Annotated in this window: 50 protein-coding genes and 7 tRNA genes (1 of these 57 running past the window's edge); 30 read left to right on the top strand and 27 right to left on the bottom strand. The window is 43.5% G+C overall.

Annotated elements, in window-relative coordinates; genetic code table 11:
- The 3 genes in view from RZO55_RS20060 to RZO55_RS20050 are tightly spaced (at most 4 nt apart) and all read right to left on the bottom strand, a layout consistent with a single transcriptional unit that may run on beyond the window.
- Positions 1-586, bottom strand: partial view of a glycoside hydrolase family 88/105 protein gene (locus tag RZO55_RS20060; protein WP_318066034.1) — the 5' portion only. Its footprint begins 533 nt before the window's first position; only the first 586 of its 1119 coding nucleotides appear in the window; its start codon is at positions 584-586; the stop codon falls past the left edge of the window.
- A gap of 4 nt (positions 587-590) precedes the next feature.
- On the bottom strand, positions 591-2117 hold the full coding sequence (locus tag RZO55_RS20055; RefSeq protein WP_318066033.1) for a response regulator transcription factor: 1527 nt from the start codon (positions 2115-2117) through the stop codon (positions 591-593).
- Position 2118: 1 nt separating this feature from the next.
- Positions 2119-3879, bottom strand: a complete 1761-nt coding sequence (locus RZO55_RS20050) for a sensor histidine kinase (protein WP_318066031.1) — start codon at positions 3877-3879, stop codon at positions 2119-2121.
- A gap of 188 nt (positions 3880-4067) precedes the next feature.
- On the opposite strand from RZO55_RS20050, the gene RZO55_RS20045 reads away from it, so the two are divergent.
- The 9 genes from RZO55_RS20045 (at position 4068) to RZO55_RS20005 (ending at position 17830) form a co-directional block, all read left to right on the top strand.
- Positions 4068-5423 (top strand): ABC transporter substrate-binding protein, encoded by a 1356-nt coding sequence (locus RZO55_RS20045; protein ID WP_318066030.1) that lies wholly within the window; start codon positions 4068-4070, stop codon positions 5421-5423.
- A gap of 25 nt (positions 5424-5448) precedes the next feature.
- Complete coding sequence (locus RZO55_RS20040) at positions 5449-6378, top strand: carbohydrate ABC transporter permease (RefSeq protein WP_439100066.1); 930 nt, start codon at positions 5449-5451, stop codon at positions 6376-6378.
- Between the two features lie 6 nt (positions 6379-6384).
- Complete coding sequence (locus RZO55_RS20035) at positions 6385-7239, top strand: carbohydrate ABC transporter permease (RefSeq protein ID WP_318066029.1); 855 nt, start codon at positions 6385-6387, stop codon at positions 7237-7239.
- Positions 7240-7315: 76 nt separating this feature from the next.
- Complete coding sequence (locus tag RZO55_RS20030; protein ID WP_318066028.1) at positions 7316-10453, top strand: alpha-mannosidase; 3138 nt, start codon at positions 7316-7318, stop codon at positions 10451-10453.
- A gap of 124 nt (positions 10454-10577) precedes the next feature.
- Complete coding sequence (locus RZO55_RS20025) at positions 10578-13670, top strand: alpha-mannosidase (RefSeq protein ID WP_318066027.1); 3093 nt, start codon at positions 10578-10580, stop codon at positions 13668-13670.
- Between the two features lie 130 nt (positions 13671-13800).
- Positions 13801-14343, top strand: a complete 543-nt coding sequence (locus RZO55_RS20020; protein ID WP_318066026.1) for an HAD family hydrolase — start codon at positions 13801-13803, stop codon at positions 14341-14343.
- Between the two features lie 18 nt (positions 14344-14361).
- Positions 14362-15297, top strand: coding sequence for an ABC transporter permease (locus tag RZO55_RS20015; protein ID WP_318066025.1), 936 nt, complete (start codon positions 14362-14364; stop codon positions 15295-15297).
- Positions 15297-16163, top strand: coding sequence for a carbohydrate ABC transporter permease (locus RZO55_RS20010; protein ID WP_318066024.1), 867 nt, complete (start codon positions 15297-15299; stop codon positions 16161-16163). Before RZO55_RS20015 ends, RZO55_RS20010 begins: the two co-directional genes overlap by 1 nt.
- 50 nt (positions 16164-16213) lie before the next feature.
- Entirely contained in the window at positions 16214-17830 is a 1617-nt protein-coding gene (locus tag RZO55_RS20005) for an extracellular solute-binding protein (protein ID WP_318066023.1), read from the top strand.
- Positions 17831-17936: 106 nt separating this feature from the next.
- On the opposite strand, the gene RZO55_RS20000 is transcribed toward RZO55_RS20005, so the two are convergent.
- A complete protein-coding gene (locus RZO55_RS20000) occupies positions 17937-18851 on the bottom strand; it encodes a helix-turn-helix transcriptional regulator (RefSeq protein ID WP_318066022.1) in 915 nt (304 codons plus the stop codon).
- A 171-nt stretch (positions 18852-19022) separates the two neighbouring features.
- Here RZO55_RS20000 and bglB point away from each other — a divergent pair, with 171 nt between their 5' ends.
- Both bglB and RZO55_RS19990 read left to right on the top strand, forming a co-directional pair.
- Entirely contained in the window at positions 19023-20099 is a 1077-nt protein-coding gene (bglB, locus tag RZO55_RS19995) for a beta-galactosidase BglB (RefSeq protein ID WP_318066021.1), read from the top strand.
- Complete coding sequence (locus RZO55_RS19990) at positions 20096-20788, top strand: hypothetical protein (protein ID WP_318066020.1); 693 nt, start codon at positions 20096-20098, stop codon at positions 20786-20788. The genes bglB and RZO55_RS19990 overlap by 4 nt, the downstream gene beginning before the upstream one ends.
- A 25-nt stretch (positions 20789-20813) precedes the next feature.
- On the opposite strand, the gene RZO55_RS19985 is transcribed toward RZO55_RS19990, so the two are convergent.
- Positions 20814-22487 (bottom strand): hypothetical protein, encoded by a 1674-nt coding sequence (locus tag RZO55_RS19985; RefSeq protein ID WP_318066019.1) that lies wholly within the window; start codon positions 22485-22487, stop codon positions 20814-20816.
- A 419-nt stretch (positions 22488-22906) separates the two neighbouring features.
- Between RZO55_RS19985 and RZO55_RS19980 the strand changes: the two genes are divergently transcribed.
- The gene (locus RZO55_RS19980; RefSeq protein ID WP_318066018.1) at positions 22907-24577 is read left to right on the top strand and encodes a S8 family peptidase; all 1671 of its coding nucleotides are present in this window, start codon (positions 22907-22909) and stop codon (positions 24575-24577) included.
- 39 nt (positions 24578-24616) lie between these two features.
- Here the strand turns inward: RZO55_RS19980 and RZO55_RS19975 are convergent, their stop codons facing one another.
- From RZO55_RS19975 to RZO55_RS19935, 9 genes are all read right to left on the bottom strand, one after another.
- Positions 24617-24790, bottom strand: a complete 174-nt coding sequence (locus RZO55_RS19975; protein WP_318066017.1) for a hypothetical protein — start codon at positions 24788-24790, stop codon at positions 24617-24619.
- 157 nt (positions 24791-24947) lie between these two features.
- Complete coding sequence (locus RZO55_RS19970; RefSeq protein WP_318066016.1) at positions 24948-26618, bottom strand: S8 family peptidase; 1671 nt, start codon at positions 26616-26618, stop codon at positions 24948-24950.
- Positions 26619-26764: 146 nt separating this feature from the next.
- Positions 26765-26844: transfer RNA gene (locus RZO55_RS19965), tRNA-Leu, on the bottom strand.
- 25 nt (positions 26845-26869) lie between these two features.
- Positions 26870-26942: transfer RNA gene (locus RZO55_RS19960), tRNA-Lys, on the bottom strand.
- 3 nt (positions 26943-26945) lie between these two features.
- A tRNA-Gln gene (locus RZO55_RS19955) sits at positions 26946-27017 on the bottom strand.
- A gap of 39 nt (positions 27018-27056) precedes the next feature.
- Positions 27057-27132 (bottom strand) — tRNA-His (locus tag RZO55_RS19950).
- A 35-nt stretch (positions 27133-27167) separates the two neighbouring features.
- A tRNA-Arg gene (locus RZO55_RS19945) sits at positions 27168-27241 on the bottom strand.
- A 3-nt stretch (positions 27242-27244) separates the two neighbouring features.
- Positions 27245-27315, bottom strand: a tRNA-Gly gene (locus tag RZO55_RS19940).
- A 48-nt stretch (positions 27316-27363) separates the two neighbouring features.
- Positions 27364-27438 (bottom strand) — tRNA-Pro (locus RZO55_RS19935).
- 55 nt (positions 27439-27493) lie between these two features.
- Between RZO55_RS19935 and RZO55_RS19930 the strand changes: the two genes are divergently transcribed.
- The 3 genes from RZO55_RS19930 (at position 27494) to RZO55_RS19920 (ending at position 29164) form a co-directional block, all read left to right on the top strand.
- Entirely contained in the window at positions 27494-27742 is a 249-nt protein-coding gene (locus RZO55_RS19930) for a hypothetical protein (protein WP_318066015.1), read from the top strand.
- Between the two features lie 112 nt (positions 27743-27854).
- Positions 27855-28334 carry a methylated-DNA--[protein]-cysteine S-methyltransferase gene (locus RZO55_RS19925; protein WP_318066014.1) on the top strand — a complete coding sequence of 160 codons (480 nt, stop codon included), beginning with the start codon at positions 27855-27857 and terminating at the stop codon, positions 28332-28334.
- Between the two features lie 107 nt (positions 28335-28441).
- Positions 28442-29164, top strand: a complete 723-nt coding sequence (locus RZO55_RS19920) for a hypothetical protein (protein WP_318066013.1) — start codon at positions 28442-28444, stop codon at positions 29162-29164.
- 65 nt (positions 29165-29229) lie between these two features.
- Here the strand turns inward: RZO55_RS19920 and RZO55_RS19915 are convergent, their stop codons facing one another.
- The 3 genes from RZO55_RS19915 to RZO55_RS19905 are packed head-to-tail and all read right to left on the bottom strand — an operon-like array spanning position 29230 to position 31686.
- Positions 29230-29805 carry an ATP-binding cassette domain-containing protein gene (locus RZO55_RS19915; protein WP_318066012.1) on the bottom strand — a complete coding sequence of 192 codons (576 nt, stop codon included), beginning with the start codon at positions 29803-29805 and terminating at the stop codon, positions 29230-29232.
- Positions 29793-30578 carry an ABC transporter permease gene (locus RZO55_RS19910; protein ID WP_318066011.1) on the bottom strand — a complete coding sequence of 262 codons (786 nt, stop codon included), beginning with the start codon at positions 30576-30578 and terminating at the stop codon, positions 29793-29795. The genes RZO55_RS19915 and RZO55_RS19910 overlap by 13 nt, the downstream gene beginning before the upstream one ends.
- Positions 30579-30603: 25 nt before the next feature.
- Positions 30604-31686, bottom strand: a complete 1083-nt coding sequence (locus RZO55_RS19905) for an ABC transporter substrate-binding protein (protein ID WP_318066010.1) — start codon at positions 31684-31686, stop codon at positions 30604-30606.
- A gap of 274 nt (positions 31687-31960) precedes the next feature.
- On the opposite strand from RZO55_RS19905, the gene RZO55_RS19900 reads away from it, so the two are divergent.
- The 6 genes from RZO55_RS19900 to RZO55_RS19875 all read left to right on the top strand — a co-directional run bounded on the left by RZO55_RS19900 (position 31961) and on the right by RZO55_RS19875 (position 39326).
- Complete coding sequence (locus RZO55_RS19900) at positions 31961-32791, top strand: purine-nucleoside phosphorylase (protein ID WP_318066009.1); 831 nt, start codon at positions 31961-31963, stop codon at positions 32789-32791.
- 15 nt (positions 32792-32806) lie between these two features.
- Positions 32807-34558: an adenine deaminase gene (ade, locus tag RZO55_RS19895; RefSeq protein ID WP_318066008.1), complete on the top strand. Its 1752-nt coding sequence runs from the start codon at positions 32807-32809 to the stop codon at positions 34556-34558.
- 105 nt (positions 34559-34663) lie between these two features.
- Positions 34664-34903, top strand: coding sequence for a (2Fe-2S) ferredoxin domain-containing protein (locus tag RZO55_RS19890; protein WP_097002407.1), 240 nt, complete (start codon positions 34664-34666; stop codon positions 34901-34903).
- 2 nt (positions 34904-34905) lie between these two features.
- Positions 34906-36639 (top strand): [Fe-Fe] hydrogenase large subunit C-terminal domain-containing protein, encoded by a 1734-nt coding sequence (locus RZO55_RS19885; RefSeq protein WP_318066007.1) that lies wholly within the window; start codon positions 34906-34908, stop codon positions 36637-36639.
- Positions 36636-37820 (top strand): SpoIIE family protein phosphatase, encoded by a 1185-nt coding sequence (locus RZO55_RS19880; protein ID WP_439100065.1) that lies wholly within the window; start codon positions 36636-36638, stop codon positions 37818-37820. Before RZO55_RS19885 ends, RZO55_RS19880 begins: the two co-directional genes overlap by 4 nt.
- A gap of 51 nt (positions 37821-37871) precedes the next feature.
- On the top strand, positions 37872-39326 hold the full coding sequence (locus tag RZO55_RS19875; RefSeq protein WP_318066006.1) for a 4Fe-4S dicluster domain-containing protein: 1455 nt from the start codon (positions 37872-37874) through the stop codon (positions 39324-39326).
- A gap of 62 nt (positions 39327-39388) precedes the next feature.
- Here the strand turns inward: RZO55_RS19875 and RZO55_RS19870 are convergent, their stop codons facing one another.
- The 7 genes from RZO55_RS19870 to RZO55_RS19840 all read right to left on the bottom strand — a co-directional run bounded on the left by RZO55_RS19870 (position 39389) and on the right by RZO55_RS19840 (position 44970).
- Positions 39389-39634, bottom strand: coding sequence for a spore coat protein (locus RZO55_RS19870; RefSeq protein WP_318066005.1), 246 nt, complete (start codon positions 39632-39634; stop codon positions 39389-39391).
- A 12-nt stretch (positions 39635-39646) separates the two neighbouring features.
- Positions 39647-39820 (bottom strand): hypothetical protein, encoded by a 174-nt coding sequence (locus RZO55_RS19865; protein ID WP_318066004.1) that lies wholly within the window; start codon positions 39818-39820, stop codon positions 39647-39649.
- A 120-nt stretch (positions 39821-39940) separates the two neighbouring features.
- Positions 39941-41686, bottom strand: coding sequence for an NADH-dependent [FeFe] hydrogenase, group A6 (locus RZO55_RS19860; RefSeq protein ID WP_318066003.1), 1746 nt, complete (start codon positions 41684-41686; stop codon positions 39941-39943).
- A gap of 17 nt (positions 41687-41703) precedes the next feature.
- Positions 41704-43491, bottom strand: coding sequence for an NADH-ubiquinone oxidoreductase-F iron-sulfur binding region domain-containing protein (locus RZO55_RS19855; protein WP_318066002.1), 1788 nt, complete (start codon positions 43489-43491; stop codon positions 41704-41706).
- Positions 43492-43503: 12 nt separating this feature from the next.
- A complete protein-coding gene (locus RZO55_RS19850) occupies positions 43504-43881 on the bottom strand; it encodes a (2Fe-2S) ferredoxin domain-containing protein (RefSeq protein ID WP_117415917.1) in 378 nt (125 codons plus the stop codon).
- Positions 43882-43905: 24 nt separating this feature from the next.
- On the bottom strand, positions 43906-44463 hold the full coding sequence (locus RZO55_RS19845) for an ATP-binding protein (protein WP_318066001.1): 558 nt from the start codon (positions 44461-44463) through the stop codon (positions 43906-43908).
- Positions 44464-44475: 12 nt separating this feature from the next.
- Positions 44476-44970 carry an NADH-quinone oxidoreductase subunit NuoE family protein gene (locus RZO55_RS19840; protein ID WP_318066000.1) on the bottom strand — a complete coding sequence of 165 codons (495 nt, stop codon included), beginning with the start codon at positions 44968-44970 and terminating at the stop codon, positions 44476-44478.
- 209 nt (positions 44971-45179) lie between these two features.
- Between RZO55_RS19840 and RZO55_RS19835 the strand changes: the two genes are divergently transcribed.
- The 9 genes from RZO55_RS19835 to RZO55_RS19795 all read left to right on the top strand — a co-directional run bounded on the left by RZO55_RS19835 (position 45180) and on the right by RZO55_RS19795 (position 55294).
- Positions 45180-45527 (top strand): DRTGG domain-containing protein, encoded by a 348-nt coding sequence (locus RZO55_RS19835; protein ID WP_318065999.1) that lies wholly within the window; start codon positions 45180-45182, stop codon positions 45525-45527.
- A gap of 2 nt (positions 45528-45529) precedes the next feature.
- Positions 45530-45949 carry an ATP-binding protein gene (locus RZO55_RS19830; protein WP_439100067.1) on the top strand — a complete coding sequence of 140 codons (420 nt, stop codon included), beginning with the start codon at positions 45530-45532 and terminating at the stop codon, positions 45947-45949.
- A 36-nt stretch (positions 45950-45985) separates the two neighbouring features.
- Complete coding sequence (locus tag RZO55_RS19825) at positions 45986-47398, top strand: [Fe-Fe] hydrogenase large subunit C-terminal domain-containing protein (RefSeq protein WP_318065997.1); 1413 nt, start codon at positions 45986-45988, stop codon at positions 47396-47398.
- A complete protein-coding gene (locus tag RZO55_RS19820) occupies positions 47376-47726 on the top strand; it encodes a hypothetical protein (protein WP_318065996.1) in 351 nt (116 codons plus the stop codon). Before RZO55_RS19825 ends, RZO55_RS19820 begins: the two co-directional genes overlap by 23 nt.
- Positions 47707-48435, top strand: coding sequence for a PHP domain-containing protein (locus RZO55_RS19815; protein WP_318065995.1), 729 nt, complete (start codon positions 47707-47709; stop codon positions 48433-48435). The genes RZO55_RS19820 and RZO55_RS19815 overlap by 20 nt, the downstream gene beginning before the upstream one ends.
- A 70-nt stretch (positions 48436-48505) precedes the next feature.
- On the top strand, positions 48506-50497 hold the full coding sequence (locus RZO55_RS19810) for an oxidoreductase (protein WP_318065994.1): 1992 nt from the start codon (positions 48506-48508) through the stop codon (positions 50495-50497).
- A gap of 118 nt (positions 50498-50615) precedes the next feature.
- Positions 50616-51566 (top strand): polysaccharide deacetylase family protein, encoded by a 951-nt coding sequence (locus RZO55_RS19805; protein ID WP_318065993.1) that lies wholly within the window; start codon positions 50616-50618, stop codon positions 51564-51566.
- A 108-nt stretch (positions 51567-51674) separates the two neighbouring features.
- Positions 51675-53222: a PucR family transcriptional regulator gene (locus RZO55_RS19800; protein ID WP_318065992.1), complete on the top strand. Its 1548-nt coding sequence runs from the start codon at positions 51675-51677 to the stop codon at positions 53220-53222.
- Between the two features lie 134 nt (positions 53223-53356).
- Positions 53357-55294 carry an oxidoreductase gene (locus RZO55_RS19795; protein ID WP_318065991.1) on the top strand — a complete coding sequence of 646 codons (1938 nt, stop codon included), beginning with the start codon at positions 53357-53359 and terminating at the stop codon, positions 55292-55294.
- Positions 55295-55388: 94 nt separating this feature from the next.
- Here RZO55_RS19795 and RZO55_RS19790 read toward each other — a convergent pair whose 3' ends face one another.
- Genes RZO55_RS19790 through RZO55_RS19780 form a run of 3 tightly spaced genes read right to left on the bottom strand, consistent with a single transcriptional unit; the run spans position 55389 to position 57557 of the window.
- Positions 55389-56594, bottom strand: coding sequence for a class I SAM-dependent rRNA methyltransferase (locus RZO55_RS19790; protein WP_318065990.1), 1206 nt, complete (start codon positions 56592-56594; stop codon positions 55389-55391).
- 19 nt (positions 56595-56613) lie between these two features.
- Positions 56614-57129, bottom strand: coding sequence for a hypothetical protein (locus tag RZO55_RS19785; RefSeq protein WP_318065989.1), 516 nt, complete (start codon positions 57127-57129; stop codon positions 56614-56616).
- Positions 57126-57557, bottom strand: coding sequence for a DUF4430 domain-containing protein (locus tag RZO55_RS19780; protein ID WP_318065988.1), 432 nt, complete (start codon positions 57555-57557; stop codon positions 57126-57128). Before RZO55_RS19780 ends, RZO55_RS19785 begins: the two co-directional genes overlap by 4 nt.
- Positions 57558-57671 lie beyond the last annotated feature (114 nt).

Here is a 57671-nt window from a genome sequence, read left to right as displayed (position 1 = left end):
TGATGTGTACCAGGAACTGATGAAGTGATTCGCTTTTCCATACCGGATTCGCTGCCTGCTGCCCCATCCTGTTTAAGAAGAGTACAGACATGAACAGAGTGTCGACCCAGATCTGTCCTTCATGCAGTGTTACTCCGTTGCGGTCCCCAATGGCGCTTGTTACATGCTGAAAGCCATTGTCCTGAGTCTTTGGAAGGCCGTTTATCAGCCAGTCTGCCTGGCTTTCACACAGCTGATATAACTCTTGTGAGTTCTTAAGCTTTTGGTGGAGGCAGGAAAGTGGAAGGAAAGGAGCCGTTGTGTTAATGTTTCTGGAGGGAAGACCGTTTTTTAAATGTCTGTTGTACCAGTCTTCAAAGAATGGCAGATATCTGTCATCTTTGTAGAACTCCTGCAGCTTATAAAGACCGTAAAGTCCAACGCCCTGCGGCCAGTCCCACTCTTCAATTCCAAAATCTCTTTGGATAATTCCCATATTGGTGTCTGTGGAGCTTACGGATTTGTCCTTATCATAATCACAGCCTCCCAGATTCATCAGTTTTTCAACAACCAGATGAATTTTCTCAAGCAGTCCCTCGTTTGTCATTTTGTTATTCTCCTTTATGCTTTGTGTTTTTTTGCTTTTCAATATAATCAGTGGGCGGAAGTCCGGTATATCGTTTGAATACCTGGCTGAAGTACTGAGGATTGCTTCCGTATCCCACCTGCTTTGCAATCTGTTTGATGTTGTCGTTGTGATAGTAGGTCATCAGCCGGATGGCTTCCTCCATACGCTCTTTATTTAAGTAATCCGAAAAGCGCATTCCTTCTTCTTTCACAAACTGTTTGCTTAAATATCCGACGCTGACGAACAAATAATTCTCAGCCAGCCATTTTAAAGAAAGGTTTTCAGAATCTAAGTGCTCCCGGATATAGGTCTTTAAAAGCGCAATATTGGAACTGGGTTTATGACCGCCGGATTCTGTTTCCTTTGGAACAAGAACAACGGATAAAAGGTTTCTGATCTCTGCAACATTATCGCAGGAATAAAGCCGGCGGAAAAAGTCACAGGCTGCGTCAAGGGTCGGCTTTTCATGATTTAAATCAGCCTGGAGATAGAGACCAAGGGCCAGGCTCCTGGCTGTTGCAGGAGGCATGGATTCAATAAAAACAGAATTTAAAAGCTCTGTGGCCTGGATAATATCGGGAGCAGAGGTGATGGAATCTTCTAAGCGGCTGATCATCCATGGAGCTGTAATATGGTTTCGGATCTCGTAGCTTTCTCCCTTTTCGCTCAGTAAAAGTATACGTTCAAAGCGTGAAATTTTCTGGATTACAAAACGAAACAGCTTTTCCGGTGTTTCCATGTGCACAAATTCCGCTTCAAACGTGACGGACTGATTGGGATAGTGCAGGTTTAAAATGAAATTTTTGATTCGTTCCTGAATGGCAAGAGTGCTGGCAGGAAAGATCAAAACAGCAGTGTTCTTTACATATAGTATGGAAAAGTGCATTTGAATTCCTTCTGAGCCGAGGATTTTAATAATATCAGATGCAAAGCTTTTTAAATAAGGTTCTTCTACAAATGAACAGATGCACGCATAGAGGCAGTTCTCAGGCAGGGATAACAGCTCCTGGTATTTGCAAAATACGCCGGGGAAGGTATCCTGATGCTCTAAAAGCTCCATAATAAAGCTTTGTTCCAGTGGAATGTGAAGAGTTTTTAAAAGATCCTGCTGCTGTGACTTACGCCGGAATTCTTCCTGCAGGCGCTCTTTCCGGATAGAAGCAAGGGAATCAATCAGCTCGTTTTTATCTGTTGGTTTTAATAAATAAAATCGGACGCCGTATTTCATCGCCTGCTTGGCATATTCAAAATCATTATACCCAGAAAGCAGAATAAAAGAGATTTTTGAATCTGTTTTCATGGAGCGTTCAATTAAATCCAGACCGTTCAAGATTGGCATACGGATATCGGTGATAACCACATCTGGGTACTCGTCGCATATAATATCATAGGCTTCCATTCCATTTTTGGCAGTTGCGATCAGTTCATATCCCAGAGATTCATAATCAATCATTTGGGAAAGTGCTTCTCTGATAATCTGTTCGTCATCCACAATCATTAATCTCAGCATGTCAAACCTCCTGTTCTTTGGGAATGGAGAGTGTGACCACTGCCATTCCATTATTATTGTAAAAATTCAGCCCGTAATTGTTCCCATAGAGTAATTTTAATCTGGAATTAATGTTTACAAGTCCCACACCAGAGCCCTGGGGCAGGATCTCCCTGCTTTCCAGTTTTGACATCAGATCCGGATCAAAACTGGATCCGGTATTGGAAACCTTGATTTGATAATCATGTTCCATATCCCGTATAGTAACGTAAATGCTGCACATTTCATCAGTATCTTCCATAGCATGCTTCAATGCATTCTCCACCAGGGGTTGTATACAAAGCTTTGGGACAAATATATGGGAAATATTCTCAGGGATCTCCAGTTCAAAGTGCAGCCGGTCCTTAAATCGCATCTCCTGGATCCGGATGTAATTATTCAGAACCTCCAGTTCATCGGAGAGCGGAATGATATCTTTCTGTCCTGCAATGGAAGCGCGGAACAGATTACCAAGAGAGCGTACCATCATGGAGATGTCGTCCGCTCCGTATTTTTGTGCCATCCAGTTGATCGTATCCAGCGTATTGTACAGAAAATGGGGATTAATCTGCTGCTGCAGCATCTTAATCGTGGAATCTCTTAAAAGGATCTGTTTATCATAATTTTCATCCCTTAATACTTTCACGCTGTGTGTCATCTCGTCAAAACTGCGGTGAAGCTGTCCGATTTCATCCTTCCTGTTTTCATAATGATAGGTTTTTCTGTCGTAGTCAGGCGTTTCTCCGTTACCAAAACGCTGGATTTTTTCGATTAAGTAATCCAAATGACGGAAAATATAGCGGAATATTAAATTCACCAATACTGCTGTCACCAGTATTATAAAAAAGGTAAAGAAAAGAATCTGCATGGTGATCAGGCGGACATTGTTAAAAAGTGGGTTATAATCTCTGAAATAGAGATAGTCCCAGCCGGTATAAGGGACATAGCCGGTTATAATAAATTCTTTCTTATTATCCAGTGAGGCGATGGTGTAGGTATTTTTGCTTTTTTCTCTTTTGGAAATAAGAGTCTGGCAGTAATTTGGATGATATGCTTCTTCCGGATAGATCCGTTTATCACCATTCATTAATATAAACCTGGAATTGTCTGCCAGAGTTCCGGAACTTTTTAAACCATCTTCTATCATTTTTTCCATATTTACCGTTACATAAAGTCCTGCCAGTTTTTTCAGGCTTAAATACTTGAGCTTTAAGATCTGTCTGGCGCAGACGGTATCTTCTCCCGGATCTATAGCTGCAGACCACAGGGCTTTTCCTTTCAGACTGTCAATTGCGCTGTCAAGCTCCAGCCGGTTGAATTTAAATATATCATCCGAACGTCCCATGCAGATATTGGAATCGTCATCTAATACAATGTTGATGGATTTGACATACCGGCTTTGATAGATATAGGAGTAAAGCTGTTGATAAATATCTCTTTTCGCCAGAGATCTCCGGTCGCTGTAAGGGTACTCTGCAAGAAAAGATAAATTTTCCTGCAAAACGGAATCACCAATCATATTGTCTGTCATATTCTCAATCATCTGCATTTCCGATTCCAGATAAGTGGTAACATGGCTTAGGGAATCGGCATTTGTCTGATAGAGCACTTCATTATAGCGGTGAGTGAGAATCTGTATGCTGGTCAGGCTTGTCAGGAACAGAGCGAAAAGAGCAACGAGGAAAACTGTGAGTATTTTTTTGTATAAGGACAGGTCATTAAACCAGACCGCACATCGTCTCATAATTAAAAATTCCTTTCTCAGATAAACGTATTATATAGTAAAAGAACAAAAAAAGAAATTAAAAAACGACCCAAAATTACATAAAGCTGTTTTTTCAACCATAAATAGCCGTATTTTAACTTTACGTTTGTGCATATTTGACATAAAATATGGTTATCTTAATGAAATCAAATGGGAGGTTTTGCAAAATGAAGAAAAGAAGAATCTTAGCAACATCACTTGCAGCAATTCTTGCAGCAACATCATTAGCAGCCTGCGGTTCAAAAACAGAACCAACGGAAACAAGTAGTGCAGACACTGCTACTACACAGGCAGCATCAACAGCAGCCCCGTCAGATACTTCTGCAGCATCAGGTGACAAGGTATCATTAAGCCTTTGCTGGTGGGGAAATCAGACAAGAAACGATGTAACAAAAAAAGCAGTTGACCTTTACATGAGTAAAAACCCAAATGTAGACATCAAAGTTGAGTTTACAGATTGGTCAGGTTACTGGGACAAGCTTTCTGCTATGGCAGCAGGCGGCAATCTTCCTGATATCATACAGATGGATTACTCCTATTTAAACCAGTATCAGAAGAGTGGTCAGCTTGCAGATTTATCTGAATTCATGAGCAGCGGACTGATCGATACTTCCAAGATTCCGGAAAGCATTATTAAAAGTGGTAATGTAGACGGAAAGACTTATGCAATCAGCCTTGGAAGCAACGCTCCTATGATGGTTTATGACAAAGCAATTGTTGAAAAGGCAGGAGTTACAATTCCTGACCAGTTAACAATGGATGAGCTTTATGATCTTTCAAAGACCATTGATGAGAAAACCGGTGTTAAAACTCTCTATGACGGCGGCATCAACATGATGCAGATCATGGCAAGAGCAAATGGTTCTCATTTATTTGACGAATTATCCGCTGGAACAGAAGATTCCTTAAAAATTTATTTTAACACAATCGAGAAGTTTGCAAAATCTGATTCCAGTATTTCTGCTGATTTATTAGCAGAGAAAAATCCTGATGTAGTTGAGACGAAACCAATTATTGACGGAACTACCTGGAACGATTTAAGCTTATCCAACCAGTTTATCAGTATTTCAAAAGCTGCAGGAAGAGATCTTGCAATCACAATGTTCCCAACAATTACAGATGCAAAAGAACAGCCACTGTATTTGAAACCAAGTATGTTCTTCTCTGTTGCTGAAACTTCCAAGAATAAAGAAGAAGCAGCGAAATTCCTTGACTGGTTTACAAACAGCACAGAGTGTAATGAAATCCTTCTTGCTGAAAGAGGAATTCCGATTAACACAGAAGTAGCAGATGCAATCAAAACAAAGGCAGATCCAACAGCACAGGCCGTATTTGATTATGTTGCAAAAGTTACTGAAATTGCAACCCCAATCGATGCTCCGGATCCATCTGGTAAGGGTGAAGTCGAAGCATTAGGAAAAACAGTTTCTGAGGCAGTCCGTTACGGAGATGCAACAGGAGATGATGCAGTTGGCCAGTTTGTGCCTGAAGCAAAAAATATACTTGAACAAGCGGCAAAATAACAGGTAAAATTCTGGAGGGGATAAGATGAACAACAATCAAATGATCCCGAAAAGAAAAAAATCATTCAGCCAGATTATAAACACACCGAAGGTCGCAGGATATGTATTTATCCTGCCCTTCATTATAGGATTTCTCGCTTTCATGGCTCTGCCTATGATTTTATCTTTAGGGTTTTCATTCACCAGATACAATATATTAAAAACACCGGTTTTTATCGGACTTGAAAATTATAAAACGATGTTTACGGCGGATCCAAAGTTCTGGAAAGTATTTGGTGTAACCATGTACTATGTTCTGTTTTCGGTTCCTCTCCGGCTTATTATGGCTTTAATTGTTGCAATGCTTTTAGTGAAAACCACTAAGCTTTCCGGCTTTTACAGGGCTGTTTATTATCTGCCTTCAATTATCGGATCCAGTGTTGCAGTAGCGATTCTCTGGAAGAGAATGTTTGCAAGCGATGGTGTAATCAATGCAATTTTTAAATTGTTTGGACTTCCATCGGACATTGCATGGCTTGGAAGAACAGATACGGCGATCTGGACGCTGATCATTCTGGCAGTGTGGCAGTTTGGTTCCTCCATGCTCATCTTTTTATCCGGTTTAAAACAGATTCCAGTCAGCCTTTATGAAGCAGCCACTGTTGACGGTGCAAACGGATTCCAGAGATTTTTCAAAATCACAATTCCTATGCTGACTCCTACTATTTTCTTTAATCTGATTAACCAGCTGATCAATGGGTTTATGGCATTTACACAGAGTTATATTATTACCCAGGGAAAGCCTAGAGATACAACATTGTTTTATACCGTATATATGTATCAGAATTCCTTTACTTACAGTAAGCTGGGATATGGCTGTGCGATGGCATGGTTTATGGTATTTGTTGTGGGAATCATGACACTGATACTGTTCAAGACACAGAAAAAGTGGGTATATTACGAAGCAGAAGGGTGATGAAATATGAAGACAGGATATCAGGAGAGAAAAACAGTCACCACAGTGGTTTATCATGTATTTACCTTTTTCTTTGCATGTGTTATGATATATCCGCTTGTATGGATGGTGATGAGTTCCTTTAAAAACACCAATGAAATATTCAGGACCGCTGCCAGCCTCCTGCCCGAACACTTTTCTTTCGATAATTATACGACGGGCTGGAAAGGCTTTGCAGGTTATGGTTTTGGCAACTTTTTTAAGAATTCCTTTATTATTGCAGGCTTATCCACGGTAGGAGCAGTTATCTCCTCAGCAGTCATAGGATATGGATTTGCAAGAATTGACTTTAAGTTTAAGAGCTTCTGGTTTGCATGTATGCTTCTTGCAATGATGCTGCCATTCCAGGTAATCATGATTCCGCAGTACATTATCTTTAACAGAATGGGCTGGGTAGGCAGTTATCTTCCCATTATTGTACCGCAGTTTTTTGGACAGGGCTTTTTCATCTTCTTAAATGTCCAGTTTATCAAGGGAATTCCCATTGATTTAGACGAAGCTGCCAGAATGGACGGTTGTACGATCTATACGATCTTTATAAGGATCATTCTGCCTCTGGTAAAACCATCTCTGGTTACAAGCGCAATATTCTCCTTCATGTGGAGATGGGATGATTTCCTTGCAGCTTTGCTCTATTTAAGCGACCCGTTAAAATATCCGGTCAGCTATGCATTAAAGATGTTCTCAGATCCGACAGCTGGTTCCGACTGGGGTGCGATGTTTGCAATGGCAACATTATCTTTGATTCCGATTTTCCTCATTTTCTTAACAATGCAGAAATATCTGGTAGAAGGAATCGCCTCCACAGGAATAAAAGGCTAAAGATATTTTAGGTGGGAGACCCGTAAGTGCGGTGTTTCCTGCCTTTTTTAAAATTAAAAAAAAGGTGGAATGACGAATGAATCCGATCAGAAACAGATTAATGGCGGCACTGGAGGCTTTGAAACCGCTATGCTATTCCAATTTAAAAACGGCAGATGAAGTATGGTTCAGTACCGGAAGTTATGAGTGGAAAGAAGAGTTTGACAGCAGCATTTTAAATTGGAATTCTTTTGACAGGGATGAGACCTGGGGAGGATCGGATCAGCATTACTGGTTTAAGACTTGTATTACTGTACCGTCTGAATTAGAAGATAAGCAGGTCAGAGCAGTCTTAAATACCGGCGCTACGGATATCTGGAATACGGATAATCCACAGATCATGGTATTTCTGGACGGAAAGCATTCCGGAACCATGGATATGAATCATCAGGACTTTATACTGACGGAACGTGCTAACCCGGGAGAAACACATGAACTGATCTTTTATGCCTATTCCAACAGTCCAGGGCGTACCAATTTCTTTCATCTGGAAATTGGGGCTTACGAAAAAGAGGTGGCAAAGCTCTATTATGATCTGGCAGTTCCTTTTGAAGCAGCGGATCTTCTGGAAGAGGATGACTTGGAACAGATTGATGGATTTAAGATTATGTCAGAAGCAGTGAAAATGATTGATTTTACCAGACCTCAATCCGTACAGTTTTATTCTTCTGTAAGAGAAGCGGATGAATTTCTTATGCAAACTTATTATAAAGACAGACCGGAAAATCCGGTAACTGTCCACAGCATCGGTCACACCCATATTGATGTTGCCTGGAAATGGCCTTTAAAGCAGACGAGACAAAAGGCGGTCAGAAGCTTCCGTACGGTTTTAAGCCTGATGGAGCGGTATCCGGAATATAAGTTTATGTCCAGCCAGCCCCAGCTTTATGAATTTGTAAAAGAAGAGGCACCCCAGCTGTTTGAAGAGATAAAGGAAAAGATAAAAGAAGGACGCTGGGAGACAGAAGGTGCCATGTGGCTGGAGCCGGACTGTAACCTGGCATCAGGAGAATCTTTAGTCCGGCATATTCTCTATGGAAGAAGATTCTTTGAAAAAGAACTTTCCGGTCCGCTCAATGAAGTGCTCTGGCTTCCGGATGTATTCGGCTACAGTGCGGCCATACCACAGATCATGAAACAGTCCGGATTATCTTATTTTATGACCACAAAGCTAGGCTGGAACGAATATAATCAGTTTCCCTATGATACCTTTACCTGGAGGGGGATTGATGGCAGTGAAGTTTTAACCTATCTGATTTCAACCAAGGATTATTATAAAAACGGACAGCCCACCAAAGGTTACAGCACCACTTACAATGGCAGACAGGACCCCAAACAGATCATGGGAACCTGGCAGCGGTTTCAGAACAAGGATGTCAGCCATGAAGTACTGACTTGTTATGGCTACGGTGACGGAGGCGGCGGTCCAACAGAAGAGATGCTGGAACAGAGCCGGAGAATGGAATTAAATGTTGCCCGTTGTCCGAGGACAGAACAGACTTTTGTTAAGGATTTCTTTCATAAGCTGGAAGAGGAGCTGGATAAAAAACGGCTTCCTGTATGGTCCGGTGAATTGTATTTAGAGTTTCATCGTGGAACCTATACTTCCATGGCAAAGAATAAGAAATACAACAGAAGCTGTGAGTTTTTAAATGGTGATGCGGAATTTTACTCGGTTCTGGAATCCCTTCTTACCAAAGGCGGGGAGTATCCGAAGAGTCAGCTGGAGGAAAACTGGAAGCTGCTGCTTTTAAACCAGTTTCATGACATTCTTCCTGGGTCTTCCATTAAAGAGGTATACGAGGATTCAGAGGTTCAATATGAGCAAATCCTTAAGTCAGATCTTGGTCTTATAAAGAAGAGCCATGAAAGCATATTAAAGGCAGCCGGATTTGAATGTGACAGAAATAATCCTGCTGCGCTTGCGGTGTGGAACTGCCTAAGCTTTAAAAGAACCGGAATTGTCGAGTTTGAGATTCCGGTTAAGGATCTTTTCGCAGTCACACAGAAAACCTGGGATGGCCGTATATTAGCGCTGGCGGAGGATGTGCCGTCAAAGGGAGCAGCGGTAATCAGCACAGAAAAGTCCACCCAAAATGCAGATTCCGTATTTACCTTCGTGGATTGCAAAGAAGACGGAGCTGTGAAAAAAGCGGTCAGCTCCTATTACGAAGTGGAATTTGATCAGGCCGGAAATTTGTCCCGCATCTATGACAGAGCAGAAGAAAGAAGCCTGTTAAAGGAAGGGGAGACGGGAAATCAGCTTCTGGTATTTGAAGACCGTCCACTGGAATTTGATGCATGGAATATTGACTCTGCCTTTGAGGAGAAACAATGGAATGTAGATGTAGTGATGGAAATGAAGCTTTTAGAAAACGGCCCGGTCAGAGCAGTTATTCTTGTTAAACGAAAATTTATGGATTCAGTGATCGAACAGCAGATCTGCTTTTACAATCATACTAAGAGAATTGATTTCAAAACCAGAATTGACTGGAATGAGCATCAGATGCTTTTAAAAACAGCATTTCCTCTGGATATTCTGTGTAATGAGGCAAATTATGATATACAGTTTGGAAATGTCAGCCGCCCCACTCACAGGAATACGACCTGGGATCAGGCAAGATTTGAAGTATGTGCCCATAAATGGGCAGATGTTTCAGAAGCAGGCTATGGCGCTGCTGTTCTAAACGACTGCAAATATGGTTATGATGTTCACGATTCTGTCATTCGCCTTACCCTGTTAAAATCTGGTATTTTCCCCAATCCGGATGCAGACCAGGGAGAGCATACGTTCACCTATTCTCTGCTGCCTCATAAAGGAGATTTCCGCGCAGGAGGGGTGGTGCAGGAAGCTTATGATTTAAACTGCCCTCTCGTTTCTTCCCTGGTAAATGGAGACGGTGCTCTTTCCTGTTCCTTCTTAGAGATTGAGAATGAAAATATACTTGCTGACACTGTGAAACTTTCCGAAGACGGAGACGGCATTATTGTACGTTTCTATGAATCCTATGGCATGAGGACCAATACCCATGTAACATTCCCCATGACAGCGGATGCACAGTTTAGCGAATGCACCTGCATGGAAGAAGAGAAAGAGCAGGTACCTGCAAAAGGTGGACGGATCGCTCTTGCCTTTAAGCCATATGAAATAAAAACAATTAAGATTCAGAGATAGAAATTATATTTTTGCAATATTTGCAAAAGATATACAGTAACTTGACAAACTTTGCATAGTCACTGCCTGTGAGATATCATATAATGAAGCAATATGACTGTATCAGAAAAGGGAGGATATGCAGATGGAGCTTGCTGCAGAACGGAATGGACGGATTAACATATGGATGGAGGAACTGAAAAACCATCTGTTTGACAGACTTTCAACGGTGACATTTACCGGATTTACGACGAAAGAGAATCTCTCTTATGAAGAAGCGTTAAAGAGGGAGTTTTACCCCATGCCTCAGGGAACCCCCTGGGGCTCCAAATGGGAGTATGGCTGGTTTTTAACAGAGATCGTCATGCCGGATGAGGCGGATGGAAAACGGATTTTTCTTCACCCTGAGGTAGGCGGTGAGATGCTTTTATGGGTGAATGGAAAAATGGCAGGTTCCAGAGATTTAAAACATGACGGAATTACACTGACCCGCCATGCAAAGGCAGGTGAGCGCTTTTTTGTGGTGGCAGAAAGTTATGCAGGGCATGGACCGAGACTGGAAAAGGGCGGACCATGCCCTGATTTTTGTACTGCAGTTCCAGAACCGCCTGAGTTTCAGGTCAAGGTAGGCGTGTCAGATTATGGAATCTGGAATGAGGATGCATTTCAGCTGCTCATGGACGTTTTTACATTATACAAGCTTTCTGAAGGGCTTGATCCTAAATCCTTAAGAGCGATGAAGATAAATCAGGGACTTTTGGAATTTACGTTTACAGCTGACTTCGAACTGGACCGGGAAGAGCGGATTGAATCTTTCCGTGAAGCGAGAAAGAAACTGGCACCTCTTCTTTCCTGCGTGAATGGAACAACAGCTCCTGAATTTACCATTTTCGGACAATCCCATCTTGATCTTGCATGGCTGTGGCCATGGGAGGAGACAAAACGGAAATGTGCAAGAACGTTATCCACCCAGATCGCATTATCAGATGAATACCAGGACTATAAATTCCTTTTATGTGAACCACCCATTATGGAGAATGTAAAAGAACGTTATCCGGAACTTTACAAACGGCTATTAAAAAAAGTAGAGGAGGGGTCATTTATTCCTGAGGGCGGAATGTATGTGGAGCCTGATACGAATCTGGTATCGGGAGAGAGTCTGATCCGTCAGTGCCTGTATGGAAGAAAGTGGTTTAGGCAGGAACTTGGAATAGATAGTGTGATGGTCTGGCTGCCGGATTGTTTTGGATTTAACGGTCAGCTTCCTCAGATCATGAAAGGCTGTGGAATCCGATATTTTGCCACACAGAAGATGGCTAGAGCACTGAAGGGCTGTGATACATTTCCTTATAATAACTTCTGGTGGGAAGGAATAGACGGAACCAGGATTCTGACCCATTTCTACAAGAAGAACAATGCCCGACTCGATCCTCATGATTTAATTACCAGATGGGAAGAGGACCGGGTACAGCAGGAAAATATAGATACCTTTATATTTCCCTTTGGATTTGGTGACGGTGGGGGCGGTGCTACCCGTGAGATGGCGGAAGTAGCAAAGCGGGTTAAGGATTTAGAAGGTGCACCCCGTACCCGCATGGAGAGCCCGGTTGACTTTTTTAAAAGACTGGAAGAGAAAAACGCTGTGAAAGAGGTTTACAGAGGGGAACTTTACCTTCCCTGGCACAGAGGAACCTATACAACACAGGCATGGATAAAGAAAGAGAACCGGCGGATGGAACGAAAGCTGCGGGAGGCAGAACTGTTAAATGCCATTGCGTGTTTTTTGGAAAACGGAGAGAATCGGAGAGAGGCGCTGGAAGCTTTATGGAAAGTGCTGCTTTTTAACCAGTTCCATGATATCATTCCGGGAACTTCGATTACCAGAGTTTATGAAGATGCAAAAAATGCATTTCATGCCATGGGAGAAAGGACCCTTTGCGTTTATGAGGAAGCCAAAAAAAATATTACAGGGTCCGGGGAAGATGGTTTCCTTATATTTAATTCCCTTTCCTGGGAGAGGGAAGAGCTGGCAGAGATACCAGCGGAAGAAGGGAAAGATCTGTCAGATGGCAAAAGGCTGCCGGTAAGCCAGAAAATAGGGGATCGATTGCTGATACCAGTTAAAGTACCTTCCTGCGGATATGCCTCCATTGAGGAAGATTTGGTTTTGGAAGCTGAATGCAGACTTTACAAGGAAGATGATTTCTTTATTCTGGAAAACAGATTAGTAAAGGTAAAGATTGATGGGCTTGGTCAGGTTAGTAGCGTATTAGACCAGGAAACCAAAACAGAATTTGTGGCTGGAATTGCAAATCAGCTTCTGCTTTACCAGGATATTAATGTAGATTACGATGCATGGGAAATGAGTTCTTTCTATAGAAATGTTCCCATAGAGCTGGAACAGACGGCAGTTCTTACTATTGAGGAGACTGGTCCCTTAAAAGCAGTGCTTCTGGTAAAACGAAAAATTCATGAGTCTGTCATGACTCAGAGAATTTCCTTAACCTATAACAGCAGGAGGATAGATTTTTCCACGGTTATTGACTGGCAGGAAACCCATAAGCTGTTAAAAGTATCATTTCCGGTTACCATCCGGACGGAAGAAGCCCTGGAAGAAATCCAGTTTGGTTATGTAAAACGTCCAACCCATCAGAATCGCCGTTATGATGCAGACCGTTATGAGGTGTGCAATCACCGGTATACTGCAATGACACAGCCGGGAAGGACGGCTGCTGTGCTCAATGATTCCAAATATGGAATCAGCACTGCCGGCAATGCTATGGAGCTGACGCTGCTTAGAGCACCTGTATGGCCTGATATGTATGCAGATAAGGGAATGCAGGAGTTTACCTATTCCTTCTATGCAGAAAGCAACAGCTTTTCGGAAAGCGGAGTGGTTCGCGAAGGAATGCAGCTGAATAGTCCTTTGACATTCTGGGGAAGAGGAACAGGTGAGAGAGAATTTTTCCGTATTTCTGCAGATAATATAATTTTAGAGACAGTTAAAATGGCAGAAAACGGCGAAAAAGATCTGATTGTAAGACTTTACGAAGCGAAGGGAAAACACACCTCCTGTGTGGTGTCTGCAAGTTTTAAAATCAGCAGATTGTGGGAAACTACCATGGAAGAGAACATGGATTCCGGAAAAATGGTATCTGTAAACCTCCTTGAGAATAATAGTGAGATACTTTTGGATTTTGCGCCGTTTGAGATAAAAACCCTGCGTCTGATTCCATAATCGCAAAAAATGCGAGTAAGATGGTTTCAATAAAAACAAATAACGCATAGCAACAATGTACCCAAAATATTATAATGTTTTCATCAGCTTTAATATAAATCACACCAAAATTTAATATGGAGTTAACAAAATGCAAAAAAAGCTAATCATTTTTACAGACAGTGGGGATACCATTATTGACGAAGGCACCGAAATCCGCAATGATGACGGTATTGTAGTCCACGCAGAATTAATTCCCGGTGCAGGAGAGACGTTAAAAGCTCTTTACGACGCCGGTTATGTCATTGCCATGGTGGCAGATGGGGAAGAGCAGTCGTTCGCCAATGTTTATGAAGAAAATGGTCTTGGTTATTGCTTCCATACCAGGACAATTTCAGAGATAGTCGGAATCCAGAAACCTTCCGAGCGGATGTTTTTGGATGCCATGGAGAAGAATCACCTGACAGAGGAAGACAAGAAAAGGGTGGTTATGATCGGAAATAATGTGAGAAAAGATGTGGCAGGCGCCAACCGCTTTGGTATTACCTCTATTCTCATTGACTGGTCTCCGCGCTATGATATGAATCCGTCTGATGAGTGGGAGACTCCGGATTATGTCGTCCATGAGCCCAAAGAGCTTCTGACGCTGATTGAGAGTCTGGAGGCAGAGCTTCATAAAGACGGAAATGAATAGAAGGAGGGTGTGGATATTATGAAAGATAAGACAACAAAGGGGAAGGCACGTAAGATTCCTTTTAAGGTATATATGCGCAATACCTGGCAGCTTTACTTAATGCTTCTGATTCCGGTTATTTATATGCTTATATTCCGTTATAAGCCCATGATAGGAGGCGTAATTGCTTTTAAGAAGTTTAATGTGTTTGCAGGAATATGGGCTAGCCCATGGGTTGGTCTGGCTCATTTTAGAGAGGCATTTGGGTCTATGGATTTCTGGAATGCATTAATCAATACACTGATTTTAAATCTCGGTGATCTGATCATCGGATTTCCGGTACCCGTACTTATTGCTGTTTTTCTTTTTGAAATCAGAAATATGCGAATCAGAAAAGCAACACAGACTATTTTATATCTTCCAAATTTCCTTTCCTGGGTTATTATTGCAGGTATCATCACTCAGCTGTTTTCCAGCAGCGGACTTGTAAATGATATTTTCCGCAAAACAGGAATACCGGAAGTAAATTTTTTAAGCAGTCCATCCATATGGAGATTTGTATACTGGTTTGCAGGAATCTGGCAGTCTGCCGGCTATTCCCTGATTATTTATCTTGCAGCGCTGACTGCTACGGATCCATCACTTGGAGAAGCAGCTTACATCGATGGTGCTACCAGACTTCAGAGAATTGCACATGTAACCATTCCTCAGATCAGACCTACCATTTCAATTATGCTCATTATGCAGCTGGGTAAGATCGTCTCCATCGATTTCGACCGTCCGTATATGATGGGAAATACACTGGTAAAAAGTGCAGCCGATGTTATCAGTACTTATGTTTATAACGTAGGTCTACAGGCCGGCCGGTTCGACTTTGCAACTGCGGTTGGTCTCTTCCAGTCCGTAGTCGGAATCATTTTGATTCTGTCTGTGAATAAGATTTCTAAAAAAATGGGAGAGGAGGGAATTATGTAATGAGCGAGTTAAAGAGCAAAGCAGACAAACGGTTTCAGCTTTTCTGGAACACATTTTTCATCGTAATCAGCGTAGTGGCATTGATTCCCATTATCCGTGTAGTGTCCATGTCATTAAGCTCTAAGGATGCCATACTGGGCGGTAAAGTATTCCTTTATCCAGTGGAATTTACAATAGAAGCTTATGGGAGAGCATTTCAAAGCGGAAGCTTTGTATCCTCATTTATCTATTCCGTGTTCCTGATGATTGGCTCTACTGTGGTTTGTATCGTCATGACGGTACTTGCAGCTTATCCCCTTTCTAAGAAGAATTTAAAGGGCGGAGCTGTCATTATGACTTTATTTGTACTGACAATGTATTTGGATCCAGGTATTATTCCCAAATATTTAAATGTAAAAGACTTTAAGCTGATTGATACAGTCTGGGCGTTAATTATACCTGAAGCACTTAGTGCGTATAATATGATCATCATGTGTACCGCATTCAGAGGGCTGGATTCCTCTCTCTACGAGGCAGCAAAGATTGACGGCTGCAATGAGGTACAGACGTTATTTAAGGTAGCACTTCCTCTGGTTTATCCTACTCTTGCAACACTGGCATTGTTTTATGCAGTTGGCAGATGGAACAGATTGAGTGATGTTCTGTACTATGTAAACTCTTCAAAGCTTTACACAGTACAGATGGTTTTAAAGCAGCTGATTGAATCGGTAAAACTGACTCAGGAGGAAGGTCTCCAGTCTCAGCTGGTAGCAGATAATATTAAATCAGCAAGTATTGTTATATCCATGACACCTATGATTATTGCTTACCCGTTTATTCAGAAATACTTTACTAAGGGTATCATGCTTGGTGCCGTTAAGGGTTGATTATTTATTAATTAAATAATATAAAACAATTATGAAAGGGAGGTTTTATAATGAAAAAAGTAAGATTATTTAAGAGCTGTGTGGCAGTTTTAGCTGCAGCAGCTATGGTAACCGGCTGCGGTTCTGGTGCAGCAAAGGACGCTACTACAGCAACCACAGCAGCAGGCGGTACAGACACAAAGGCTGAGGCCGCTACTGCAGCTGACAAGGGAGAAGAAGTAACCATTAAGGTTATGGTTTGGGACAGAGGAGATGCAGCCCCCGGTACAACCGTAGAGAACAATACCCAGACCGAATGGATCAAAAAGCAGGTAAAAGATAAGTACAACATCAATGTGGAGTATGTATCTGTACCAAGATCCTCTTCCGATGATAAGTTAAATATCATGATGTCCGGCGGAAGTGCTCCTGACATTATATTCACCTATAATCAGGGTCTTTTCTATAATTTTGCTTCCAACGGCGGTCTGGCTGATTTAACCCAGTCTTATGAGACCTATGGCTCAGATATTAAAAAATTCGTTGCAGACGCTCAGAACATGGGACAGATGGACGGAAAGCAGTTTGCAATTATGAAACAGAGAGGTGTGGAATCTCCTCGCCATACAGCATATATCCGTCAGGACTGGCTGGATAAGCTGGGAATGGAGATGCCAAAAACAAAAGAAGAACTGGCTGCTTATTTACAGGCAGTAAAGGATAAGAATCCAGGCGGCGTGGATAATGTAATTCCATGGGCGATGAGTGGACGTAACGATACAGAAAAAGGTTATTTAAACTTCGTTGGATCTTATGTAAATCTTGCAAATGACAAGGATGCATATATCTACAGTGAAGGTTATATAGCTTTAGCTCCGGGTGCCATTGATGGTATTAAGAAATTAAACGAATTCTATAATAAAGGACTTATTACCAAAGATTTCGCTACTGATACAACCGAAGATCTTTACAAGGCTCAGGTTACTGCAGGTAATGTAGGTTTCTTCCTGGACGATACAGAGAGCCCATGGAATTATATCACTGTTTTAAACACAAATGCAGGCGGAAGAACATTTGTTCCTGTACAGTGCTTTGAACTGGCTGACGGTTCTTACCGTACACCATTTGAACCAAGACACGGTATGTTTGTAATGATACCAAAGAGCAGCGAGAAAAAGGCTGATGCCTGCATGAAGTATTTAAACTGGATGGCAGATCCGGCAGTTGCTGAAAATATCGTATTTACTGCAGAGCATAAAAGAGATGAAAATAACGTTCCGATTAAGTTAACCAGCGAAGAGCTTTCTTCAAAGGGATATCCAGGAACCTGTGATGACTTAAATATTGTTAACCTGGCTATGGACTGGACCAAGGACAAAGATTCCATTGTATCTAAATGGATTAAAGATCAGTCCGTTGAGTGGGAATCTCAAGAATGGTTCTCTAATTTCTATGATGTTCGTTCCGAAGGAAAATTCCGTTTCCCTGTATATGCAAACATATCACAGGCAGAGTCAGATTACGGACAGAATGTTCAGAATTTAATGGTAGAATATGTTTACAAGCTGATCAGCTGTTCACCGGATCAGTTCGACAGTCTGCAGAAGTCAGAATACGACAATCTTGTAAATGCAGGGCTGCAGAAGATTCTTGACGCAAGAGCAGAATATTTTGACACAATAAAGTAATTCCTTAACGGGGCAGCAGGCTATAAGAAGCTCGTTACAGCTCTTTCTCATCGAAATATAGATGATGCCGGGAAGCTGTAACGGGCTTTTTCTGCCCATCTGATCGTTAAAAAAATGTGGGAATGCTGTTTCCGCCTCCGCATTTGCGAAATTCAGAGGGCGACTGACTGCAATACTTTTGAAAGATTCGGTTAAATTGTGAAAAGCTTGTAAATCCACATTCTTCCGCCAGTTCAGAGATCTTCTTTTTCGTGTTTAAAAGCAGGTATTGTACGTTTCGGATCCGTGTCATCTGAATGTACTGGGTCAGGGTGTAGCCCGTCACATCTTTAAACTGATGGGACAGATAGTAAGGACTGATGTAAAATTCCCTGGAAAGGGAGTCCAGTGTTAATTCTTCTGAATAATGATTATGGATGAAGTTGGCAATGGTGTATATTTTTTGTGATGCTTCATCCTTTAATGGTTCATTGGTATAGGTGTTATAAGGCGCCAGCTGCCTAAGAGTATAGAGAAATTCAACGAACATACCGTGGACAATGAGCGATTTCAGCTCCGGTTCCTCGTCCTGAAAGGAGTAGCGGTAAATACGATTGAGTTTTTCATTAATCAGCTGCTGCTGTTTGGAAGGAAAACGGAAAATGGGCAGCTGTGAGTAAAAAGGCTCAAAAAGCTTCTGATAGGTTTCCGGCATTCCCCAAAGTGAAGGGGGATACAAAAAACCGATGATCAGCCGTTTGCCTGGGGCACCTTTCTGATATTCGGAGCGGTGAAGTACCGATGGCCGAAGAAGCACGATATCGCCTGACCTAATGGAGTAAGGGATACCTTCTACCAGGTGGTATGCCTGGGGACTGATCAGTATCATCAGTTCATAAAAAGAGTGAAAATGCTGAAATGGCATGTTGATATCAAAAGATCGTTCATCATAATCAAAGTAATAATAAAGGGAATTCTGGATATCGTTTATGGTGATATTATGTTTTTTCTTATAAAGCAGTGTATCATCAGGATTTGTCATATAAACCACCTTTATTCTTTCTATGGATTAGGTATGTATCGGATATACATTATAGCAGAATGATGACAAAATGTGCAATACATTGACAAATAAAAAAGAAAATTATTGTAGAGATTGCAATGTGCCTCCGACGGACCCGTTGGCAGGCAGCAGAAAGGAACTGTCAATAGAATGGAAAATTTAAAAGATAAAATAAATTTACTTGTTTCAAGCTTTGAAAAGATTCTGTATGATGAAGATGATATTTTTCTAAAAAACATGCAGACAAATAATCTGGCCGGAGACAATCCGGAACGATACCGTTATTGGGAATGGACGCAGGGCGTAGGTTTATTCGGTTTATGGAAGATTTATGAAGAAACCGGAGAGGAAGAAATTATAAATAAACTGAATAAGTATTATGAAAGACAGCTTACCATTGGTCTGCCTGCCCGGAATATTAACACAACAGCTCCTCTTCTGGCGTTAACCTACCTGGTTGAAAAAGATGGCAATGAGACTTATATGGAAATCTGCAGGGACTGGGCACAGTGGCTTGCAGATGAGCTTCCCAAGACGGAAGAAGGCGGATTTCAGCATTTGACTTCTGACACTTTAAACGAGCAGGAGCTGTGGGACGATACGCTGTTCATGTCAGTTTTATTCCTGGCCCGTATGGGTGTCATTCTTAAAAAGCAGGAATGGATTGATGAAGCGGAATACCAGTTTCTCCTCCATGTGAAATATCTGGCTGACAAAAAGACTGGTCTCTGGTATCATGGCTGGACGTTCCATGGCTGCCATAATTTCGCCGGAGCATTCTGGGGAAGAGGTAACAGCTGGATTACAATGGCGATCCCGGAATTTTTTGGCATGATTCCATGCAGCGGTGCTGTCAGACATTATCTGACAGAAGCATTAAAAAACCAGATTGATGCCCTGGTATCCTACCAGAACGAAAACGGTATGTGGCATACTGTAATCGATGATAACACCTCTTACGTTGAGGCCAGCGCAACCTGCGGTTTTGGTTACGGTATACTAAAAGCAGTTCATTTAGGACTTGTGGATCCGTCATTTGAGGCCAGTGCAAGAAAGGCTCTTCTGCCTGTACTTCAGTGTATCGATGCAGAAGGCGTCCTCCATCAGGTATCCTATGGTACTCCTATGGGCAGAGAAAGTGTACAGTTTTATAAAGATATTGAACTCCGGCCAATGCCATACGGACAGGCAATGGCGATGCTGTTCTTATTGGAAGCGTCAAAATGATGAGCAGAGACATGGAGATACTGAAAACATATAAGCCTGTTATCATGCAGGATACAAAGGAGCCTTTTTCCATTACAGCCATGGGTTGTACCGTTTTTCGGGAAACGAAGAGGAGCAGTTCCTTTCCCAGGCGCGAGATTGTGGTTAATCGGGAAGAGATGGCGTTCGCCATAGAGTATGCAATCTGGTATGATTATGATATCCAGCATTTGTATGAGCTGGAGCATGTATGGGTATACGTAGACCACGAAGGAGCAGTAAAAAAGGTAGAAGCCAGTTTTCATGGAAAGTTTTTAAATATTGTGGATCTGGAACACGGGGAGTTGATTCTGGAAGGAGATACCCACCCGATTGTCTATGCACAGCCTGGAAAGCATGCGATGCTGCCTGATCCGCGTCTGGTTCGCATAATTCCGGATTGGCTGGAGAGCTGCCTTATAAAGGCTGGAACAGATGGGGTTCTGGTACAGGATATGTTTGAGGATCAGATTCATACCGACGATAAGCTGCAGATAATGACGGAAGAATATATTAAGGAAGTGTTTGGTTTTTGCCCATCTTTGGAATTCCAGCCGTTTTATTTAGAAGATGAGAAAATGATGTCCTGGGAAGAACTGAAAGAGTCCATCCCACAACGGGTCAACAGGCAGATCGATATTATAAAAGCTTACTATAACATTGAAAAATGAGGGTGCTTAATGCCCCTCATTTTTGTTAATAAGCTGATGGAACTGCCCGAAGTGATATGGTATGCTTAAAGCAGGTAAAGTCTGTGAAATAGACCGTATAGCAGTCCTGTGAGCGTCCCTGACTTCCAAATTTGCCTGCTACATAGTTATGAGTACCGAATCCAGGGCCGGTTGTGATGGCATATTTGCCCTTCGAGGCAGTAACGATACCTTCTTTTGCAACAATTCCCCCGCCTGCGTTGCCCTCTGAGATGAAATACGGGGATTCCACACGGCATCCTGCATCAAATGCCAGTTCTATCCGCACAGGAGCCCGGTCAATACCTGCGGTCTCTATGGTGATATCCATGCCGTCTTTGACTTCGGTTGCAGTGATTACAAAATTCATGTCTGGCCCGTTCAGTTTTTCTCGTTTTGTGTGGTCCATCTGCCACCAATCGGTAGTATCCTGCGGCTCCTTAAATGGTAGATAGTACCAGCCCGCCATTTTTTGATTCAGGACAAATCCCTCATTCTCTGGAAGCTGTACCAGGTTTTCCGGCACAAAGTACCGGTGTTCACAGAAGCTGGCTCCGATTTTCATGCTGACGCATAGATCCCCATGCTGAAAGTAGAGAAAGGATGGGCTGTCTTTTAACAGGGAGCAGGAATAAGACTCTCTTCGAAGACGTACTATTCCGGAGTCCGTGTAGTGGTGGCAGTAGTCCTTAAGTATTTTGCCGTTATCATATTCAAATTCTCTCAGTTCCGGGTGAAGCATAAAATGGATCAGCCAGTCCAGAGGACCAATACCTTTCTCCGCAGCCTGGTCCATAATGAAACAGGCTGCCTGCAGAAAGGTTTCGTTGTGGAATTTGATTCCCATATATAAATATTCCAGATAGTAACCGGTTGGATATATCTTATTCCCCCGGTCCTGTCTTGTGGAATTGTTGGTAAAAATGCTGCCATCTGGTTCAATATAGTGAAGCATCATGGCTAAATTACGTTTGACCGGCTCATACCAGGAATCGTCACCGGTTGCAGCAGCAAGCATCATCATGGCATTGTTATTGACCAGATTGTAGCCTCCTGCAGAGCGCTCTGCATATTCTCCGTCGTCATTGCAGTCGCAGCCTTCAATCAAAAATTTCTCGGCTCCCTGCTTCATGGATTCATCTGCAGTGAGGCGATAAAGCATCATTAAAACAGAAGCAATGGCCCAGCGGTGATTGGGGGTATGGAAGCCTCCGTGTATCATCGCTTTTCCTCCCTTGACCAGAATGGATTTCATAACCGGGAGTAGAGCAGACAGCATGCTTTTTTCCGCAGCAGAGCAGTCTTCTTCCTGAGAGAGACGGTCTAAATAAATATAGGCTGGCAAAAGACCGTCAAGGCAGAAAGCAGTATCCGCTCCCGAATAAAAATTACAGTTTATCAGATCAAAAAAACCATTTTCCCGCTGCCCCCTTACGATGTAGGACAGGGCAATGGTAATCCGGTCGTAAACGATTTCGCTGCCATAAAAACGGCTCTGGCTGTTAAATAAGCAGGCAGTCATGGTAGTCACCTGGAAAATGGCAAGTTTTGGTTCCACCAGCCCGTCGTGGTCGCGAAAACCACCATAGAATTCGGAAGACTGATCCATAACCTGCTGATTCATGATTTCTTCTATTTTTCGGTCACTGTATAAAATGATTTTTTCGTAGTGTTTTTTCATAGAAACTCCATTCTCCGCTAACATTGGCATGCGTATTCTGTCGCTTTGATTGTATCATGGAAAATGAAAGGGAACAATGCAGATGTTGTTATTTTGCAGTTTTATACTTTGTAAAATTTGCGGATTGCAGAGTGGGGGAATTATATTAAGGCAGGATAAAAAAATGGAGCACCGCAGGATTGGGGAAATACGGCACTCCTAAGAAGAGTTACATAAAGTATAACGCAATAAAACGTTTAAGTAAAGAAAAATATGTAATTTTTTTTATTAATTAGTGAAAACTTTATAAAAACAATGGGTATTTGAGATTATATGAGTGAGAACAGCAGTTTTGTATTGCAGTTAACATTTATTTCATAATAGAAATGACGGAGCATAGATTATAACATATGCTCCATCCGGGATATCAGGAGGCAAGAATGGATAAGATTCTGGACAATCGATATTATGATCTGATTATCAGCAATGCACTGGTCACTTCGTATAATACCGGCGATAACATTACAAAAATGAACGAAATGTTTTCCTTGCTCCATGTACCTAAGAATCGTATGCAGCCATGTGATCTGGGATTAAATTCTTATCACAGCTTTCCGGATCTGTATACTGTGGAATCTGTCGTCAGCGCGGAAAACAGCAATGAAAAGTCTGAAATGATAAACCCTGAGACGGGTCTTTTTGGCAGAGGAGTCATAGTGGGATTGATTGACACTGGAATCGATTACCGCCATCCTGCTTTCATGAACAATGATACAACGACCCGTATTCTTAGAATCTGGGACCAGACAGTGGAGGGTTCGCCGCCTGCGGGTTTCACTTTTGGTTCGGAATACACAAAGGAGCTGATTAATTTTGCGCTGCTGTCTCAATATCCCTATTCCATTGTTCCAACTACAGACCCCTACCGTCATGGAACTGCCATAGCAAGCATAATTGCAGGGCGTCCCAATGAAAAGGAGGGATTTAGCGGAGTAGTGCCTCAGGCAGATTTAGCGGTAGTTAAGTTAAAGGAAGCAAAAGAGAATTTAAAAAACCTGTTCTGTGTCCGGTCCGATGCCCTGTGTTATCAGGAGTCGGATGTTATTATGGCAATCCGTTATTTATTAAATGTGGCAACCAGACTGAACCGGCCGCTGGTAATCTGTTTGGCACTGGGAACGAACCAGGGTGGACATGACGGACGGGGAGCGTTAAGCGCATACTTAGACAGTCTGATGCAGCTGCCAAAGCTGAGTATCATCACTTCTGCAGGAAATGAGGGAAGCAGCCGCAGGCATTATTATGGAAAAGTAACAATGAATCCATTTTCTGACAGCCTGCAGTTAAATTCAGGGGGAATTGATAAAGAATATTTTATGGAAATCTGGCCTTACATGCCCTCCGCACTTTCCGTTCAGATAACGGCGCCAACCTGGGAAACTGCTGAAGTTATTAAACCTGGAGTAGGAGAGTGCATTAAACTGAATTTTCAGTCCATAAAAACCGATGTATGGGTGAACAATATTCTCTTTGACGAAGAGACGGGAAATCCGCTGATCCTTTTGCGGTTCCGTAATATGATCAGCGGAACGTGGTATATAAAGCTGGAAAATCTGGATTCAGTGCCCTTTTCCTATCATTGCTGGCTTCCTTCCGGAAACCTGATTTCCAATGAAACGTATTTTGTCAATTCAAGTCCTGATACGACGGTTACCATACTGGGAAATACCTCCAACCTTCTGACTGCTACGGCATACAATCAAAACGATGGTACCATAATGGCAGAATCCAGCATTGGCTATACAAGACTGGGGCAGGTAAAGCCAGACATGGCAGCACCGGGATACAGAATCCCATGTGCCATACCTGATTTTCAGTACGGAACCATATCCGGAACTGGAGCGGCAGCCGCACATGTAGCAGGGGCTGCGGTTATGATGATAGAATGGGCATACATCAAAGGAAATTATACTGCTGCAACGGGAAACCAGACCAACCGTCTGATGATGAAATCGGCTGACCGGGATCCTGATAATGTCTATCCCAATCCTGTCTGGGGATATGGAAAGCTGAGTATAGACAATACCCTTAAGCAGATTTTTATTTATTAGACAACTTTTTTGGGGCGGGTTATCGGTAACCCGGCCCGCCTACTTCCTGTTGCCTAATTCTTTTCTGACTCTGGGACTGATTCCCCTGCGTTCCATCTCTTCTAAGATGGATTTAAATTCGTCAGACGGAGCAGCAGGAGTCTTCACATCTTTGCTTGCTGCTTCCAGCCGGTCAAATTCTTCAGCTAGTTTTTTTTCCTTTTTGGAATTCATAATTATCACCTCCAGGTGAATTATAAATGAATTAGATATTAAACAATATAGAAATTAATGAAATTGCTGTAGTTTTATTGGCAATTGACAACGGATAATGGCGGGTATCCGGTGTTCGGTCCCGCCATAATAAATAGGATCTATAGTTATAAAAATGTTAAGTACCTGAAAACCGACTTAATATATTGTATATATTTATCTGGCCATATCCCCAAATGTTATTTGGATAGAGATACATATTGCTGCGCCGGGCTTCCCTAATAATCATTCGATTGATCTGTATACCGGTGATAGCAGTAAAGTTACCCCTGCTATAGGCCCATTCCATGATCATGGCCATTATTCCGGCAGTATGTGCTGCAGCTGCACCTGTTCCTGTAAGCATACTATACTGACCATTTGGTATGGCGCAGGGAAGTTGGTATCCGGGAGCCGCGATATCAGGTTTAATGAGACCGCTTCTTGTATAACCTCTGCCAGATTCAGCCAGTATTGTATCTGAATATTGATTATAGGCAGTAACAGTCAGGACACTCATGGCGTTACCAGGTGTGGTTATTGTTGTATTTGGATCTCCTTTTAAAAAAAATGTCTCATTCGTAATCAGGTTTCCGGAGGGCAGCCAGGAGTGAAAAGAAAATGGTTCATTTTCATTATTGCGCACCCGTAAATACCAGATTCCTGGAAGCGGATTTTCGAATCTTATTAAAATCACAGGATCCCCTGAACTACTTTCGAAGGAAATATTATTAACCCATATAAAACTCTGATTATTCCCTACTAAAAATCCTTGACACTCATTAAAGGATGGATAAACAATCTGCGTAGTCTCCAGATCTGGAGAGGTAATCTCAATAGAGAATCTCTGAGGCGCATATGGCCAGATCTCCATAGAAAACCGTCTGTCATTGTTTCCTATATTTAATTCAAAGTCGTTGTAGAACGGTTCAGTATTAGTGCTGTTAAAGTAATGTCTGTTATTGTCTCCTTCATTTCCGGCAGAAACAGCAATTCCGATTCTTGGATAACGTGTAATATTATCCAGATAAGTGCTTAAAGGGCCATAGCCATCATGTCCTCCATGACTGCTTCCAAGAGCAATACATATGACAAGCGGCCGGTTCAATTTTTGAGACACTGTAGTAAGGTAACGTACCCCAAGCATGATGTCGGATTCTTGAAAACATAATGAATCTGATGGAACAAAGTAGATATCTTTCAGGTTATGCTTTGCTTCTTTTAACTTCACCACTAACAGCTCTGCTTTCGGAACAATTCCTGAAATATGATGATCTGAGTTGGGATTTCCTGCGACAATGCTGGCAATCGCTGTTCCATGCCCGCTTGTATCTGTTGAGGGAACAACTGAGGAGGGATTTCCCGATATTAACGCATAATTTAACATATTTTTATTGTATTCCGTACCAAACGTAAAACCAGCAGGCGGAGAGCCTTTCTGAATAGTCTGATCCCATATTGACAGGATGCGGGTGGTTTTATCGTTATTTATAAATGAAGAATGTTGATAATCAATTCCGGTATCAATAATACCAACGATAATTCCCTGCCCGAACAGACCGAAATCAGGATTGTTCTGGACCGTTTCGATGCCAGATTTTTCTAAACTGAGGACTGATGTAAGTGTAAATAGTGCGGGAAGGGTTTCATAAGGACTTTGCTCGAGACCGCAGGATTCTTTTTCAAACTTCAGAACATGGCGCAATGAGTGAAGACTGTTCAATAATGTAATATCCTCCCCGTATTCGGAAGAGATGGCAGCATTATTTACGATTAGGTCATAATAATTATCATCTAAAATTTTTAACAAGATTAATCCCTTTCTGTTTTGATGGACTTGTAATATATTTTATGCTTTGGGGTTTCACTTATGAGAAAATGCGTTAACAAAAAACAAAAACACCGGAATGCCTCGCAATAACAAGGAATTCCGGTGTTTCCATCTTTCATGATTCATGCGGGTAACAGGACTTGAACCTGCACGGTCTCCCACCAGAACCTAAATCTGGCGCGTCTGCCAATTCCGCCATACCCGCTGACAGTAAAATAAACAAATTGAAATGAGACACCGGGGATTCGAACCCCGGACAACTTGATTAAAAGTCAAGTGCTCTACCACCTGAGCTAGTATCCCATACTGGGCTAGTTGGATTTGAACCAACGAATGCAGGAGTCAAAGTCCTGTGCCTTACCGCTTGGCGATAGCCCATTAACATCTCCTGATAAAAAAAAATTCCCTTTAAGGGAAAGGTGAGTACAGGGATTCGAACCCTGGGCCTCCAGAGCCACAATCTGGCGCGATAACCAACTTCGCCATACCCACCATAAAAAGCTTCACACTGTGGTTATCAGTGTGAAACGAGCCTGAAGGGATTCGAACCCCCGACCCACGGCTTAGAAGGCCGTTGCTCTATCCAACTGAGCTACAGACTCAAGAGCGGGTGATGGGAATCGAACCCACGTATCCAGCTTGGAAGGCTGGTGTTCTACCATTGAACTACACCCGCAAAGGTTTTTGTGAAATTAACCGACTATAATAGCAGCTTAATCTCAAGTCGGGGTGACAGGATTCGAACCTGCGACTTCCTGGTCCCAAACCAGGCGCTCTAGCCAAGCTGAGCCACACCCCGAAGGTATTTCGCGTCTTTGTTTTACTTCTTTTCCGCAACGCAAGAGTTATTATATATGATGGATATGGATTTGTCAACAATATTTTCAAAAAAAAATAAAAATCGAAAAAAGCTGATATTTGCAGGATTTTGGCAGAATTTGAAAATAAGAAGAAATAGTTCTGAAATGGGAGGAACCGGCAGGTACAATCATGTTCCTGCCGGTTTGAGTATGAAAAATAAAAAGTCAATGTTAAAAGGGTGGGGTTCCTTTACAAGTATTAGTATATCCTGGAATTATGACATAAGTTTGACCAGTCAATAAACATTTCATAAAAAAACTTAAAGAAATAGGAATAAAGTTTGAAAAAATACATCTTATGATATAATTGCAGGAGAATGTGAAAAGTGACGACACGGCTGTGAAAGGAGTATACATGAAATACTGGGATGTTTTTGATAGTGAACTGGGCCCCATTCATATTATATGTGATGAGAAATGGGTTTTAGGAGTGGAATTTAAAACGGAAGGAACGTCAAAAGGAGAGCATAAAGCAACAGAGTTGACCAAAAAGACGATACTCCAGTTAAAAGAGTATCTAAAAGGGGAAAGAACGGAGTTTGATCTGCCATTAAAGCCGGAGGGAACGGCATTTCAGAAAAAGGTATGGGAGGCACTTACCACGATTCCCTGGGGACAGACAAGAAGCTATAAAGAGATTGCAGTCCAGATTGGGAATCCAAAGGCATGCCGTGCCGTTGGTATGGCCAACAACCGCAATCCCATTTCCATAATAATACCATGTCACAGGGTAATTGGCGCTGACAACCGCCTGGTAGGATATGGTGGAGGACTGGACATTAAATTAAAGTTATTAAATATGGAAAATTCGGATGCCGTATGGAAGAATTATTAAGATTTCATTGTGATTCTTTCGGTTCATTTAATATGCTATACTTTCGCTGCTGTTCATGATATAATCCTCCACGTCACCAATTAGAATGTTTGACGAGGAGTGATTTTATGAGAAAAAACAAGATCTTTGCAGGGATTGTCATTGCAATGGCAGTGATGATGGCAGCAACAGCCTGCGGAAAGAACAATACAAAGGCTGATACAAAGCAGGAGACACAGACAGAGACAGGCACGACGGAAGCTGCGCAAGAAACAACAGCGGTTAACGCAGAAGTAACTAATTCTTCAGATCAGGAAACTTCTGAGGAAGAGGATACATCAGAGGAAGAAGCAACAGAAGCAACGCAGCCGATCACAGCTAATGATGCAGGTAACATCAAGGAAGGCTCATTTATACCAAAGTCAGGTAAATACGAGATTACGCCTCCAAAAGGCTGGTCACTTGATGAAGACGCAGATGAAAATCTGGTAACGATTAATTCTCCTAATGGTGATGATTACCTGGAAATTACCTATGTACAGGGAGATGATGCGGATGGTGCCCGTGAGGATTATCCCGCAACGATGGATGAATATAAGAAGTTAGTCAGCCGCGGCGAGGATATGGAATTTGTACGCTATGATGTGAAGGACGGCAGTGATGGCAGTCAGACTTTCCGGTATGCGATCCGGTATAAGACACCAGAGGATGGGGTTCGTTATTATGCCATTTCAGGTTCTTACAATGCAGCCACAAAGACCTACATCAGTGCAGCCGGAACGGTGGGATCAACCGAGAACGGTGTAGAAGCACAGATTGAGGCAGCTCTGGATTCGCTGAAACTGAAATAATGAATAATACTGACTTTGTATGAAGCAAGGGGCGTAACCGTAAGTTCGGTTATCGCCCCTTGTTTTTATAAGTGAATCTTAATTCCGTTTAACAGCTCTACATCCTCTTCCTGATGGGTGCTGATCAGAACCAGTTTTCCCTCGCATTGCTCCTTTATATAGGAAATCACCTCTTGTTTTGTATCCTCATCAAGTCCTGTAAATGGTTCATCCATGATTATAAGGTCAAATGGTACTAAGAGAGCCCGTATTATGGCCACACGGCGTTTCATTCCTCCGCTTAAGGCAGACACCGGCCTGTCAAGGCAGGCAGCAGGCAGGAGCCGTTTCAGCGCTTTCTTTGCCTTTTTATGATTTCCGGAAGAATGAGGCATTACCATTGTTACGTTTTCAATTGGAGTAAATGCTTCACACAGCCGGTGTTCCTGAAAGACAGCGGAAATTTTTGATTTCCTGAGACCTTCTATTTCCCCTGAATCTGCTTTTAAGAGACCAAGCAGGATATGAAATAGTGTGGTCTTGCCTGAGCCGGAAGGTCCCATAAGGCAGTAAATATTACCTGAGACCAGATGGAGATTTACATGGTTCAGTACAGTTTGTCCGTCAAAGGACTTTGACAGCTGTCTGATCAGGAGTTCCACACAGATCCCCCCTCTCTTTTTTTGCGTCTGATGCCGGGAGATGCCAGATTTAAAAGCCATAGGAAAACCGTTTCAAAAAGCATGCTGAGCAGAATAATTACCAGTGTCCAGGCGAATAAGTCTGCTGTACTTAAATAGATCTTTGCAAGATAGAGCTTTTCGCCGATTGAATGAAGGGGAACACCGATTACTTCAGCAGCAATACCGGATTTCCAGCTTAATCCCAGTGCTGCACGGCAGCTACCTGCGAGATAGGGAAGCAGTGCAGGGCGGTAAAGGTAAAAAAATTTTTTTAGTTCTGACATCTGAAATACCTTTGACATCTCCAGCAGATGCAGGTCCGTGCTTTCGATCCCGGCTATGGTCTGAATATAGATCATGGGAAAAACAACCAGAAACGCGATAATTACAGAAAGATTATCAGATCCTGCCCAAATCAGTGCCAGTATGACGAAGGAAGCAACTGGAACCGACTTAATCAAAGCCATTAGGGGTGATAAAAGGTCCCCTATAAGTGGAAAGCGGCAGGCAGCTCCTCCGGCAAGAATACCAGAGGTAAAAGCCATCAGAAATCCAAGGCTGATTTTACCAAAGGAATAGCCGATGGTTTTCCAGAAATCCGCCAGTCCGGCCTGGCGCAGCAAAGCGGATAAAACCTCTGCCGGACCAACCAGAATGATGTTGTTGTGTACTGCCATACTGGCAGCCTGCCATACCAAAAGCCAGAATAGGATGATTCCGGTTTTCTTGAACCAGAAAATGCCTGCTTTCATAATCGGATCTCCTTAGGGGGTATATTTACTGCAGGTAGTAGAAGTCATCGCCGGGAAGCGCTCCTCCGACTGTCTGCGGATCCATTTCAAAAAGTACATTTAAATATCCGCTTAACATGGACTTCATCTTATCGCCGTCTATATAGGTAATGCTGCAGTAGGGAATGGCTTTCTCTGCGACAGGGGCTTTTTCAATAATTCCGGCAGCAGCAACTAAAGCAGCAGCCTCGCTTACATTAGTATTGACAAATTCTGCTGATTCCTTACGATCAGCAAGGAACTGGTTAATTAACTCCTGATGATCCTTTAATATATTATTTTTGCAGACAGTAACTCCGGTTACCAGACTGCCGCTTCCATCTTTTGCAGCGGCATCCCATTCTTTTGTTAAATCAAGTACCATTTTCAGCTGATCATTTTGAGCCATTGCAGCTGTAACAAAAGGCTGTGGGAGAAGACCCACCGCATCTGGTTTCTCTTTTAATACGGCAGCTACCTCTGCCGCTTCTGATTTATACTCCAGCTTTACATCGTCAGTGGTCAGTCCGTTGGCTTTCAGGACATGGGCGAGAGCATAGTCTGGGGTTGTCCCTTTTCCTGTTAAATAAACGGTTCTGCCCTTTAAATCTGCTGTGGTGTGAATGGAGTCGTCAGCGGAGACTGCATAGAGGACACCCAGCGTATTGATATCCAGAACGGTTATATTATGGTTAGTTTTGGTATAAAGTATAGATGCCATATTAGCGGGAATCAAAGCAACATCCAATTCTCCGCTTACTACTTTCCCCAGGAGCTCGTCAGGAGCAGTTACCATGGTAAATTCATAGGAATTATGGGTTTTACCTTTTTTTGCCTTGTCCATCAGTCCCACCAGACCCATGGAAGTAGGACCTTTAAGAGAGCCGATTTTTAATGTGTAAGTGTCTGACGGGGCTTCGGTGTTCCCGGCCGCTTCCGCCTCTGCAGTAGTTTCCTGATCTTTGGAACTCTGGACTGCAGTAGTGCTTTCCTGTGCAGGTGCTGAGGTCTGGGGACTGTTCTTGGCACAGCCGGTTAAGACTACAGCTGTCATTGCCAGTGAAGCAAGTGCAGATAAAACTTTTTTCATAATAATCCTCACTTTCTGTCCGTACCATTTTATATTGGTTTTCCATGCAAACAGAAGAAAAAAAACCACGCCGACAGGCATGGGATTTCCGGTTTGACGTATTCTCCTCGCCTTCTCCGTCAGGGTATCCTTCCGGGTTAGTACGAACAGGGTAATTATACCATTTTTCAGCTGTGTTTGTCAAAATATTATGCGAAACAAGGTAGAAATGTGTTATACTTGTAACACCTGCAGAGAGAGACTCTGTAAGGCGTGTGAAAGGAGAAAAAACAATATGAACAATGTATATGAGAAGCTTCAAAGCTGTTTAAAAAGTGTACGTGAGAAAACGGATTTTGTCCCCGAAGTTGCCCTGATTCTTGGTTCCGGACTGGGTGAATATGCAGAGGAGATTGAAGTAACTGCTACCATAGATTATAAAGATATTGAGGGATTTCCGGTATCAACAGTACCCGGACATAAAGGGAGATTCATTTTTGGTTATGTAAATAAGGTTCCAGTGGTGATCATGCAGGGACGTGTCCATTATTATGAAGGATATCCAATGACGGATGTGGTGCTTCCCGCACGGCTGATGGGGCTGATGGGAGCAAAAATCCTGTTCTTAACCAATGCCAGCGGAGGTGTAAACAAGGAATTCAAGCCAGGAGATTTTATGCTTCTAAGCGATCATATCGCAACGTTTGTTCCATCCCCTTTAATTGGCTCCAATATCGGAGAACTGGGAACCAGATTTCCGGATATGAGTGATATTTACCGTAAAGAACTGAGAGCTTTAATTAAGGAAGCGGCCAGGGAAGAGGGAATTGAGCTCCAGGAGGGGATTTATTTACAGCTGACGGGACCGGCGTATGAATCACCTGCTGAAGTGCAGATGTGCCGGATACTGGGAGCAGATGCGGTTGGAATGAGCACAGCCTGCGAGGCGTTGGCTGCAAATCATATGGGCATGAAGGTATGTGGTATTTCCTGTATTACGAATATGGCGTGCGGGATTATTGACCAGCCTTTAAGCCATCTGGAGGTCCAGGAGACGGCAGACCGGGTGGCACCGCTGTTTAAAAGACTGATTACGGCATCCATTACGAAGCTTGCCGGTAAATAAAGGGGGAAGGGGCTTATGGATCAGAGGCTGGCGGAACGGATTTATGCTGCGTCAGGGAGGAAAAAGCCGTCGCTGGTATTAAAGAATGCCAGAATGGTGAATGTATTTACCTCAGAACTGGAGGATGGTGATATCGCCATTGAGGACGGTTATATTGTGGGAATCGGTTCGTATGAAGGAGAGACAGAGACAGATTTAAACGGTAACGTGGTCTGTCCGGGGCTGATAGACGGACATATTCATCTGGAAAGCTCCATGCTGTCTCCGGAGGAATTTGCAAAAACAGTCATACCCCATGGAACCTCCGCGGTTGTTACGGATCCTCATGAGATTGCCAATGTGGCGGGAACAGAAGGAATCCGGTTTATGATGGATCATACAAAGGATCTTGATCTGGACGTATACTTTATGCTCCCTTCCTGTGTTCCGGCAGCAAAGCTTGATGAATCCGGAGCTGTTCTTTCAGCAGATGATCTTGCTCCTTTTTACAGGGATAGACGGGTGCTTGGACTTGCAGAACTGATGGATTGTCATGGTACCATACAGGCAGAACCGAAGATTATGGAAAAAATAGCCAGCGCTGCTGATCATGGGAGAATGATTGACGGCCATGGACCTTCCTTAACCGGGCTGCAGCTGAATGCGTATATCACAGCTGGTGTCAGTTCAGATCATGAGTGTTCCCGCCAGGAAGAGGCGGTGGAAAAGATCAGGCGGGGCCAGTGGGTTATGATAAGGGAAGGAACAGCAGCCAGAAATCTGGAGGCGCTTCTTCCTTTGTTTCAGGAGCCTTATTATCACCGATGCATGCTAGTGACAGATGACAGGCATCCAGGAGAATTATCCAGGCTTGGTCATATGGATTATATCGTCAGAAAAGCCATAAAACTGGGGGCGGATCCGGTGCACGCCGTGATCATGGCATCTTATCATGCTGCACGGTATTTCAGGCTGGATCAGGTAGGTGCCATTGCACCCGGATACCAGGCTGATCTGATTGTCGTCTCAGATCTGGCAGAATTTAATGTCAGCAGGGTTTACCGGAAAGGGATACTGGTGGCAGAAAACGGACGGTTAACGGATAACACCGGGGCAGAAACCCCAAAAAACAATGTATTGCCGGACAAAGTGGGAGATTCCTTCCGATTAAAAGAAATTGTACCGGAAGATTTTGCCTTGAAAGAAGAGGGAGATACCATAAGAATTCTGTGTTTAACTCCAGGAGAGCTGACTACAAAAGAGAGGCTTGTCCCCTGGACGAAGAAATTGAGAGAAGATCCGAGGTCTCTTGCAGCCGCTGACATTGTGAAGATGGCTGTTTTTGAGCGCCATCACAATACCGGTCATATCGGTCTGGGTTTTCTTGGAGGTTACGGACTGAAGCAGGGAGCGGTGGCGACCAGTATTGCCCATGACTCCCATAATCTGATTATAGCAGGGACTAACGATCAGGATATGGCACTTGCAGGAAATGTGGTGAGGAAAAACCGGGGAGGTATCGCAGTTGCAGCCGATGGAGTGGTACTTGGTGAGCTGGCACTGCCCATTGCAGGGCTGATGAGCAGAGAGTCTGCTGACTGGGTCGGTGAACGGCTGGAGGAACTGAAAAAACAGGCAGAACTGCTGGGGGTCGGAAAGGAAATTGATCCCTTTATGACGCTTGCTTTTGCCAGTCTCCCGGTGATTCCAATGCTTCGGTTAAATACCTGCGGCCTGATTGATGTTGAGAGGCAGGAGGTCTTAAAAACCATATTTTTCAGTATTTGAAAAAATACATCCAATCAGTAAATAAGTATTGATAAAAATATAACAATATGCGATAATAGTCGAAAAGGAAGTTCACCAAGGGATTTATTCGGAGGGAGATTATTCATGAGAGTAACTATATGCATAGGAAGTGCATGCCATTTAAAAGGTTCCAGAGAGATCATAGCCCAGCTTCAGAATCTGGTGAGAGAGAAGCATCTGGAGGATCAGGTTGACTTAAACGGTTCCTTTTGCAGCGGGAACTGTGTCAATGGAGTGTGCGTGACTGTTGACAGCCAGATCTATTCCTTAAAACCGGAAGATACAAAGGAGTTTTTTGATAAAGAAATTCTGGGGAGGCTTTAATCATGGGAATCATTGATTTCAAGGCAACCAAATGCAAACACTGCTATAAATGTGTTCGTAACTGTGAAGTCAAAGCAGTCATGATTAAAGATGAACGTGCAGAGATTATGTCGGATAAGTGCATTTTATGCGGAAAATGCATGCAGGTATGTCCCCAGTCTGCCAAAACGCTTGTCAGTGACCTGGATCTGGTGAAAGGGTATCTTGATATTGGATATAAAACGGTGATATCTCTTGCTCCATCTTATATGGGGCTGTTGAAATATAAAACTGCAGGTCAGGTAAACGGTGCCTTAAGAAAGCTGGGATTTACCGATGTAAGGGAAACCTCGGAGGGGGCTGCGGTGGTGACTGCAGAATATACCAGACTCTTAAAAGAGGGGAAGATGGAAAATATTATCACGACCTGCTGCCCCAGTGTTAATGATTTAATCGAAATCTATTATCCGGAACTGATTCCCCATCTGGCACCGGTAGTTTCTCCCATGGTAGCCCATGGAAAGATGTTAAAGGAAGAATTTGGAAGGGATACGAAGGTAGTTTTTGTAGGTCCCTGTATTGCGAAAAAGAAGGAAGCGGAAGATTTAAGGCATGGGGATTATATTGATGCTGTCTTAAATTTTAATGATATAGAAGGATGGCTTGCACAAGAGGAAATTACCATAGAGGATTGTGAAGATGTTCCTTTTGTTCATATGAATCCAAAAGTAAACCGGTTATATCCTGTTACCAGTGGGATCGTCAGCTCTGTGCTGGCGACGGAAGCGAAACGGGATGGATACCGGAAGTTTTATGTTCATGGGTGCCGCAATTGTATGGATCTTTGCGAGAGCATGCTCCATGGAGATATTACAGGGTGTTTCATTGAAATGAATATGTGCTCCGGAGGATGCATCAAGGGACCGGCGGCGGACCATGAACACATATCCAGATTTAAGATCAAACTGGACATGGAAGAGACCATCGAAAAAGAGCCGGTTCCTGATGAGGAGATCCAGAAGATCTTTCAGACGCTGACATTTGGCAAAAACTTTTTAAACCGTGCTCCCAGAGATATCATACCGACAGAGAGTCAGATTCAGGAGATATTAAAGAAAACAGGCAAGACGAGACCGGAAGATGAGTTAAACTGCGGAGCCTGCGGTTACTCCACGTGCAGGGAAAAGGCTGTGGCAGTTATTCAGAAAAAAGCGGAATTAAACATGTGCATTCCGTTCATGCATGAAAAAGCGGAATCCTTATCCAATCTTGTTATGGAAACTTCCCCCAATATTGTTCTGATTGTAGATAAGGAGATGAAGATTCTGGAATATTCGGCAGTGGGAGAGAAGTATTTCGGCAAGACCAGGCAGGAAGCATTAGATATGTACCTGTATGAGCTGATTGATACTTCTGATTTTCAATGGGTTTATGACACACATCAGAAGATCCACGGAAAGAAAGTCACTTATGGAGAATACGGAATCTCAACATTACAGAACATTGTTTATGTAAACAACGAGGATGTGGTGCTGGCAACCTTTATCGATATTACAAGGGAAGAGGAACAGGCCAGGCAAGAATACGAAAAGAAGCTGGAGACGATTGATCTGGCTCAGAAAGTAATTCATAAGCAGATGATGGTGGCTCAGGAAATTGCAGGACTTCTGGGGGAGACCACTGCAGAAACTAAGACTACGCTTACAAAGCTGTGCAAGTCTCTGCTTGATGAAGGAAGTGAAAGCGAGGTTCGATGATGGGAGTCACCGTTGACGTTGCTTATAAAAGTTTAAATAAATTTAATGAAGTGCTGTGCGGAGATAAGGTGGAGCTGCTCCATACGGAAGATTCCAACATTATGATTTTGGCAGACGGTATGGGTAGCGGAGTAAAGGCAAACATACTGGCTACAATGACTTCCAAGATACTGGGGACTATGTTTTTAAACGGCGCTACACTGGAAGAATGTGTGGAAACTATTGTGGAGACATTGCCTGTCTGCCAGGTCAGGCAGGTCGCATATTCAACCTTCAGTATTCTCCAGGTATTTCATAGTGGAGATGCTTATCTTGTGGAGTTTGATAACCCGGGCTGCATTTTTATCCGGGAGGGGAGCCTGGTTTCCGTTCCCCGGAGTATGCGTGTCATTCGGGATAAGAAAATTAATGAATACCGGTTTCGTGTGAAAAAAGGAGATGCTCTGATCCTTCTCAGTGACGGAACCATTCATGCAGGCGTGGGACAGCTTTTGAACTTTGGCTGGCTTTGGGATGATGTTGCTTCTTATGCAGTAAAACAGTACCGTCTGACCGTATCTGCGGTCCGTCTGGCCAATTCATTATGCCGGGCCTGTGATGAACTTTACCAGTACCGGCCGGGAGATGATACTACAGTTGCTGTCATGCGGATTATCGACAGCAAACCAGTTCATTTAATGACTGGTCCACCCAAGGATCCGGAAGACGACGCAGGCATGGTCAGGGATTTCCTGGGCGGAGATGATATGACAAAACGGATTATCTGTGGAGGAACCAGTGCTAATATTGTATCCAGGACCACAGACCGGAAGCTGAAGGTATCGCTTGATTATTCTGATCCGGATCTGCCGCCTGTGGCTTATATTGACGGCATCGAACTGGTAACAGAAGGGGTATTGACGCTGAATCGGGTATTAAAACTTTTAAAGCGCTATGTTAAGAATGAATCGGTCACGGAGGAATTTTTTCTGGAACTGGATAAACCAAACGGAGCCTCCATGGTAGCAAAGATGATTATTGAGGACTGTACAGAATTAAAGCTGTATGTAGGGAAGGCGATTAACAGCGCGTACCAGAATCCGGGGCTGCCCTTTGATCTGGGAATTCGCCAAAATCTTGTGGAGCAGCTGAAACATGCGGCAGAAGAGATTGGGAAGACGGTTACAGTTACTTATTATTAATAGAGATTATTCACACATCCACAGTGAGTGGAGGCTTCAAGGAGGAACGATATGGTAACAAATGATGCAACCTTACTTCGCATCAAGCATCAGGTTTTAAATGAAGTGGCCAAACTTGCCTGGGAGGGCATACTGGAAAAGAAACGGGATGAGATTCCTTATCACATAATTCCGGGGCCTAAGGCGCAGTTTCGGTGCTGTATTTACAGGGAGAGGGAGATCATCAGAGAGAGGGTCCGGCTGGCAGAGGGGTTCTGTCCCAGCGGAAGAGATACAAAAAATGTAGTTCAGGTAATTAATTCTGCCTGTGAGGGCTGTCCTATAGCCAGATATGTAGTAACGGATAACTGCCAGCTCTGCATGGGCAAGGCCTGTCAGAATTCCTGTAATTTTGGAGCCATTACCATGGGGCATGACAGGGCCCACATCAATCCTGACAAATGCAAGGAGTGCGGCAAATGCTCTCAGGCATGTCCCTACAATGCTATTGCAGACTTAACCCGTCCCTGCAAAAGGAGCTGTCCGGTGGATGCAATTACGATGGATGATGATGGTATTGTTGTTATAGATGAAAGTAAATGTATTCAGTGCGGAGCATGCATACACAGCTGTCCCTTTGGTGCAATTGGGTCCAAGACTTTTATGGTAGATGTAATTAACCTGATCAAGGCTGGAAAAAAGGTGGTAGCTATGGTTGCACCTGCTACAGAAGGACAGTACGGTCCTGAGATCACCATGGCCAGCTGGAGAACGGCTCTTAAAAAGATCGGTTTTGAGGATATGGTAGAGGTAGCGCTGGGCGGTGACTTAACCGCTGCAGCAGAAGCCAAAGAATGGGCAGAGGCCTATAACGAAGGAAAGAAAATGACGACCTCCTGCTGTCCGGCATTTGTCAATATGATTAAGCAGCATTACCCCATGCTTCTTGAGAATATGTCTACGACTGTATCTCCGATGTGTGCAGTTTCACGAATGCTGAAGGCAGACGATCCGGAAACGATTGCTGTTTTTATCGGTCCCTGTATCGCAAAGAAAAGCGAGGCCCTGGATTTAAATGTTAAGGGAAATGCAGATTATGTGCTGACTCTTGGAGAGGCTCATGCCATGATGGTTGCAAAGGGTGTAGAACTGGAACCGGAGGAGAATACATATCAGGCAGGATCCGTATATGGAAAGCGTTTTGGCAACGGAGGCGGAGTTACGGCTGCTGTTCTGGAATGTCTGAAAGAATCAGATGAAAATACGGATATCCAGGTTATGAAATGCAATGGAGCTGCGGAATGCAAGAAGGCACTGATGCTTTTAAAGGTTGGAAAGCTGCCTGCAGATTTTGTTGAGGGAATGGCCTGTATGGGCGGCTGTGTCGGTGGTCCCAGCAAGCATAGAAGTGAAGGAGAAGCTAAAAAGGCCAGAGATTTACTAATTGGACAGGCAGATGACAGAATGGTCCATGATAATATAAAAAGTTTTGGCCTGGAGGCTGTTAAGATGCACAGGAACCAATAGAATAAAAGAAAAGCGTCCCAGCCGGCTGATCCGGCATAGGGCGCTTTTTTTGACAGGTAAACTTACATTCCTGTAAACTGATTTTTGACTTTGGAAATTTTTTGCTGCTCTGCCTGATCAGTGGTATACCAGCCCTTGGAGGACATCTTCTTATAGATATCATCCTGCATGCACAAAGTATCATTTAACGCATTGTCAAATGCCTGGTGTACATTCATGGTAGGGGATTCAAGTGTTCCGTGCAGGTACAAATCACAGGCACCCTTTGTGGTATTGAGTAAGTTTTCCATTATACACTTATCGTCCATCGTGCGTCCTCCTTACACTAAGTTATAAAAGTTATCAAAAATTTGCTGGTGCTTTTGCTGTAACTGTTGTACACAGGCTTTTAACTCAGGATCCTGTAAATTCTGGGCAGCATCCTGGCACTGGGTTTTTAAGAATTTTTCATGTCCGAGAGCATCTTCAATATAATTTAATTCTTTTGGGCTCATGTCTCATCACCTCCAGTCATAGTATGGAGGTTTTTTTAGGATCCATGCATTTTCCGGATAATTTCCGGTTATTTTTTTAATAAAAAACCTCCTTCTGAACTGGCAGAAGGAGGTAAAAAATTAATTATCGTTAATTGATCTTTTTACATAGCTGGTATGAAGAAGGTGATGTGCCTTCTCGCTTCCAGGGGTGCCAAGGAATGTATTATAAAGTTCCTTGATAGCAGGGTTCTCATGGGATTTACGGATGGATAACGCTGCATCTGCATCGTAGAGAACTTTTGCACGCAGGGTGCGGATATCTGTGGTATTGCGTACGTATCCTGGCTGCTGAGGCTGACCGCCGCCGTTAACACAGCCGCCTGGACAACCCATGATTTCGATAAAGTGATAATCTGCTTCACCGGATTTAACCTTGTTTAAAAGCTCTCTTGCATTGCCAAGTCCAGAAGCTACAGCAACTTTTACGTCCATATCGCCAACGCGATAGGTAGCTTCCTTGATGCCTGCAGTTCCGCGTACATCACTGAATTCCAGCTTCTTTAATTCTTCCCCTGTTAAGGTTTCCACTGCAGTACGAAGGGCCGCTTCCATAACACCGCCGGTTGCGCCGAAGATTACACCTGCACCGGAATAGATTCCAAGAGGAGCATCAAACTCTTCGTCAGGAAGATTGTTAAAACGGATACCAGCTTGTTTGATCATTCTGGCTAATTCTCTGGTAGTTAAGGAATAGTCTACATCAGCAACACCGTTGGCGTCCTGATCATCTCTTCCGATTTCGAATTTCTTTGCTGTACAGGGCATGATGCTGACGGATACAATATCCTCAGGCTTTAAGCCCATCTTTTCTGCATAGTAGGATTTGGCAATAGCGCCGAACATCTGCTGCGGGGATTTACAGGAAGATAAATTCTCTGTCATATCCGGGAAGTAGTGCTCACAGTATTTTACCCAGCCTGGAGAACAGGAGGTAATCATAGGAAGAACACCACCGTTCTGAACGCGCTCAATGAATTCATGAGCCTCTTCCATAATGGTTAAGTCCGCACTGAAGTTGGTATCGAATACTTTATCAAAGCCCAGTCTTCTGAGAGCAGCAGCCATCTTGCCTTCTACATTGGTTCCGATCGGATAGTCAAATTCTTCTCCGAGAGCAGCGCGTACAGAAGGTGCTGTCTGAACGATTACATGCTTAGCAGGATCTGCAATGGCAGCAGCCACTTCATCAATGCTGGTTTTTTCGTAAAGGGCGCCTGTCGGGCAGACTGCGATACACTGTCCGCAGGAAACACAGCTGGTTTCTCCAAGTCCCATATCAAAAGCAGAACCGATAAAGGTAGCAAAACCACGCTCGTTTGGTCCGATTACACCGATTCCCTGTACTTTTTCGCATACAGCGGTACAGCGGCGGCAGAGAATACATTTGCTGTTGTCTCTGACCATATGAGCAGCACTCTCATCGATAACGGAAGCAGTCTTGTCTCCGTCGAAATAGTTATCTGCATCCACTCCCAGTTCCTTACATAAGGTCTGCAGCTCGCAGTTTCCGCTGCGGACACAGGATAAGCAGGAACGGTCATGGTTGGAAAGAATCAGCTGAAGTGTCTTCTTTCTGTATTCCCGAAGGCTTGGAGTGTTGGTTTTTACTTCCATACCCGGATTGATCGGGTAAACGCAGGAAGCGGCAAGTCTGCCTCCGTTGATCTCAACGGTACAGATACGGCAGGCTGCTATTTCATTGGTATCTTTTAAAAAGCATAAAGTCGGTATCTCAACATGGGCAAGTCTGGCAGCTTCCAGAATGGTGGAGCCTGCCGGAGCGGTTACGTCCATGCCATTGATTTTTATAGTAATATTCTCCATGATACAATCTCCCTCCATTATTTCTTATAGACAGCGCCGAATTTACATTTCTCCATACAAACGCCGCATTTGATACATTTTTCAGGATCAATGACATGCAGATTCTTTACAGAGCCAGTAATCGCGTTAGCCGGACAGTTTCTTGCGCAAAGCGTACAGCCTTTACACTTGTCAGCATCGATGTAGTAGGAAAGAAGTGCCTTACATACACCAGCCGGACATTTTTTCTCGTAAATATGGGCATTGTACTCATCACGGAAGTACTTTAATGTGGAAAGTACCGGGTTTGGAGCTGTCTGTCCAAGTCCGCATGCGGAGTTAGCCTTAACGTAATAGCACAGTTCTTCCAGACGATCTAAATCTTCCGGTTTTGCCTGTCCATTTGTGATTTTTTCAAGTATTTCAAGCATACGCTTTGTACCAATACGGCATGGGGTACACTTACCGCAGGATTCCTCAACTGTAAACTCTAAGAAGAATTTAGCGATATCAACCATACAGTCAGTTTCATCCATTACGATTAATCCGCCGGATCCCATCATGGAACCGATTGACAGAAGATTGTCGTAATCGATGGGGATATCATAATGTTCAGTAGGAATACATCCGCCGGATGGTCCGCCTGTCTGAGCAGCTTTAAATTTCTTTCCGTTAGGAATGCCGCCGCCGATCTCTTCAATAATTTCACGCAGTGTGGTACCCATAGGAACTTCTACCAGACCGGTGTTGTGGATTTTGCCGCCTAAAGCGAATACCTTAGTTCCCTTGGATTTCTCTGTACCCATGGAAGCAAACCATTCCGGGCCGTTTAAGATGATCTGAGGGATATTTGAATAGGTTTCAACATTGTTTAAGATGGTTGGTTTACCAAACAGACCTTTCTGAGCAGGGAATGGAGGTCTTGGTCTTGGCTCGCCGCGGTTTCCTTCGATGGATACCATCAGTGCCGTTTCCTCGCCGCATACGAATGCGCCTGCACCCAGACGGAGATCAATGTTAAAGGAAAATCCTGTTCCGAAGATATCATCACCTAAAAGTTCCATCTCTCTTGCCTGTGCAATGGCAATCTTAAGACGGTCAACAGCGATTGGGTACTCGGCACGAACGTAGATATAGCCCTGGGATGCGCCGATAGCGTAACCTGCTATGGTCATGGCTTCCAGCAATGCATGAGGATCTCCCTCTAATACGGAACGGTCCATGAATGCGCCTGGGTCACCTTCATCTGCGTTACAGCATACGTACTTCTGATCAGCATCATTCTGCTTTGCCAGTTTCCACTTCATACCAGTTGGGAAACCAGCGCCGCCGCGTCCTCTTAATCCGCTGTCTAAAAGAACCTGGATTACTTCATCAGGAGTCATTTCGGTAAGAACCTTACCAAGTGCCTGATATCCGCCGGTACCGATGTACTCTTCGATTTCCTCCGGATTAATAACACCGCAGTTTCTTAAAGCGATTCTGTGCTGTTTCTTGTAGAAATCGGTATCACTTAAGGCTTTGATTCCTGACGGAGTTACAGTCTCGTCGTAAAGAAGGCGTTCTACCGGACGTCCCTTTAATAAGTGTTCACTGACAATTTCCGGAATATCTTCTTCTTTTACCATTGCATAAAAAGTGGCATCCGGGTAAATAATCATAATGGGGCCGAGAGCACAAAGACCATGACAGCCGGTCTGTACAACTGATACTTCTTCAGAAAGCCCCTGTTTTCCTAATTCGTCTCTTAATTTAACCATAATCTGCTGGCTTCCGGAGGAAGTACATCCGGTGCCGCCGCAAACCAATACGTGTGAACGATACATCCTTAATCCTCCTTATTTAATATCAGCAGATGATAATGTGTAGTTTTGAACAACGTGTCCGCCCAGAAGATGTTCTTTGTAAACTTCCTCTGCCTTCTCCGCTGTCATCTTAATGTAAGTTACTTTTTCTTTACCTGGCTCTAAAACTTCAACGATCGGCTCATACTGGCATAAACCGATACAGCCTGTCTGTGTAACAGAAAAACGGTCTGTCATGTGGTTCTCCTGAACCAGATCTGACAATTTATTAAGAACAGGTCTTGCTCCGCTTGCAATTCCGCATGTGGCCATACCAACTAAAATACGGGTACGGGCATGGTCTTCTCCGCGCATGCTGACCTGACTCTGCATCTTCTCGCGAATTGCTTTTAATTCTTCAAGAGTCTTCATGTTTATCCTCCAATTCTGACGGGTCTAAATGACCGCGCCTCCATCAGTTTCCAATTTGTTTTCAAATAAATATTCCCTTATGTAAGCGGCTACCTCAGGCGAGTCAAATGGGATCTCACCAAGAATCTCCCGAAAGAGTCTTGTATCCAGCTCAAAGGACGCTTCGTTATAACGATAGATATAGAGAAAATCTGTATCCGGATGGCAGGTGATCAGTGTCTGAATCGTGCTGTTCATATCACCTAAGGGCATTCGGTCTATATGGGAGAGTCCGAAAACAGCAGTAGTCTTCGTACCGATACCCGGTTCCGATTCTATGGAGAAACTACCCCCGGTGGATTCCGCTGCATATTTAAAAAACGGAATACCAAGGCCGATCTTTCTGGTCGTACGGGTGGTAAAAAAAGGGTCTGTTACATGTTCCAGCTGTTCTTTTGTCATTCCGCAGCCGTCATCGCTAAGCTGAACGGTCAGTTTGTCTGTTAAAGTATTCACAGATACAAGAATGGTAATGAGGCTGGCACCTGCCCGTGTGGAGTTCTCTGCCACATCCAAAATATTTAAAGAAATCTCTGTCATCATAAGCGTATGTAATTATTCGTATTTGGCTAAAATACCTGGAACATCATCAGCTGTCAGTCTTCCGTAAACTTCTCCGTTCACCATCATGACAGGAGCCAGACCGCAGGCACCTACACAGCGGCAGGAATCTAAGGAAAACTTTCCATCCGGAGTGCATTCTCCGTTTGTTATGCCAAGTATATCCTCGATTTTATGGAAAATATCTCCGGAACCTTTTACGTAGCATGCGGTTCCAAGACAGACAGATACCTGATATTTGCCCTTTGGCTGAAGCGCAAACTGGGAATAAAAAGTGGCAACACCATAAATCTTCTCAAGGGGGATTCCCGCTTCATCAGAAATAATGGTCTGAACTTCAATTGGAAGATAACCATAAATCTCCTGAGCCTTCTGCATGATCGGCATCAGGGATCCTTTTGTATCTTTGAGCTGGGAAATCACTTCTTTCAAAGCAGCCTCCTGCTCTTTTGTCCCGTTAAACTGGACGCCTTGTTTTTTACAAGTCATTTGATAACCTCCTTCAATGTTGCTTATGCAATGTAACTGATATTTTATCATGTTATTGAGAAAAAATCTATAGTTTTAATCAAGATTCGACAAAAAAATAACGATGATTTCGTGGTAATTTTATACACCAGAGGTACTATTTATGATATAATTATCAATAATGTCATGAATTGTGCGAATAGAGTGAATGAATGGAGGAGAAGGACCATATGACAGTAGAAGACATCAGGAAAATACTGGGTGCAAAGGTGCTTGTGGGAGAGGAACATATGTCTGAGGAGGTGAGAAGTGTATGCGGCTCAGATATGATGAGTGATGTGCTTGCCTATTCTAAAGATCATTCTGTCCTGCTGACAGGGCTTTGCAATCCTCAGGTGGTCCGGACTGCTGAAATGTTAGATATCGTGTGTATCGTATTTGTACGAGGGAAAAAACCAGACGAAGCCATGCTTCAAATGGCAGCTGAAAGGGGAATTATACTTCTGTCCACCGGACATCGCATGTTTTCCGCCTGCGGAATGCTTTATGAGGCGGGACTTCACGGAGGTGCGATTTGATGATGGATGTGATTACGTTTCAGTATACCATCTCCCCTGATGATTTTACGAGAGCAGGGGAAGCAAGCAGCGATGTGAAGAGCAAATTAAAAAAAATGGGCGTCACACCGGAAGCTGTAAGAAAGGTTGCCATTGCTATGTATGAGGGGGAGATCAATATGGTCATTCATGCGAAAGGCGGAGAAATTACGGTACATATGACAACGGAGAGCATAGAAATGATTTTAGAGGATGTAGGCCCGGGGATTCCTGATATAGACCTTGCCATGCAGGCAGGATATTCCACTGCGCCGGACGCGGTGCGCTCGCTTGGGTTCGGGGCGGGAATGGGACTGCCTAATATGAAAAAGTATTCCGATGAGATGGAGATACATACGGTAATTGGAGAAGGTACTACCATACGTATGGTGGTGAATCTGTAACCGCAAAATACGATGAATACAAAAAGGGGTGAGCCATTGGATAAATTTTATCATTCAGTAAGGCTTGACGAGGATCTGTGCATGGGCTGCATTAACTGCATTAAGCGCTGTCCGACTCAGGCGATCAGAGTCAGAAATAAAAAGGCGCAGATTAACAGCAAATTCTGTATTGACTGCGGGGAATGCATCCGTGTGTGTCCTCATCACGCCAAACATGCCATTTACGATACCCTGGAGGATTTAAAGCAGTTTGAATATACGGTAGCCCTCCCGGCCCCTTCCCTGTACAGCCAGTTCAATAACTTAGATGACGTGAACATTGTGCTGAATGCTCTTTTGCTCATGGGTTTTGATGATGTTTTTGAAGTAAGTGCAGCAGCGGAGCTGGTCAGTGAGGCAACCAGAGAGTACTTAAGCAAAAATTCGGATAAGCTTCCGCTTATCAGCACGGCCTGCCCTTCCGTAGTGCGGCTTATCAGGGTAAGGTTTCCCAATCTGATTCCTAATCTTCTGCCCCTCAATCCGCCGGTAGAGGTAGCGGCCATACTTGCTTTAAAAAGGGCCATGGAATTAACGGGGCTGCCCAGGGAAAAGATTGGTATCATTTTTATTTCCCCCTGTCCCTCAAAGGTGACTTATGCAAGATCTCCGCTGGGAACGGAACACAGTGAAATCGACAGGGTCCTGGCTATTAAAGATGTTTATCCAAGGCTTCTTTCCTGTATGAAAGCGGTGGGAGAGGAACCTCCGGAGATTGGAACTTCCGGTAAAATCGGCGTCAGCTGGGGAAGAAGCGGAGGAGAGGCAAGCGGTCTGTTTACAGAGGATTACTTAGCTGCGGATGGAATTGAAAATGTCATACGGGTCCTTGAGGATATGGAAGACCAGAAATTTACGAACTTAAAATTTGTGGAGTTAAATGCCTGCAACGGCGGCTGTGTGGGGGGCGTTTTAACCGTAGAAAATCCCTATGTGGCAGAAGTAAAATTAAAACGTCTGAGAAAATATATGCCTGTAGCCAGAAGCCATATGGAATCAGGAGGTGAGAAGCTTGTGAAATGGACCAGCATGGTCCAGTATGAACCGGTATTTCACTTAGGAGATACCATGATGGAGAGCTTTGCAAGGCTTAATCAGGTCGAGCGGCTTCTGAAGAAATTTCCGGGACTGGACTGCGGCTCCTGCGGGGCACCCACCTGTAAAGCTCTGGCTGAGGATATCGTCAGGGGAGAAGCCGCGGAATCGGACTGTATCTATTTTCTCAGGGACAATGTTCACAAGCTGACCAAGGAGGTTGCCAGACTGGCGGCTGATATTGAAGAAGGAGAGGGAGACAGCTACAGTAAGTTTCGGGCCATGACTTCATATATAGTAAGGATTTCTGATGAAATGAACCAGCTTGACAGGAAAGAGGGGAGAAATCAAAATGACGATAAAGGAACTGATTGATACGGGAGAATTTGAGACAATCCATGTGGGAGAACGAACGGACAGACGTATCACAAAGCCATTTTGCTGTGATTTATTAAGTATTGCCATGGGCAAAGCGCCTGAGGGCTGTGCCTGGGTGACTGTTATGGGAAACATGAATACTCTTGCGGTTGCTTCACTGACAGACGCGGCCTGCGTGATTCTGGCAGAGGGGGTGATACCTGATGATGCAGCAAAGCAAAAGGCAAAGGAACAGAATATTACTGTGTTAAAGACCGGGCTTCCCATTTTTGAGGCAGCTCTGCTGATAGAAAAAAGGCTTTCCAATGAAGATGCTTCAGTATGATTTCCATATTCATTCCTGCTTATCCCCCTGCGGCGATGACGATATGACGCCTGGTAACATTGTTGGGATGGCTGCGCTGAAAGGGCTTGATGTGATTGCAGTAACAGATCACAATTCTTGTAAGAACTGTCCTGCAGTTCTTCATTTTGCAAATGAGTTTGGAATTCTTGCAATTCCCGGAATGGAGATCTGTACGTCGGAGGAGGTACATGCGGTCTGCCTCTTTCCGGAACTTTCAAAGGCTATGGAATTTGATGCATACGTGGAAAAGAAACTGATTCCCTTTCCCAATAAGGTGGAGATCTTCGGAAATCAATTGATATATAATAAGGATGATGAACAGGACGGAACAGTGGACAATCTTTTAATTAATTCTACGGAGATATCATTTGACGGTCTTTTCGAACTGGTCAGATCCTATGGAGGTGTCATGTTCCCTGCCCATTTGGACAAAAACGCCAACAGTCTTTTGTCGAACCTGGGTTTTGTACCTCCGGACAGCCGATTTACTGCGGCGGAAGTAAGGGACAGGAACCGGCTGCCGGAACTGGTAAAAAAAAACCCCTATCTTGAGAACTGCCTGATCCTGACGAATTCTGATGCACATCAGCTGGGAGATATCAAAGAACAGGGACTGACCATGCAGGCAATAGAAAAAAGTGCGGAAGGTATCATTGCTGCCCTTTTAAAAGGAAGATCGGTGAATTAATTATTCGTATTTCTGGCATAATTAGCATTATCATGTTAATCAGATGTTAGACCATTAACAAGGAGGCATTATGAAATACAAGAATTTATTCACACCGATTCAAATAGGTTCCGTCACCATAAAGAACCGGTTTGCGCTGGCGCCAATGGGACCTCTTGGACTGGCCGATGCAGATGGCGGGTTTAACCAGAGAGGTATTGATTACTATACGGAACGGGCAAAGGGAGGCACAGGACTGATTATTACAGGTGTCACCTTTTCTGACTGTAAGGTGGAAACCACAAGTATGCCAAACTGCCCAAACTCCACTTATAATGCAGTACATTTTGTAAGAACCAGCAAAGAAATGACAGAGCGTGTCCATGCGTATGGAAGTAAAATTTTTCTTATGATGTCTGCCGGATTCGGACGTGTAACCATTCCCACCAATTTAGGAGAATTTCCGCCAGTGGCACCGTCTGAAATTCCTCACCGCTGGCTGGACAAGATGTGCAGACCCCTCACAAAGGAAGAGATCAGAAGCATTGTTAAATCCTTCGGTGATGGGGCCCATAATGCAAAACGGGGAGGTTTTGACGGAATTGAGGTTCATGCAGTTCATGAAGGATATTTACTGGATCAGTTTGCGATTACCATGTTTAATCAACGAACGGACGAATACGGCGGTTCATTGGAAAACCGTCTGCGCTTTGCCAAAGAGGTGGTGGAAGAGATTAAATCCCGATGCGGAGATGATTTCCCTGTTTCCCTGCGTTTCAGCTTAAAGAGCATGATAAAGGACTGGAGAGACGGCGCTCTTCCTGGAGAGGATTTTGACGAGAAGGGCAGAGATATTGAGGAAGGTCTTAAAGCAGCAAAGCTCTTGGTCCAGTACGGCTATGATGCTCTGGACACAGATGTGGGAACCTATGATGCATGGTGGTGGAACCACCCCCCGATGTATCAGGAAAAGGGACTTTACAGGAAATACTGCAAGATGGTGAAGGAAGTGGTGGACGTACCGGTTCTTTGTGCCGGACGCATGGACAACCCGGTTATGGCATCGGAATCCGTAAAACTTGGTGAGTGTGATATCATTAATTTAGGGCGTCCTCTTTTAGCAGATCCGGATTATGTCAATAAGTTACGAAGCGGCAGAGGAGAAGAAATCCGCCCCTGTATTTCCTGCCAGGAAGGCTGCATGGGACGGATTCAGGAATATTCTATGATTAACTGTGCAGTAAATCCCCGGGCTGCAAGGGAACGCTACACAGCTTATGAGCCGATTACTGCTCCTAAAAAGGTGATGATTATAGGCGGAGGCGTGGCTGGATGTGAAGCTGCCAGAGTTCTTGCTATAAGAGGACATAAACCGGAGGTTTTTGAGAAGGGGAACCGTCTGGGAGGCAATTTAATACCTGGCGGAGCACCTGACTTTAAAGAGGATGATATTGCTCTTGCCGGCTGGTATGAGACGCAGATGAAAAAGCTGAATGTACCGGTTTATATGAATACGGAAGTGACAAAAGAGGAGGTTTTATCCGGTGGATATGATACTGTGATTGTTGCTACGGGATCCAAACCAAAGATATTTTCTCTGGGTGAAGATGAACATGTATATACGGCTGTGGATGTGCTTTTAAAGAAAAAGGACTGTGGCGGGACGACAGCTGTAATCGGAGGCGGACTGGTTGGCTGTGAACTGGCACTGTGGCTGGCAGAGCAGGGCAAAAAGGTCACCCTCATAGAAGCACTGGATAAGCTGCTGGCAGTTAACGGACCTCTCTGCCATGCCAATAAGGATATGCTTGAGAGGCTGGTTCCATATAAGGGAGTCGATGTTCTTACAGGAGCCTGCGTAACCGGATATGAAGATGGAACCCTGACGGCCTCAGTGGGAGAGGAACAAAAGAAAATCCCCTGTGACAGTGTAATTCTGGCAGTTGGATATAAGGAAGAGGACAGTCTTTATAAAGAACTGGAATTTGATGTGCCGGAAATCTATCTTCTGGGAGACGCAAAGAAAGTCTCTAATATCATGTATGCCATCTGGGATGCATTTGAGGTTGCAAATCATATATAAATAGTATGAAAACTCTGAAGTACAGTAAATTGTGCTTCAGGGTTTTTATATTTTACTTTCCATTTTAATCCATTTCCTGTATAGTAGTGGTTAGTAACAGGGAAAGGAATGATGTTTCATGAAGAAATTTTTACAACTGGGTATGGGTGTAATAGTCCTTGCCCTTATCATAGCCTTTATACCGGCTTCGCCTTTTCCGTCTATGGCATATGAGACGGCGGCAGCTGCCCAGGAAACAGCAGCAGAAGTACGGGGGAGGTGGATAGATGAAAACCTGGGGCCAGGAGTGGCCAGATGGGTGGATGAATACGGGAATGTCTCTTCACAGCCTGGAAAGCAGGAAGAGATTCAGACAGAGAAAGCTACACAGTCACAGGCGGAAGCAGTAAGTCAAACTACAGCAGATACGAGTCAGCAGGAGACAGCGGACAACGACGGACAGCCGGCAGGAAGAGTGATTGATCCTTCCAGACCCATGGTGGCCCTTACCTTTGATGACGGTCCTTACGCTCCCGTAGGGAATCAGATTATGGACAGCCTGGCACAGTACGGCGGTAAAGCAACCTTTTTCGTGGTGGGAAACCGGGCGGCATATTATCCTGATGAGTTGAAACGTATGGCGGCAGAGGGGCATGAGATTGGGAATCATACATATGAACATAAGTATTTAAACAAATTAGGCCCGCAGCAGATTCAAAGCCAGATCAACCGCTGCAATGATGCGGTACAGGCTGTCTGCGGAGTTCGTCCGGTGCTGGTCAGACTGCCGGGAGGGAATAAGAACAGCACAGTTCTTCAGAATGTCCACGCTCCCATGATTATGTGGAGCATTGATACTCTGGACTGGAAGACAAGGAATACGGCGAAAACCATTCAGACAGTAATGAGCCGTGTACGGGATGGGGATATTGTGCTGATGCATGAACTTTATCCACAAAGCGGAGCTGCTGCGATTGAGATTATCCGAAGATTATCCGAGGAAGGATATCAGCTGGTTACAGTCAGCGAGCTTGCCAGCTATCGGGGCGGAGTGGTTCCAGGCGGGGTTTATTCCCAGTTTTATCGTTAAGAAGAGGGTGGAAAAAAGTGCTCTGATAGTAAGAATGGGAATGGGTCTTACTATCAGGGTGTTTTTTGTTATAATGAGAAGGAATAGGTGAAGCCATTGATGTTAAAAATGAAAGATATTATTGAAAAATTAGATAATGATATTATTTTAAAGTCAGTTTTATGTGAAGAAAATCAGAAGATACGGGGCGTAAAACTCTTAGTGGACCGTATTGCTGTATTTGATTCTAATATACTCTATATTGGCAGGAATGAATCGTTGCGTCATGTTACCAGCGGGCATTTTCCTATGAATGTTCTGATTCTTGAAAATTCATCCTTTCCTGATGGTTCTGACATTGTAAATCAGAGCTGTCATACCAATTTCGTTTATATAAAACCTGACATAACGACAGAAGAACTTTTAAATTATGTTACCGATATACTTGTTGACCAGTATTCGTTAATAGAGCGGCCTGCAGCACTGTTTCATACCATAATTCAGGGACGGGGGCTGCCTTATATTATAGATATAGCCAGTGAATTATTAGGAAATCCCGTTATGCTGGGAGATAATAATCACCGTTTATTAGCGGCATCCGATTTTAAGGAGGTAGATGATCTTCCCTGGATGGAATATCGGAATATGGGATTTACAACTTATGAATATACCCAGAAGTATAATTTTAAGCAGTGGATTGAGAAAACAGTGCAAAGCAGAAAAGCGGTCATTGGAAGTCTTGGAGATGGTTACAAGTATAAAAGGATCTTTTGCGTAATACGGCTGGAACAGCGTATTATAGGGCATCTGGCGGTCCTTGAATATAACCGGTCCTTCACGGATAAGGATTTGGAAATAACTGAATTTATCTGTGATGTCATCGCGGATGAGATGAAAAACAGTCAGACTTCAGGTTATAAATATAACTGGCTGGCCAACCGTTTTATCTCAGATTTAATACAGGGGACTCTTACAGAGCCAGAATTAATCACAGACAGGGCAAAGCGGCTGAAATGGAAATTACCGGATAGAAAGTATCTGATTGTTATTCAATATAATCATTACTCAGAAACGTTTGGTTTGATTTCTTTTATAAGAGAATCAAAGCTTTTCAAAAATTCCGACGGGGAATTAACGTTTCATGACAATAATTTAATATTCATTACAGGCTGTAAACAATCTCAATATATAACAAACCAGGATATTGAGCCTTTATCCCATTATCTGAAGCAAATGCATATGATTGCAGGTGTCAGTCAGTGCTTTGATAAAACAATGGAGATTCCAGTGGCTTATCAGCAGTCCCTGGCAGCAATCCGGCTTGGGAAAAGAGACGATTCTGCGCTGCCGGTATATCGTTATGAAGATTATGGGATTTATGATATGTTAGACCAGATAAAAGAACAAAAGAATCTGATCCGTTATTGTCATCCGGATATATTAAGATTAAAAGAATATGACAGGAATCATAAAACAGATTATTTAAGAAGTCTTTATACATATATTGTAAATATGGGGAATTTAGCCGCTTCCGCAGATGAACTGTATATTCACAGAAATACTATGAATTACCGCTTAACAAAGATACAGGAACTGTTATCCGTGGATATTTACAACAGGGACTGTTATATGACACTCTATTTTTCTTATAAGATATTAGAATACATCAGCCGGTGAGATAATTTCTCATTTGTGCAGTTATGTCATTGCTGACTGCCTTTTTCTAAATAAATGCACGATGAATAAAAGCACGTAAATATGTTACGATAATTATATTCATATTTAACAATTACTTAAAACGGAGGCGGCAAATGAATTACGATATTTTAAACACACCATTTTCTATCGGAAATATGACGGTAAAGAACCGAATCGCTATGGCACCAATGGGATTAAACTCAGGTCATATTGACGGAACAATTGCTGATGATGAAATTGACTATTTTGAGGAGCGGGCAAAAGGAGGAACAGGACTTATTATAATGGGCTGCCAGTTTTTAACGAAGGAACTGGCCCAGGGATCAATGGAAGGTTATCTGGACAATACTTACGTGATCCCTCAATTAACCACATTAGTGGAAGCAGTTCACCGCTATGGAACGAAAATTTGTGCACAGCTCAGCTGCGGTACTGGAAAAAATGCATTTCCAAACATGTTAAATGGAAAGGCGCCTGTATCATCTTCAGCAATTCCTTCCATGTTTGATCCAAATTTACTTTGTCGTGAACTAACCATTGATGAAATTAAGACGATTATGAAACAATTTGCCTTCTCCGCAAAAGTGCTCAGGGATGCAGGATTTGATGCGATTGAAATTCATGGACATGCCGGATATCTCATCGACCAGTTCATGTCTGAAATCTGGAATAAGAGAAAAGATGAGTATGGTGGTACTCCCCAAAACCGTATGCGTTTTGCTGTAGAAATCGTACAGTCCATACGGGAAGCGGTGGGACCCGATATGCCGATTCTGTTTAGAATGGCAGTAAAGCATAATTTTGAAGGCGGCCGTACCTTTGAAGAAACCATCCCTCTGATGCAGGAACTGGAAAAGGCAGGGGTTGACGCATTGGATGTTGACAGCGGCAGCTATGAAAATATAGATTATATTTTTCCTCCTGCTTATTTGGGAGACGCCTGTATGGCTGATGTTTGCGAGGTTGCACGTAAGGCAGTACGAATTCCCCTGCTGAATGCCGGCAATCATACTCCTGAAACAGCGGTTCAGTTAATCGAAAGCGGGTATGCTGATTTTGTATTAATGGGAAGACCATTAATCGCCGAACCGGAGATGGCAAACAAAATTTTAAGTAACCGCCGCGATGAGATCAGGCCCTGCATTCGCTGCAACGATGACTGTATTGGAAGAATTCTGACCAGACTGACAAAAATCAGCTGCTCGGTCAATCCGGCCACTGGATTTGAAAAGCGATTCAAACTTCAGAAGTCTGAAAAACCGCAGCATGTAGTCGTAATTGGAGGCGGACCTGGCGGAATGGAAGCAGCCAGAACTGCTGCACTCATGGGACACACGGTTGACTTGTATGAAAAGGAAAGTGATCTGGGCGGTCAATTGCGCAGCGCGGCAACTCCTCCTTTTAAGAGTCAGCTGCGAGAATTGATTACCTGGTATAAACGCCAATTGGAATTAGCAGGTGTATCAGTACATGTTAATGCTGAAATAGAAGAAGAAAGTCCGGTTCTTGAAAATGCTGATGCGATTATTATCGCTGCAGGAGCAGTTCCCTTAGTTCCGCCGATTAAAGGGATTGAGAATACGATTAATGTGCTGGAGGCACATCTTGATAAAAGCAAGCTGAAAGGAGATAAGATCGTCTATTGCGGCGGCGGTTTATCTGCCTGTGACAGTGCTTTGGAAACAGCTATGAAAGGAAAAAAGGTTGCAGTCATAGAAATGCTTGATGAAGTAGCGGCGGGAGATCATATGATAAATAAAGCCGCTTTAATACCAATGCTTTTAGAGAATAACGTGGAACTTTATACAGGACACAAGGTGCTTGAAATCACGGCAGAAGGTGTTAAAGCAATGCAAAAGGATGGGAAAGAAGTTTTTATTGAAGGAAATACAATCGTCGCGTCCTTTGGAATGAAGCCGAACAATAAGAATGCTAAAGCTATTGATGCAAAATACCATAATAAGGTGTGTCTGATTGGTGACTGTACGGTAGTCGGCAAGGTCGGCGGTGCTGTGAGAAGCGGTATGTATGCTGCTATGTCTTTGCGGTAAAGCGTTGGAGACAGAATAATAGAAAAATCAGGTTGGGAATCCACACACGAGGATTTCTAACCTGATTTTTTTATTAAAGCAGCTATTTTATTATTTATTTTTCATCACAAACCTGAAAAATATAGAACTTTAAATAGTAGGAGTTTTCATCTCCGCTCCAGAGAATCGGATGGTCTGCAGACTGGGTGCGGTATTCCACCTGACGCAGGCGCTTATGGGCGCTTACAGCCGCTTCCCGTATGGTTTTCGTAAATAGTTCGGGAGTCATGAAATGGGAGCAGGAGCAGGTTGCTAAATAACCGCCGTCCTTAACGAGCTTTAATCCCCGGATATTAATCTCCCTGTAACCCTTCACTGCGTTTTTAACGGAGTTTCTGGATTTAGTGAATGCAGGGGGATCCAGGATGACTACATCGAATTTTTCTCCGTTTTTCTCTAACTCAGGAAGGAGTTCAAAGACATCAGCGCATTGGAAGGAAACCCGGTCTGAAAGACCGTTTAACTCAGCATTTTCCCTTGCCTGGGCAACGCCAAGCTCAGAGGCATCAACGCCAATCACTTCTCTTGCACCCGCAATTCCTGCGTTTAAGGCGAAAGAACCGGTGTGGGTGAAGCAGTCCAGGACCCGTTTCTCCCTGCATAGGCGTTTTATGGCAAGACGGTTGTATTTCTGATCCAGAAAGAAACCGGTTTTCTGACCATCTTCTACATCTACCATATATTTGACATCATTTTCCGTAATCTCCACCTTGGTGTCAAAGGATTCGCCGATGAATCCCTTAAAACGTTCCATTCCCTCCTGAAGACGGACCTTTGCATCGCTTCGCTCATAGATTCCCCGGATATGGATTCCCTCTTCTGCCAGTATGGATTTCAGCTTTTCTAAAATCAGGGGCTTCATTCGGTCGATTCCAAGAGCCAGGGATTCCACTACAAGAATATCGGAAAACTTGTCCACAACGATTCCCGGAAGAAAATCTGCTTCTCCGAAGATGATACGGCAGCTGCTGGTGTCTACGGTAGTCTTACGGTATTCCCATGCGTTACGAACCCGCATTTCAATAAACTCCTCATTGATTTCCACGTCTTTTTTTCGTGTCAGCATGCGGACTGTAATTTTAGAATTGGTGTTTATAAATCCTCGGCCCATACAGTAGCCATCAAAATCCTGGACTGTGATGATATCTCCGTTTATAAAATCTCCTGTAATTGCATCTATTTCGTTATCGTAAATCCACATTCCGCCGGCTTTTAAGGAACGGCCTTCTCCCTTTTTAATTCTAACGACAGCTGTTTCCATAGTCAGATACTCCTTTGTTTTATAATTGATGCTGCTTTAGCGCAGTCAGCAGCTGATATAAGGGTTTAAATAAAATAAGTGAAACAATGAAGTTCCCCATACCGTGAAGAATATCATATGGTATGCCTGCAGTCCACCAGACAAAGGCTGCAGATAAGCCTCCGGTGAGAACTGCGGGCAGAGAGGAAAACAATCCAAACAGCATACCAAAGCTTCCAGCCAGCAGCGCAGCTGAGACAGGAGAAGGGCAGTGCTTTTTGTAAAGCAGAAAAACGGAGGCGGGGATCAGTGCCCATACATATAAGTAGGAAAACCACCACATACCAATCCCCCAGAACAGTCCTTCCAACAGAACAAACACGTACAGGATGATCCATACGTGTCTGCCAAATACCAGAGTGTATAAAATTAAAAATAAAGAGACCAGCTCCACATTTGGGAGCCAGGATAAGCTGACCTGACTGATAAACAAAATTGCACATAAAAACGCATCAATTACCAGCCTTTTTGTGGTCATGGGGCGATGGGAAGTCATGAAGATCCGCCTTTACCGCCTGTAGGGGTGTATTGGAAGGTGTAGTGTTCCCCATCCTTAATTGCCTGCTGGCTTACGCCGTAGCTGCATGGTTCGTCGTCGCAAAGAACAGCCCAGTACGCACCGTCTGTTTTATAATCTGCCTGTCTGCCGTTAATGCTGGTCACCATTAAGCCCAGTTCTTCTGTTGTATTTCCTTCAATTGTCAGATTCGGTATTGTTTTCAGAGCGTCTAATAAGTACCGCGCTTCTGTTGTTAATTGGTAGTGGTCCGTCCCTCCGTCTTCATATACCACATCTACGGTGATATTCTTCGTTCCAACCATGGGGACAGGTCTTGTCAGAGTATAGATGATTAACAGCAGTGTCAGGACTGCTATCGCTGCACAGCCTCCCAAAAAGGGAGAGAGCCTTTTGAATCGATTCATGTTATGCTGACTTCCTTTTTCATTATTCCAATAGCACAGATTAGTATAGCATGGATGGGAGGACTGCCGCAAGATAAGAATTTCCATCTTTTCTTAAAAACTCCAATGATGTAT

The sequence above is a fragment of the Clostridium boliviensis genome, from assembly GCF_033342255.1.
Classification (GTDB): Bacteria; Bacillota; Clostridia; order Lachnospirales; family Lachnospiraceae; genus Lacrimispora; species Lacrimispora boliviensis.
This window is presented reverse-complemented; position numbering and strand designations above follow the sequence as displayed.

What these genes read in the sequence shown, in the direction of transcription:
- RZO55_RS20055 (WP_318066033.1), bottom strand. Translation starts at nt 2,117, where the DNA reads ATGCTGAGATTAATGATTGTGGATGACGAACAGATTATCAGAGAAGCA.
- RZO55_RS20050 (WP_318066031.1), bottom strand. Translation starts at nt 3,879, where the DNA reads ATGAGACGATGTGCGGTCTGGTTTAATGACCTGTCCTTATACAAAAAA.
- RZO55_RS20045 (WP_318066030.1), top strand. Translation starts at nt 4,068, where the DNA reads ATGAAGAAAAGAAGAATCTTAGCAACATCACTTGCAGCAATTCTTGCA.
- RZO55_RS20040 (WP_439100066.1), top strand. Translation starts at nt 5,449, where the DNA reads ATGAACAACAATCAAATGATCCCGAAAAGAAAAAAATCATTCAGCCAG.
- RZO55_RS20035 (WP_318066029.1), top strand. Translation starts at nt 6,385, where the DNA reads ATGAAGACAGGATATCAGGAGAGAAAAACAGTCACCACAGTGGTTTAT.
- RZO55_RS20030 (WP_318066028.1), top strand. Translation starts at nt 7,316, where the DNA reads ATGAATCCGATCAGAAACAGATTAATGGCGGCACTGGAGGCTTTGAAA.
- RZO55_RS20025 (WP_318066027.1), top strand. Translation starts at nt 10,578, where the DNA reads ATGGAGCTTGCTGCAGAACGGAATGGACGGATTAACATATGGATGGAG.
- RZO55_RS20020 (WP_318066026.1), top strand. Translation starts at nt 13,801, where the DNA reads ATGCAAAAAAAGCTAATCATTTTTACAGACAGTGGGGATACCATTATT.
- RZO55_RS20015 (WP_318066025.1), top strand. Translation starts at nt 14,362, where the DNA reads ATGAAAGATAAGACAACAAAGGGGAAGGCACGTAAGATTCCTTTTAAG.
- RZO55_RS20010 (WP_318066024.1), top strand. Translation starts at nt 15,297, where the DNA reads ATGAGCGAGTTAAAGAGCAAAGCAGACAAACGGTTTCAGCTTTTCTGG.
- RZO55_RS20005 (WP_318066023.1), top strand. Translation starts at nt 16,214, where the DNA reads ATGAAAAAAGTAAGATTATTTAAGAGCTGTGTGGCAGTTTTAGCTGCA.
- RZO55_RS20000 (WP_318066022.1), bottom strand. Translation starts at nt 18,851, where the DNA reads ATGACAAATCCTGATGATACACTGCTTTATAAGAAAAAACATAATATC.
- bglB (WP_318066021.1), top strand. Translation starts at nt 19,023, where the DNA reads ATGGAAAATTTAAAAGATAAAATAAATTTACTTGTTTCAAGCTTTGAA.
- RZO55_RS19990 (WP_318066020.1), top strand. Translation starts at nt 20,096, where the DNA reads ATGATGAGCAGAGACATGGAGATACTGAAAACATATAAGCCTGTTATC.
- RZO55_RS19985 (WP_318066019.1), bottom strand. Translation starts at nt 22,487, where the DNA reads ATGAAAAAACACTACGAAAAAATCATTTTATACAGTGACCGAAAAATA.
- RZO55_RS19980 (WP_318066018.1), top strand. Translation starts at nt 22,907, where the DNA reads ATGGATAAGATTCTGGACAATCGATATTATGATCTGATTATCAGCAAT.
- RZO55_RS19975 (WP_318066017.1), bottom strand. Translation starts at nt 24,790, where the DNA reads ATGAATTCCAAAAAGGAAAAAAAACTAGCTGAAGAATTTGACCGGCTG.
- RZO55_RS19930 (WP_318066015.1), top strand. Translation starts at nt 27,494, where the DNA reads ATGATGGATATGGATTTGTCAACAATATTTTCAAAAAAAAATAAAAAT.
- RZO55_RS19925 (WP_318066014.1), top strand. Translation starts at nt 27,855, where the DNA reads ATGAAATACTGGGATGTTTTTGATAGTGAACTGGGCCCCATTCATATT.
- RZO55_RS19920 (WP_318066013.1), top strand. Translation starts at nt 28,442, where the DNA reads ATGAGAAAAAACAAGATCTTTGCAGGGATTGTCATTGCAATGGCAGTG.
- RZO55_RS19910 (WP_318066011.1), bottom strand. Translation starts at nt 30,578, where the DNA reads ATGAAAGCAGGCATTTTCTGGTTCAAGAAAACCGGAATCATCCTATTC.
- RZO55_RS19905 (WP_318066010.1), bottom strand. Translation starts at nt 31,686, where the DNA reads ATGAAAAAAGTTTTATCTGCACTTGCTTCACTGGCAATGACAGCTGTA.
- RZO55_RS19900 (WP_318066009.1), top strand. Translation starts at nt 31,961, where the DNA reads ATGAACAATGTATATGAGAAGCTTCAAAGCTGTTTAAAAAGTGTACGT.
- ade (WP_318066008.1), top strand. Translation starts at nt 32,807, where the DNA reads ATGGATCAGAGGCTGGCGGAACGGATTTATGCTGCGTCAGGGAGGAAA.
- RZO55_RS19890 (WP_097002407.1), top strand. Translation starts at nt 34,664, where the DNA reads ATGAGAGTAACTATATGCATAGGAAGTGCATGCCATTTAAAAGGTTCC.
- RZO55_RS19885 (WP_318066007.1), top strand. Translation starts at nt 34,906, where the DNA reads ATGGGAATCATTGATTTCAAGGCAACCAAATGCAAACACTGCTATAAA.
- RZO55_RS19880 (WP_439100065.1), top strand. Translation starts at nt 36,636, where the DNA reads ATGATGGGAGTCACCGTTGACGTTGCTTATAAAAGTTTAAATAAATTT.
- RZO55_RS19875 (WP_318066006.1), top strand. Translation starts at nt 37,872, where the DNA reads ATGGTAACAAATGATGCAACCTTACTTCGCATCAAGCATCAGGTTTTA.
- RZO55_RS19870 (WP_318066005.1), bottom strand. Translation starts at nt 39,634, where the DNA reads ATGGACGATAAGTGTATAATGGAAAACTTACTCAATACCACAAAGGGT.
- RZO55_RS19865 (WP_318066004.1), bottom strand. Translation starts at nt 39,820, where the DNA reads ATGAGCCCAAAAGAATTAAATTATATTGAAGATGCTCTCGGACATGAA.
- RZO55_RS19860 (WP_318066003.1), bottom strand. Translation starts at nt 41,686, where the DNA reads ATGGAGAATATTACTATAAAAATCAATGGCATGGACGTAACCGCTCCG.
- RZO55_RS19855 (WP_318066002.1), bottom strand. Translation starts at nt 43,491, where the DNA reads ATGTATCGTTCACACGTATTGGTTTGCGGCGGCACCGGATGTACTTCC.
- RZO55_RS19850 (WP_117415917.1), bottom strand. Translation starts at nt 43,881, where the DNA reads ATGAAGACTCTTGAAGAATTAAAAGCAATTCGCGAGAAGATGCAGAGT.
- RZO55_RS19845 (WP_318066001.1), bottom strand. Translation starts at nt 44,463, where the DNA reads ATGATGACAGAGATTTCTTTAAATATTTTGGATGTGGCAGAGAACTCC.
- RZO55_RS19840 (WP_318066000.1), bottom strand. Translation starts at nt 44,970, where the DNA reads ATGACTTGTAAAAAACAAGGCGTCCAGTTTAACGGGACAAAAGAGCAG.
- RZO55_RS19835 (WP_318065999.1), top strand. Translation starts at nt 45,180, where the DNA reads ATGACAGTAGAAGACATCAGGAAAATACTGGGTGCAAAGGTGCTTGTG.
- RZO55_RS19830 (WP_439100067.1), top strand. Translation starts at nt 45,530, where the DNA reads ATGGATGTGATTACGTTTCAGTATACCATCTCCCCTGATGATTTTACG.
- RZO55_RS19820 (WP_318065996.1), top strand. Translation starts at nt 47,376, where the DNA reads ATGACGATAAAGGAACTGATTGATACGGGAGAATTTGAGACAATCCAT.
- RZO55_RS19815 (WP_318065995.1), top strand. Translation starts at nt 47,707, where the DNA reads ATGAAGATGCTTCAGTATGATTTCCATATTCATTCCTGCTTATCCCCC.
- RZO55_RS19810 (WP_318065994.1), top strand. Translation starts at nt 48,506, where the DNA reads ATGAAATACAAGAATTTATTCACACCGATTCAAATAGGTTCCGTCACC.
- RZO55_RS19805 (WP_318065993.1), top strand. Translation starts at nt 50,616, where the DNA reads ATGAAGAAATTTTTACAACTGGGTATGGGTGTAATAGTCCTTGCCCTT.
- RZO55_RS19800 (WP_318065992.1), top strand. Translation starts at nt 51,675, where the DNA reads ATGAAAGATATTATTGAAAAATTAGATAATGATATTATTTTAAAGTCA.
- RZO55_RS19795 (WP_318065991.1), top strand. Translation starts at nt 53,357, where the DNA reads ATGAATTACGATATTTTAAACACACCATTTTCTATCGGAAATATGACG.
- RZO55_RS19790 (WP_318065990.1), bottom strand. Translation starts at nt 56,594, where the DNA reads ATGGAAACAGCTGTCGTTAGAATTAAAAAGGGAGAAGGCCGTTCCTTA.
- RZO55_RS19785 (WP_318065989.1), bottom strand. Translation starts at nt 57,129, where the DNA reads ATGACTTCCCATCGCCCCATGACCACAAAAAGGCTGGTAATTGATGCG.
- RZO55_RS19780 (WP_318065988.1), bottom strand. Translation starts at nt 57,557, where the DNA reads ATGAATCGATTCAAAAGGCTCTCTCCCTTTTTGGGAGGCTGTGCAGCG.